Here is a 57,671-nt window from a genome sequence, read left to right as displayed (position 1 = left end):
TCAGATCATCATGGAGGAGGGAGAAGTTGTGCACCAGTTCAACGGCGACCCCGCCGGGCACCCCGACCTCGGCCGGCGCGCCGGTCGCCCGGGCCGACAGCAGCGCCAGCGCGGGCCGCACGGCCTTGCCGCCGTCCCCCGTCACGGGCGTGCCGTCCCGGTCGATCCAGCCGAAGTGGTAGGCGGCGACGGTGTCCATGGGTGCGGCCAAACGGGCGACGGCGGCCCGTAGCGGCGGGGTGCAGAGCGTACGGCTGCGGGCGAGCAGCTCCGGCACCGAGACCGGTTCGGCGTGCGCCGTGCCTCCGACGGCGAAGCCGGTACGTGACTCCACGTGCGTTCCCTCTTCCTCGTGGTGCCGGACCGCACGGGGCGGCCGGGTGCCGGCGGTGCGGCTGGTGTCGGTTCGAGTGCCGGTGCCGGTTCCGTTGGTGCCGGTGCGCTCGACGGTACGCCCGTCGGCTCTGGCGGGCTCTCCGGCGCCGGGGCCCGCCGTCACCTGGGCCACCTCCCGTCGCCGCGGTCCACCGGCGTGCGGCTGCCGGCCGTGGCGAGCACGGCGTCGGCCGCGGCGTGGCCGCTGCGCACGGCGCCCTCCATGGTCGCGGGCCAGCCGGTGGCCGTCCACGAGCCGGCCAGCAGCAGGCCCGGGACGGCGGTGCGGGCCGACGGGCGCAGCGCCCCGTTGCCCGGGGCCGGGTCGAAGGTCGCGGTGCGCTCCCGGGTGACGAAGAAGTCCAGCACCCCGGCCCCCGCCGCGGCCGGCAGCAGCCGGCCCAGCTCGGGCAGGTAGCGGCGGCGCAGTTCGGCGACGGGCAGGTCGATCTCGTCCTGCGCGGCGGACTGCGACAGTGCCAGGTACTGGGCGTCCGGGTGGGCCCGGCCCAGCGCCGTGGCGGCCAGGCCGGAGTGCGCCGTGCGGTCGAAGACCCACTGGACCGGGGAGCCGACGGCGGCGAAGAACGGCCGGCGCAGCACCGTGCGGTCGTAGACCACGTGCACGTTGAGGATCGGCGCGGTGCCGAAACCGGCCAGCCGCTCCTGCCCCGGGACGGCGTCCGGCGGCAGCAGCGCGGCCGCGCTGTCCTGGGCGCCGGCCAGGACGACGGTCTCGGCGGTGAGCAGTTCCCCGCCCTCCAGCCGGACGGCGTGCTGGGGCGCGGACGGCTTCAGCTCGGCGACCTTGGTCCGCAGCAGCACCGTGACCCCGGCCCGCTCCAGTTCGGCGAGCGCCCGGTCGTGGTGGATCGTGCCGAGCGGGACGGCGGCGGTGCCGATGTCCGAGGCGCCCGGGTCGGAGAGCAGGCCGGTCTTGAACACCATCCCGGCGAGCGCCATCGACACCTGGTCGGCCCGGGCGTTCAGGGTGGCGATGCCGACCAGGTCCCACAGGGCGGCCCGGGTGGCGGCGTTCTGCCCGTTGCGGTGCAGCCACTCGCCGAAGGAGACCTCGTCCAGGGCCGGGTCCGCGAGGTCCAGGCCGCGCAGGGCGAGCGCGCCGCGGACCACCCGGGCGCGGTCGGCCGGGGACAGGTGCGGGTAGCGGGCCAGGCTTCCGGCCAGGTGCAACGGGACGGGCAGGCCGGCCCGGCGCAGTCGGCCCAGGGTGCGCACCGGCGCGGTCCGCGGCCCGGTGACGGAGAGCACCGGGATGTCGAGGCGGTCCTGGAGGTGGACCAGCCGGGTGGCGCCGAGGCGCTCCAGCAGGCCGCGGTACGCGGTGCAGCAGCGCAGGTAGACGTGCTGGCCGTTGTCGACGGTGAGCTCGCCGCGCCGGAAGGAGAAGGCCAGGCCGCCGAGCCGGGGGCGCCCCTCGGCGAGGGTGACCCGGTGGCCCGCCTCGGCCAGGCGCAGCGCGGCGGTGATGCCGGCCAGGCCACCGCCGACGACGACCGCGGCCGGGCGCGCGGCGTCGGCTCGCCCGGTCATCGGCCTTCCCCCTCGCAGTCGTCGGACCGCCCGACGGCGGTCGCAGAAGCCGGTCCTCGTTCGTTCAACGCAAAACTACCCACACGTGCAGCCGCGCTGACACAGCGTGACAGAACTGTTGCCAGAATCAAGAACGCCCCCCGGCGAGCCCGGAAAGCGCCACGTACGCCTTCTCCCAGCCGGGCAGCGAGACCCGGCCGCGCAGCACCGACTCCGGGTCGGCGGCGATCCGGCCGAGCAGCCGGTGGTAGATCCCGGCCATCGCGGCGGTGCAGGCGCGGCTGCGGCGGTCGAGCATCGGCAGCAGCCGCAGGCCCTCCTCGAAGGCGGCCTGGGCGCGGGCGGCCTCGAAGGCCACCAGTCCGGTGAAGTCCGCGCCGACCGGCGGCTCGGGCAGCGCGAAGCCCTGCTCGCAGCCGAACCGGACGAGGTCCTCGGCGGGCAGGTAGGTGCGGCCGTTCAGGGCGTCCTCGCGCAGGTCGCGCAGGATGTTGGTGAGCTGCAGCGCCAGGCCCAGGGTGTCCGCGTAGCGTGCGCCCCGCTCCGGGTCGTCGCAGCCGTAGACGCCCAGCGAGAGCCGGCCGATCGCGCCGGCCACGCAGCGGCAGTAGACCTTGAGCTCGTCGTACGTCTGGTACTCGGCGCCCTTGAGGTCCATCTCGACGCCGTCGATCAGTTCGTCGAAGCCGCCGAGCGGGATCGGGAAGCGCCGGGCCGCGTCGGCGAGGGCGACCTTGATCGGGTCGGTGTCGTCCTCGGCGACCGCCCCGGAGCGGACCTCGCCCACCAGCTCCCGGGTGCGCAGCAGCGCCTCCGCCTTGCGGTCGTCCGGGAGGTCGCCGTCGCCGATGTCGTCCACCCGGCGGGCCAGCGCGTACAGGGCCGACATGGCCAGCCGCTTGGGTTCGGGCAGCAGCCGGATGCCGTAGCTGAAGTTGCGCGCCTGCAGCCCGGTGACTGCCTCGCAGTACCGGTACGCCGCCATGACCTGGGCCGACGCCAGTGGTGATGCCGCCACTCGGGCGTTCACCTTCCCTTCGCGAAGATGGCCGCCGCCTTCGCTGCGAGGCGGCGCTTGTCCGGCTTCGCCTGCTGGGCGAGCACGTCGTACCCGGCGTCCTCGACGGCCGCCAGGGCCGCGTAGCCGCCTGCGGTGAATCCCGCCAGGAGCAGTCGAAGCCTCCCCCGAACCGTACCTACCAATGGTGCGCCGCGGTCGAGCAGGGTGCGGGCCCGCCCGACCTCGAAGGCGATCAGTTCGCGCACCGGGCCGTCCGCGGACGGGGCGGCCAGGTCGGCCTCGGTGACGCCGAAGCGGGCCAGGTCCTCGGCGGGCAGGTAGATCCGGCCGCGGGCCAGGTCCTCGGCCACGTCCTGGATGTGCTCGACCACCTGGAGGCCGCTGCACACGGCGTCCGAGAGCTCGATCCGTTCGGGGGTGGAGACGCCCGCGATGGCCAGGACGAGGCGGCCGACCGGGTCGGCGGAGAGGGTGCAGTAGTCGAGCAGGTCGTCGAAGGTGGCGTAGCGGGCGGTGGTCTGGTCCACCCGGTTGGCCTCGATCAGACGGCGGAACGGCTCGGGGGTCAGGCCGCGGCGGTCGACCAGCGGGACGAGCGCGGCCAGCAGCGGGTGGCGGGGGAGGTCGGCGGCGGCCGTCGCGGAGCCCCCGGCGGTGCGCAGCGCCGTCTCGAAGACCCGGTCGAGGTCCTGCTCCAGTCCGTCGAGCAGGGCGAGCCGGAAGGCGGTCTCCTGCGCGGTCGGCGGGCCGGACTGGTCCGACGGGGTGGCGGGGGGCGTGCGGTCGATCCCCAGCAGGCGGGCGGTGGCGGCCGGGTCGGCCAGGTCGCCGTCGCCGGTGTCGTCGACCAGCCGGGCGAAGCCGTACACCGTCATCAGGTCGCCGCGCCAGGCCGCGGGCAGGAAGGAGGGGGCGACGGGGAAGTTCTCCGCGCCCGCCTTGTCCAGGGTCTCTCCTGCGGAACCGTTCACCGGCGTTTCTCTGGGCTGGGCCGAAGCCGACACTGCTGTCACTCCCCCGTTCTACACCGCTTGGCACGACCGGCCCGACTCGGACACGCGTCCGAGCGCGGGCGCCACGCACGGCACACCGCCCCCGGAACCACCAGGCTGACACGCCCGGACGCGCACGGAAAGGGCGCCCCGCCCGGCGCACCGGGCGCTCACCCCGGCGGGGGCGGCGACACGGCGCAGGGGCCGGCTCCGGACGATCCGGAACCGGCCCCTGCGGGAGTGCCGGGGACTACGGTCGCTCGCCGCGCTCGTAGCGGCCGACGACCTCCTCGGTGGGACCGTCCATGACCAGTTCGCCGGCCTCGATCCATATCGTCCGCTCGCAGACCTCGCGGATCGAGTTGTTGTCGTGGCTGACCAGGAAGACCGTACCGGCGGACTTGCGCAGCTCGTCGATCCGCCGCTTGCTGCGCTGCTGGAAGGCCTGGTCGCCGGTGGCGAGGGCCTCGTCGATCAGCAGCACGTCGTGGGTCTTGGCGGCCGCGATCGAGAAGCGCAGCCGGGCGCCCATGCCGGAGGAGTAGGTGCGCATCGGCAGGGAGATGAAGTCGCCCTTGTCGTTGATGCCGGAGAAGTCGACGATGTCCTGGTAGCGCGCCCGCACCTGGGCCGGGGTCATGCCCATCGCCAGGCAGCCCAGGATCACGTTGCGCTCACCGGTGAGCTCGTTCATCAGCGCGGCGTTGACGCCCAGCAGCGAGGGCTGGCCGTTGGTGTAGATGCCGCCCTTCTCGGTCGGCAGCAGGCCGGCGATGGCGGCCAGCATGGTCGACTTGCCGGAGCCGTTGGAGCCGATCAGGCCGATCGCCTCGCCCTTGTAGGCGGTGAAGCTGATGCCCTTGACCGCGTGCACCTCGCGCACGCCGGCGGCGCGCTTGCGGCTGATGATGCGGCTCAGCGCGGAGGTGGCGCTGCCCTTGCCGGAGCCGGCGCCGTGCACCTTGTAGACGATGTGCACGTCGTCGACGACGACGGTGGGCTCGCGGGCCACGTCCGCGTCCCGGACGGTCCCGCTCGTGCTCGGCTCGATGTCAGCCACGGCCGTACTCCTCCTCGGCCTTCCAGAAGAAGACGTATCCGACGACGAACATGCCCACGCCCCACGCGAGGCCGTACGCCCACTGGTGGGGCGGCAGGGACTGGTGCACCGGCTGGTGCGGGTTGTAGATGACCGGCGCGAAGGCGTGCCGGAGCAGGTCCATGTAGACCGACGCCGGGTTGAGCGACATCAGCGTCTGGATGAAGTGCGGCCAGTGCGTGATCTTGTCCTGGATGCTGAACATCACACCGGACAGGAACATCCAGGCGCGCATCACGAACGGGATCAGCTGGGAGATGTCGCTGGTCCGGGCCCCGATCCGGGCCATCACCAGCGAGACGCCGGTGTTGAAGAGCGTCTGCAGGAGCAGCGCGGGGATGATCAGCAGCCAGGTCCGGCCCGGGGTGATGCCCGAGGCGAGCACGGTGACGACCAGCACCACCATCGAGATCAGCAGCTGCTGGAGCTGGATCACGGTGAAGGCGATCGGCAGGCTGGCCCGGGGGAAGTGCAGCGCCCGGATCAGCCCGAGGTTGTCGGAGATCGCCCGGGTGCCGGCCTGCACCGCGTTCTGGGTGAACTGGAAGACGAAGACGCCGATGCACAGCCAGGCGATGTACGTGTTGTCCGGGAAGCCCTGCTTGCTCGACAGGATCACGCCGAAGACCAGGTAGAACACCGCGCAGTTGAGCAGCGGGGTCACCACCTGCCACAGCTGGCCGAGCTTGGCGTTGGTGTACTGGGCCACCAGGCGGGCGGTGGCGAAGGCCCAGATGAAGTGGCGCCGGGCCCAGAGCTGCTTGGAGTAGGCGAACAGGCCGGGACGGGCGCCGCTCACCGCCAGGCCGTACTTGTCGGCAAGCTGCTTGGGGGTCAGGCCCGCGTCCGCCCCCCTGGGGGCCGAGAGGCTGACGGGTTCACTCACTGTCGACACATTCGTCCTTCACGCGGGATCGGTCGGGGCGGCCGGTCGGCGGGGTCCGCCGGTCGTGCACCGATGGGGATCCACTGGGATCTCGGGGGAGCCGGCCGGTGTGTGGGCACCGGCCGCAGCGATCGGCGGTCCGACGGGGGTGCCGTCGGTTCCGATCAGATGATCGGTGGTCGGCCCAGCCTGGTCAGTCGCCAGACGGTACGCCACCGCATGGGCCGCCGCGGACCGCAGGGTTCGCGCCAGCCCGCCCGGAACCCGCCCCACCAGGCCTTCAGCGCCTCGGGGGAGGGGCGGCGGGCCAGGGTCAGCAGGAACCAGGTTCCCAGATAGAGAGGCACCAACAGGGCCGGAAGGTTCCGCCTCGCGAGCCAGACCCGGTTGCGGGCCACGTTGTGGAAGTAGCTCGCGTGCCGGGCGGGCGAGGTCGTGGGGTGGTGCAGCACCACGTCCGCCCGGTAGTCGATGGCCCAGCCGGCGTCCAGCGCGCGCCACGCGAGGTCGGTCTCCTCGTGGGCGTAGAAGAACTCCGCGGGCAGCTGCCCGGCCTGCTCGAACACCTTGCAGCGCACCGCGCTCGCGCCGCCCAGGAAGGTCGTCACCCGGGACGAGCGCAGCGGGTCGCTGGCACGCAGCCGGGGGACGTGCCGGCGCTGGGTGACACCGGTCTCCGGGTCGGCGATCCGGAAGGAGACGATGCCCAGCTGCGGGTCGGCGGTGAAGGCCTCGCGCAGCAGGCGGGCCGAGTCGGTGCGCGGCAGGTTCCCGTCGTCGTCCAGGAACAGCACGGCGTCGACCTCGGCGCCGTCCGGGCCGAACAGCTCGATGCCGACGTTGCGCCCGCCCGGGATGCCCAGGTTCTCCGGCAGCTCGACGCTGCGCACGCCCTCCGGCAGCGGGGGCAGCGGCACGCCCTGGCCGACCACGGCCAGCTCGACCGCCGGGCCCTCCTGGGCGCGGACGGCCTCGATCAGGGCGTTGAGCTCGGCGGGCCGGTTGCCCATGGTGATGATCACCGCGCCGAGGCGGAAGTCGTCCGCCGTCACCGCGCTCACCGCAGCCTGCTGGAGAGGACGATGCTCAGCAGGTGCAGCACGGTCTGCAGCATCGCGATCGCCGCCAGGACGACCACCGCGAGCCGGGTGAAGAGGAGTCCGCCGTGCACGGCGTCGGCGACGCCGGCCGCCAGGACGAACAGCGAGGCCTCGACCGCGCCGACCAGGCGGTGGAACTTCAGGAAGGAGGCCGCCCGGCGGGCCTTGGCGACGGAGGCGGAGCGCGGCACCGAGGCGCTGTCCTCGACGGCGGTCAGGCCGCTGCGGGCCCGGGCCACGTCCACCAGGTCGGTCTCGGACTTGATCAGGATCGCGCCGAGCGCCGCCAGGGTGCCGAGGAAGGCCCACTCCCAGTGCGAGCCGGCGCCCTCGCGGTGCGGCAGGTCGGTGGCGCGCAGGCCGAGGCCGGTCAGCAGGGCCGCCTCGGACATGTAGTGGCCGACCCGGTCCAGGTAGACACCGGTGAGCGAGGTCTGCCGGCGCCAGCGGGCCACCTCGCCGTCCACGCAGTCCAGCAGCAGGTAGAGCTGGATCAGCAGGGCACCGAGGACGGCGCCCGTGAGGCCGGGCACGACCAGCGCGGCACCGGCCAGGATGCCGGTGAGCATCATCAGGTACGTCAGGCCGTTGGGCGTGATCGCCGTCATGGTGGAGAGCACGCGGGTGATCCGCAGCGAGATCCTCCGCATGTACAGGCGCCCGGCCCAGTGCTCGGCGCTGCGGCGCTGGAGCATGCCCTCCGGGTGGATGACCGCGCGCAGTTCCTCGATCGAGGGCCGGCGGGTCAGGTCCACCGGGGGACGCCCGGCGCCCGTGGTGGCGGGGTCAGCTGTTGACGGCTTGGACATAGTCGGCGTACGCGTCCCTGATTGCGGAAGGGGAGAGGTCGAGGTGTTCGAGGATGGTGAAGCGCCCCGGTCGGGTGTTCGGAGCGTAGTGCACCGCTTCGGTGAACTCCGCCTCGGTGAAACCGATCTGAGCTGCGGTCACCGGCAGTCCGTGGCTCGCCAGGCGCTCCACGATCAGACCGGACAGCTCGCGCTCGCCCCGCAGGAAGCTGGCGAAGGCGGCGCCGAGGCCGACCTGCTCGCCGTGCTGGGCGGACCGCTTGGGGTACAGCACGTCCAGGGCATGCGAGATCTCGTGGCAGGCGCCCGACGAGGGCCGGGTGCTGCCCGCGATGTTCATCGCGATGCCGGACAGTACCAGGGCCTCGGCCAGCGCCGTCAGGAGGTCCTGGTCCCGGGTGCCGCCCGGGTGGCGCAGCAGGTTCTCGCCCGCCGAGCGGGCCATCGCCACGGCCAGCCCGTCCACCGGCTCGCCGGTCACCGCGTGTGACAGCTCCCAGTCGGCGCAGGCCGAGATGTTGGAGACGACGTCCCCGATGCCGGCCGCCACGAAGCGCTCCGGGGCCTGCCGGATCACGTCGAGGTCGACGATGATGCCGATCGGGCTGGGCACCCCGTAGGAACCGCGGCCGGCGTCGTTGTCCAGGGTGGAGACCGGCGAGCAGATGCCGTCGTGGGCCAGGTTGGTGGCGACGGCCACCAGCGGCAGGCCGACCCGGGCCGCGGCGTACTTGGCGGCGTCGATGATCTTGCCGCCGCCGAGGCCGACGATCGCGTCGTAGTGCCCGCCGCGCATCGCCTCGGCCAGCCGCACCGCGCTGTCCAGGCTGCCGTCGTCCACGTTGTACCAGTCGGCACCGGGCAGGGCGGGCTCCAGGCGGCGGCGCATGGCCGAGCCGGAGCCGTTGCTGATCGCCACCGCGATCCGGCCCGAGGCCGACAGCCGCTGGTCCGCGAGGATGCCGCCGAGCGCGTCCAGCGCGCCCGGGCGGATCTCGACGAACAGCGGCGACGGGACCAGTCGGGTCAGTACCGGCACGCGATCTCCCGCGCCTTCGCCAGGTCGTCGTGGTTGTCGACCTCGACCCAGGAGACCTCGCCGATCGGCTGGACGTCGATCCGCAGCCCGCGGTTCACCATCTCCTGGTAGCCGTCCTCGTAGTACAGCTGCGGGTCGCGCTCGTAGGTGGCGCGCAGCGCGTCGGTGAGGTCGGCGGCGGCGGACGGGTTGATCACCGTGACGCCGATGTACTCGCCGGTCGCCTCGGCCGGCTCCATCAGCTTGGTGATCCGGCGCATGCCGGCGTCCGGGTCGACGACGACCTTCATCTCCTCGTCGGCGAGCTTCTTCACCGTGTCGAGGGCGAGCAGGATGCCGGGGGCGGCGCCGGCCTCGGCCAGGCGCCGGTTGCCCTCCAGCATGGTGTGCTGCACGGAGGCCGGGTGGACGGTGTCGCCGTTGGCGAGCAGCAGGCCCTCGGCGAAGAGGTCGCGGGCGCACCAGAGCGAGTAGGCGTTGTTCCACTCCTCGGCCTTGTCGTTCTCGACCAGGTGGAGCTTGACGCCGTACGTGCGCTCCAGGGCGTCCTTGCGCTCCTGGACCGCCTCCTTGCGGTAACCGACGACGATCGCGGCGTCGCGCAGTCCGACCTCGGCGAAGTTGCCGAGCGTGAGGTCCAGGACGGTCCGTTCCCCGTCGACCGGCACCAGCGCCTTGGGCAGCGTGTCGGTGTACGGGCGCAGCCGGCGGCCGGCGCCGGCTGCCAGAACGAGGCCGATCATGCGGGTCTCCTGATCCGTCGTGCTGTGCGCGGGCCCGTGCCGGAAGACGGCGCCGCCGGGCCGGGGACCGGTCTGCGACCGGGCCGTGCGGCGGCGCGCCGGTGCCGGCACAGATCCGGGCACCGTGTCGTATGTGATGGTAGGCGACCGGGGCGACCGGCCAGAACGCGCCCGCAGGCCGGGGAGCAGCCGCGGGCGGGGCCGGCCCCGCGGGTGGGGGGCCGGGTGGCACCGCGGGAAGGGGCCGGGCGGACGGCGGACGGGGCGGCCGGGCCGGGCCGGGGGACCTGCCGGAGCGGTCGAACGGACTCCGAACGGTTCTGCGAATTCCGTGACCCCTGCGGGGGCTTCCCGGACCCTTCTCTAGCAGGTTTCCGACTCCTCCGGGTCATGATCCGCCCGGTTGTGCGTGGGACCCCTGTCGAGTGCCACCCATACGGCAGACTGGATCCCGACGCCGGCGCCGGTGCCCCCGCTGTGTCCGCCGCACTCCGCCCGGTGCGCCGGACGCACCCCGCTGCTTCCGTTGCTCCCGCTCCCGAAAGAGGCCCCATGCCCCAGAGTCTGCCGACCGACCCCACGCACTTCGCCGCCGAGATCGACACCGGTCTCGACGTGGAGACGGATGTGACGGTCACCCCCCGGGCCACCGGGTCCGCCGCCGGCGGAGCCGAGATCCTGCTGGAACTGGTCGACGACGAGGGCGTCACGATCGGCACCGGTGAGAAGCTCTGGGCCCACCAGCAGCCGGGGCGGCTGCACCGGGCCTTCTCCGTCTTCCTGTTCGACCGCCAGGGCCGGCTGCTGCTCCAGCGCCGGGCCCTCGGCAAGTACCACTCCCCCGGCGTCTGGTCGAACACCTGCTGCGGCCACCCGTACCCGGACGAGCCGCCCTTCGTCGCCGCCGCCCGGCGCACGGCCGAGGAGCTGGGCGTCGCACCGGCGCTGCTGTGCGAGGCGGGCACCGTCCGCTACGACCTTCCGGACGAGGCGTCCGGGCTGATCGAGCGGGAGTGGAACCACCTGTTCGTGGGACTGGTCACCGCTCCGGTCGAGCCGGCCCCGGAGGAGGTGGACGACGTCGCCTTCGTGACCGCGCAGGAGCTGCGGGAGCTGCGGGCGGAGCGGCCGTTCTCGGTCTGGTTCGAGACGGTCTTCGAGGCCGCGCTGCCGGGCATCCGGGAGATCGCCGGGCGGGACTGGTAGGCCTCCTCCGGTTGCGCTGCGGGCCCCGGGCCGCTCCGGCTGCCGTGCCCGTCCGCCCGGAGCCACCGTCGGCCGCCGGTCGGGGCGCTCCGCGGCCGGACCCGGCCGGTCAGTGGTCGGGCTCCGGGGGAACGGGCAGCGAGGCCCAGATGACCTTGCCGCCCTCCCCGGCGTCCTCGACGTCGCACACCCCGCCGGCCTGCAGGGTGACGCTCTTCACCAGGAGCAGGCCGCGCCCGCCGGTGCGCCCGGTGTCGTTCTCCAGCGCCTTGGGCCGGTACGGGTCCCCGTCCTCGACCGACACCCGTACCCAGGCCCGGTACAGCGCCAGCTCGGTGACCACCTCGGGCGACAGCTCGGCCGCGTGCGTCACCGCGTTGCTCACCAGCTCCGAGACGATCAGCAGCAGGTCGTCCACCAGCTCCTGGTAGCGCACCCCGGTCATGCCCTGGGCCAGCAGGCGGTCGCGCACCGCGTGCCGGGTGAGCGGCACCGAGGCCTCGGTGGCGGGCACCGCGAAGCGCCACACGCCCTCGACCGGGCCGCCCGGGGCGGTGGCCCCGCCCGGGCCCTCCGTCAGCCTTCCGCGTCTCGGTTCGGCCTTCGCCGCTCCGCTGATCTGCTCCACGTCCAGCCGCCCTTCGTCCGCGACCCGGGAATCAGGCGATCCGCTTCATGGCGCCCTCGGTCCACAGAGGCTAGGAGAGCCGTCACGGCGGTTGTGGCACCGTCGACAAGTTGCCCGTGTCGGACCGGTTCCGTCCGCAAGCGACCACGGGGGCCACGGGAGTCGACCGGTTCCTTCGCGGACGCCACCGGTTCGGCCCGGAATCGAGCGCGCTCCCAGGCCGTACCAACCTGTACGGGCGGTGCCCCCTGCCACCCCGGGCGTCCGGCGGCGAGCCTGCGAGGAAGCGCAGGTGAGAAGCACTCCAGAACCCTGGTAATGTTCTCTCTGTCGCCGAGGGGGCGAGGAAAAAGCCCCCGGAGCACACACCCGGTCCGGGTGGCGGAATGGCAGACGCGCTAGCTTGAGGTGCTAGTGCCCTTTATCGGGCGTGGGGGTTCAAGTCCCCCCTCGGACACAGCCGAATTCCCCGTGGGAGCCGAGAGGCTCACACGGGGAATTTCGTTTTTCGGGCCGCCCGTTTTTCCGGCGGGCAGCCCCGGTCGTCATCTTCGACCGTCACCCTTTCGGGTGTTGTGGCGTCCGCCTCCTTGCCGGCCCGCACCGGCCCGGGAGCCGGACACGAGATGGCAACGATCGGACGGTTTGAGCTTCCCCTGAGGTATTCGCCCGTTTTCGGACCATAGGCTGCTCTCCGTTTGTCCGAAATACCGACGCAAAATCGCAAAAACACCGACACCACCCGATGAACCACGAGCGAGAGGACCGATACGTTGAGTGAGCCCACATCGTCGACGGCATCACACCAGAACTACCGCCGATCGCTCGGCACGATCAGCCTGACCGCGGTCGGGCTGGGGTCGATCATCGGCTCCGGGTGGTTGTTCGGTGCCGAGCGGGCCGCCAAGCTCGCCGGGCCCGCCTCGATCCTCGCCTGGGTGATCGGCGCCGCGGTGGCGCTGACCATCGCCCTCACCTACAGCGAGCTGGGCTCGATGTTCCCCAAGGCCGGCGGCATGGTCCGGTACGGCCAGTACTCGCACGGCTCGCTGGCCGGCTACCTGGCCGCCTGGGCCAACTGGATCGCCATCGTCTCGGTCATCCCGGGTGAGGCCACCGCCTCCGTCCAGTACATGAGCTCCTGGGACTTCGGCTGGGCGAAGGGCCTGTACGACGGCAAGGAGCTGACCGTCAGCGGCGTGGCCCTCGCCAGCGTGCTGTTGCTGGTCTACTTCGCGCTCAACTGGTTCGCGATCACGCTGTTCGCCAAGACCAACACCGCGATCACCGTCTTCAAGGTCGTCGTGCCGACGCTGACCGCCGGTGCGCTGCTGTTCGCGCACTTCGACACCGCGCACTTCACCGACCACGGCGGCTTCGCGCCGAACGGGTGGAGCGCGGTGTTCACCGCCGTCGCCGTCTCCGGCATCGTCTGGGCCTTCAACGGCTTCCAGTCCCCGCTCAACCTGGCCGGCGAGGCCCGCAACCCCGGCAAGTCGCTGCCGAAGGCCGTCATCGGCTCGATCCTGATCGCCCTGGTGATCTACGTCGCGCTGCAGATCGCCTTCATCGGCGCCATCCCGGGCGGCGACCTGGCGAACGGCTGGAGCAACCTCTCCTACACCTCGCCGCTGGCCGACCTCGCCATCGCCTGGGGCCTCAACTGGCTGGCGATCACGCTGTACGCGGACGCCTTCATCTCGCCCTCCGGCACCGGCATGATCTACGCCGCCACCACCTCGCGCATGATCCACGGCGTGCAGGAGAACGGCCACCTGCCGAAGGTCTTCGGCCGGGTCGACGCCAAGACCGGCATCCCGCGCCCGGCACTGGTGCTCAACCTGGTGGTCGCCTTCCTGTTCCTCGCGGTGTTCCGCGGCTGGGGCTCGCTGGCCGAGATCGTCTCGGTGGCCACCGTGATCTCGTACATCACCGGCCCGGTCGCCGTGATGGCGCTGCGCCGCCTCGCCCCCGACCTGCCCCGCCCGGTCCGGCTGCGCGCCATGCCGGTGATCGCCCCGATCGCGATGGTCTTCGGCTCGCTGGTGCTCTACTGGGCCCGCTGGCCGCTCACCGGCAAGGTCATCCTGCTGATGGCCGCCGGTCTGCCGATCTGGGCCTGGTACGAGCTGCGCAAGCCGTTCGCCGAGCTGAAGCCGCACCTGGTGGCGGGCGCCTGGATGGTCGCCTACCTGTTCGTGATGGCCGGCGTCTCCTGGGCGGGCAGCGCCGACTTCGGCGGCCACGGCTACCTGCCGGAGGGCTGGGACCTGCTGATCGTCGCCGCGATCGGGCTGGCCTTCTACCGCTGGGGCGTCGCCAGCGCCTGGGCCAACCCGTCGCTGGCCGCGGTCCGCAAGGAGATGACGGAGGAGGCCGCGGGCTCGGCGGCCGACGTCACGGAGCCCTCGCGGGCCTGACGCGCACCGCTGCGGGAGCTGGACAGTGAAGGGCCGGTCGGAATCCTCCGACCGGCCCTTCGGCGTTCGCGGGGAGCGTGCGGCGGTGCGCTCCGTTCCCGGTGTCCCTCCATTCTGCCGTGGCCGGCGCCCCCGGGGCACCGCCCTCGGGGATGATCTTCGTCGCGATTCCCGGGCCTAGCGTGGTCGCGGGCGGCCCTCACCGGAGGGCCCGGGTGCGAGGAGCGGATCGGCGTGAGGGACAGGCGGCAGCAGGGCGGCGGGGGCGGGCCGGAGTCGGCGGCGGGGTCGGCTACCGGATCGGGGGCGGGGCCGACGGTGGAAGCCGCTACCGGATCGGGGGCGGGGCGCGAGGCGGGCCTGGCCTCGGAGCTGGCCGGGATGATGGCGGCGGACGGCGCGGCCGCCCGGCTGGCGAACAGCCCGGACCTGGCCGAGCAGGCGGCCTGGCGGCGGCTCACCGCCCGGCACGGGGACCGGCTCGCGGAGATCATGGCGGTCCACGGCTGGCCGACCGAGCGCACCGTCGGGCCCGAGGCCGCCCGGGCCGCGTGGCTGGTGGCGCAGCACGCGGACCGGCAGCTCGACGTCCAGCGGCTGGCGGCGGCGCTGATGGGCGGAGCCGTCGCCCGCGGCGAGGCGAGCGCCCGCGACCTGGCCTTCCTCCAGGACCGGCTGGCGGTCAACGAGGGCCGCGAGCAGCGTTACGGGACGCAGATCGGTGCGGTCACGGACGGCCGTCCGGTGCCGTGGCCGTGCGAGGATCCGGAGCGGCTGGACGAGCGGCGCGCGCGGGTGGGCATCGAGCCGTTCGACGAGTACACCGCGCGGTTCGCTCCGAAGTAACCGTCAGGTCCGCCGAAAGGGATTGACTCTTGCGCGCGGCCGCCCGTGCCGCATTGACTGGCCTCCGACTAGCGCTGCTAGTTATGGGCGGTCGAGCAGACGAGAGGACGATCGGTGCGGCAGTACGCGGAGCACAGCGACCAGTACATCGACGGCGAGTGGCGCCCCTCCGGGGACACCGGGACGATCACCGTGCTGAACCCGGCCACCGAGGAGGTGCTGGCCACCGTACCGGCCGGCGGCACGCGCGACGTCGACGCGGCGGTGACGGCGGCCCGACGGGCGGCCCGCGGCTGGGGCGCGACCACCCGCGAGGAGCGGCTCGCACTGCTGACCCGGCTGCGGGACGGGATCGCCGCCGCCCAGAACGAGATCACCGAGACGGTCGTGGCCGAGCTGGGCTCGCCGGTCGGCTTCACCGGCGCCGTGCACGCCGGGCTGCCGCTCGCCGTGGCCACCTCCTACCTGTCGCTGCTCGCCGAGCACCCCTTCGAGGAGCGGATCGGCAACTCGGTGGTGCACGCCGAGCCGGCCGGGGTGGTCGCGGCGATCACGCCGTGGAACTACCCGCTGCACCAGATCGTCGCCAAGGCCGTCCCGGCGCTGGCGGCGGGCTGCCCGGTGGTCCTCAAGCCGGCCGAGGAGACCCCGCTGGTGGCCCGGTTGTTCGCGCGGCTGGTGCACGAGGCCGGGCTCCCGGCGGGGGCCTTCAACCTGGTGACCGGCACCGGTGCGGTGGCGGGCGCGGCCCTTGTCGGGCACCGTGACGTGGACCTGGTCTCCTTCACCGGATCCACCGCCGTCGGCCGGCAGGTCGCCGAGACGGCTGGCCGGGGGCTGAAGCGGGTCTCCCTGGAGCTGGGCGGCAAGTCCGCCAACGTGGTGCTGCCCGGCGCCGACCTCGCCCGTGCGGTCAAGGTGAACATCGCCAACGTGTTCGCCAACTCGGGCCAGACCTGTAGCGCGCTGACCCGCCTGCTGGTGCACGAGGACCAGTACGACGAGGCGGTCGCCAGGGCCGAGGAGGTCGCCGCCCAGTACCGGCCGGGCGACCCGACCGACCCGCAGACCCGCATCGGGCCGCTGGTCAGCGCCCGGCAGCTGGCCCGGGTGCGCGGCTACATCGAGGGCGCGCTGGCCGAGGGCGCCCGGCTGGTCGTGGGCGGCTCGGAGCCGGTCGCCGAGCTGCCTACCGGCTACTACGTCCGCCCGACCGTGCTCGCCGACGTGGCCCCGGAGATGACGGTGGCCCAGGAGGAGGTGTTCGGCCCGGTCCTGGCGATCCTCCGCTACCGCGACGAGGACCACGCCGTGGAACTCGCCAACGGCACCCCGTACGGCCTGGCCGGCGGCGTCTGGGCGCGCGACACCGACACCGCCGCGGCCTTCGCCCGCCGCCTCGACACCGGCCAGGTGGACCTCAACGGCGGGCGCTTCAACCCGCTCGCCCCCTTCGGTGGCTACAAGAGCTCCGGCCTCGGCCGGGAGCTGGGCCGGCACGGGCTGGAGGAGTTCCTCCAGTACAAGTCCCTGCAGTACTGAGCCGCAGGCCGGGGCTGCGGACGGACGGCGGACAACTTTCAGCCGACGGCTTTCAGCGAACAGATGACAGATGTTGAAATCTGTCACCTGTCCGCTGTCCGCCGTTCTCCCCCGCTCCGCCGGTCAGACCAGGTCGACGCCCGGGTAGAGCGGGTACGGGGCGAGCAGGTCGGCGGCGCGCTTGGCGGTGGCGTCGCGCAGGCCCGCGTCCAGGGTGTAGGCGGCCTTGGAGGGGGCGCCCTTGGCGGTGGTCGCGGGGGCGGTGGCGCGCAGGACGGTGTGGATCAGGTCGGCGATCTCGTCCATCTCGGCCGTGCCGAGGCCGCGGGTGGTCAGGGCCGGGGTGCCGAGCCGGACGCCCGAGGTGTACCAGGCGCCGTTCGGGTCCTGCGGGACGGAGTTGCGGTTGGTGACGATGCCCGAGTCGAGCAGCGCCGCCTCGGCCTGGCGGCCGGTCAGGCCGTAGCCCGAGACGTCGGCGAGGACCAGGTGGTTGTCGGTGCCGCCGGTGACCAGGGCGCCGCCGCGGCGCAGCAGGCCCTCGGCGAGCGCCTGGGCGTTGGCGACGACGGCCCGGGCGTAGGCCTGGAACTCGGGGCGGCGGGCCTCGGCGAGGGCGACCGCCTTGGCGGCCATCACGTGCGAGAGCGGGCCGCCGAGCACCAGCGGGCAACCGCGGTCCACGTGCTCGGCCAGTTCGGACTGGCACAGCACCATGCCGCCGCGCGGTCCGCGCAGCGACTTGTGGGTGGTGGTGGTGACGATGTGGGCGTGCGGGACCGGGTCGTGGTCGCCGGTCAGCACCTTGCCCGCGACCAGGCCGGCGAAGTGCGCCATGTCGACCATCAGGGTCGCGCCGACCTCGTCGGCGATCTCGCGCATCCGGCGGAAGTCCACCAGGCGCGGGTAGGCGGAGTAGCCGGCCACGATGATCAGCGGACGGAACTCGCGGGCGGTCTCCCGCAGCGCGTCGTAGTCGATCAGGCCGGTGGCCGGGTCGGTGCCGTAGCTGCGCTGCTCGAACATCTTGCCCGAGATGTTGGGCCGGAAGCCGTGGGTGAGGTGGCCGCCGGTGTCCAGGGACATGCCGAGCATCCGCTGGTTGCCGAGCTCCTGGCGCAGCCGCGCCCAGTCCTCCTCGGTGAGGTCGTTGACGTTGCGCACGGCGGCGCGCTCCAGGGCCGGGCTCTCGACCCGCTGGGAGAGGACGGCCCAGAAGGCGGTGAGGTTGGCGTCGATGCCGGAGTGCGGCTGGACGTAGGCGTGGTCGGCGCCGAACAGCTCACGGGCGTGCTCGGCGGCGATGCCCTCGACGGTGTCGACGTTGCGGCAGCCCGCGTAGAAGCGGCGGCCGACGGTGCCCTCGGCGTACTTGTCGCTCAGCCAGTTGCCCATGGTGAGCAGGACGGCCGGGGAGGCGTAGTTCTCACTGGCGATCAGCTTGAGCGAGTCGCGCTGGTCCGCCAGCTCCTGGCCGATCGCGGCGGCGATCCGCGGTTCGACGCCGGCGATCACGTCGAGGGCGCTGCGGAAGGCGGTGTCGGCCGCGGCGGAGGCGGCGGTGTGGGGCTGCTGGGCCATGGCGGTCTCCTGGTGGGGATTGCGGGGGCCCAGGCGCTCGGCAGGTGCACGTGAGGATTCACGGGGCCGCTTCCCGATGGTTGATTCCATCCCTACGCGCCAGTCGCGGCCCACCGGGATCGTACCAACACCGGGAGGACTGTGGCGGAGGTCTCAGAATGCGGAACAGCCTGTCCGTTCGGGCATGGTATGTCCGTTCTTTTGCAACGCCGGTGTTTCGGCGAAATGAAGCCGCCACAATTCCCGAACCAGTCCGAAAGGAATGGCCCGGACGTCCGCCCGGTGGGATTTGCGGAAGCTCGGACGCATCCGATCAAATGGCGCTCGAACGGCCGCCGGGAAACCCCCGGAGGCCGCACCGGAAATGCACACCAGCGCACCCTCACCCATGGGCGGCGGAGAATTCGGGGGGTTACGCCTCATGGCCGTGGTCGACACCGTTCCAGCCATCGCGGCCGGGCCTGGACCGGCCGCCGGCCGCGGCCTGCTCCGCCGGATCCTGCGGGACCGGGTCGGCGCCGCCTCCCTGGCGGTGGTGGCGCTGTTCCTGCTCCTCGCCCTCGGCGCCCCGCTGGTCGCCGCCCTGTACGGGAAGAACCCGGTCGACCACTACGGCCAGGACGTCCCGGGCCTGCTCAGCGACAGCGGCCTGCCGATGCTGCCGAACGGCGGCATCTCCGGCGACTTCTGGTTCGGCCTGGAGCCCGGCCTCGGCCGGGACGTGTTCACCCAGCTGCTGTACGGCGTCCGCACCTCGCTGCTGATCGCCCTCGCGGCGGCCGTGGTGACGACCGCCCTGGGCGTCCTGGTCGGCGTCGCGGTCGGCTACCTCGGCGGGATCACGGACCGCCTGTTCGGATTCCTCGCCAATGTGCTGCTGGCCTTTCCCACACTGCTCCTGCTGCTCGCGATCAGCCCGGTGATCCAGTCCCGGCTGGTCGACCCGGGCACCGCCGAACCCGAGTGGATGCAGTTCCTGGTGCTGATCCTGGTTTTCGCGGCGTTCGGCTGGATTCCGCTCGCACTTTCCCTGCGGGCCACCGTCCGCTCGCTCCGGGAAAGGGATTTCGTGCAGTCCGCCCGGGCCCAGGGAGCCGGCCGGTTCCATGTCGTCGTCCACGAACTGCTGCCGAATGTCCGCTCGCAGCTGCTGGTGCACGCCACCATGGCCGTGCCGACCTTCGTCGCCTCCGAGGCCGCGCTGTCCTTCCTCGGCGTCGGCGTCACCGAGCCCGTCCCGGACTGGGGGCGGATGATCGCCCGCGGCTCCGAGGTCTTCCAGGCCGACCCGACCTACATGGTGTTCCCCGGCGTGGCGCTGCTGCTGTTCGTCATCGCCTTCAACCTGCTCGGCGACGCCGTCCGGGACGCCCTGGACCCGCGCACCGGCGCCCGCTGAGCACCCGCGCGCCCTCCGCCGCTCCCGTTCCCGCCCCCCTGCCACCCCACGCCCCCGTCCCGTCGGATCCGTCACGCCCGTCGGATCCGTCAACCCGAACCCGCCCCGGCACCGACCGCCGGGGCAAGGAGAGATTCGCCATGCGCTGGACCAGACCGACCCTCGCCGTCATCGCCACCGCCCTGCTGGCGACCTCGTGCTCGGCCGGCGCGGGCAGCACCACCGGCTCCGGCACCGCCGGGGCCTCCGCCCGGGAGACCTCCCCGCTGACCGCCGTGCTCGGCAACGAGCAGGAGAGCGCCGGCCCCGCCCCGGCCGTCCCGGGCGCCCGCCCGGGCGGCACGGTGAACGTCTACAACACCGTCGAGTTCCGCCACCTCGACCCGCAGAAGGTCTACGCCGGCGCCGGCTACAACGCCTCGCTGCTCTGGGGCCGCCAGCTGACCCAGTACCAGGTCGTGGACGGCAAGGCCAAGCTGGTCGGCGACCTCGCCACCGACACCGGCACCCCGGCCGACGGCGGGCGCACCTGGACGTACCGGCTCAAGCAGGGCGTCGCCTGGGAGGACGGTCAGCCGATCACCGCCCAGGACGTGAAGTACGGCATCGAGCGCACCTTCGGCAAGGGCTACGAGGTCGGCCCGCCGTACTGGCCCCAGTGGCTCACCGGCGAGGCCAGCTACGAGGCGGCGCGCGCCAGGTACGCGGGCCCGCAGGCCGGCGACCTGGACGCGATCGAGACGCCGGACGAGCGCACCATCGTCTTCCACTTCCCGCAGCCGCAGGCCGACGTCCCGTACATGGCCGCGCAGTCCTCCTCCTCGCCGGTGCGCCGGGACAAGGACACCGGGACGGAGTACGACCGCCTGCCGTTCGCGACCGGCCCGTACCGGATCGCCGAGCACGTCCAGAACACCCGCATGGTGCTGGAGCGCAACCCGGCCTGGAAGCCCGAGACCGACCCGATCCGCAGCCAGTACCCGGAGAAGTTCGTCTTCACGTACGGCAAGGAGGCGCTCAACCTCAACCAGGAGATCCTCTCCGGCCGGGACGGCGGCGCCAACGCCACCACCGCCGCCGACACCCTCTCCGCCGAGCTGTACCAGACCACCGAGACCGACCCGAAGGCCAAGGAGCTGGTGGTCTCCGGCCGGCAGGGTGCCTTCGTCACCCAGCTGATGATCAACAACGAGCGGGTGCCGGACGTCGAGGTCCGCAAGGCGCTGCACCTGGCCTACCCGCGCCAGCAGGCCCGCCAGGTGCAGGGCGGCGCCCGGACCGGCGAGCTGGCCACCACGCTCAGCTCGCCCGCCCTGCTCGACTACCAGAAGTACGACCTCTACCCGGTCAGGCCCGAGGGCGACCCGGAGGCCGCCAAGGCCGCGCTGGCCCGGGCCAAGCAGGCGCCGGCCAGCCTGACGTACGGGTACAAGAACACGCCGACCGGGCAGCGCGTCGCGCAGGTGCTGGTCGAGGGCTTCGGCAAGGCGGGCATCACCGTCGTGCCCAAGCCGATCGACCCCAAGGCCTTCCTGGACGAGGTGCACCGCGCCGACTCCCCGTACGACCTGTTCGAGGAGACCAGCTCGGTCGACTGGCCGACGCCGTCCACCCTGATCCCGTTCTCCTTCGACGGCCGGGCCGGCAGCGACATCAACTCCGCGCGCTACCGCAACCCCGAGGTCGACAAGGAGATCGACCGGATCAACCAGATCGGCGAGCCGCGCGCCAAGGCCAAGGAGCTGTACGCGCTGGAGCAGACCGTGATGAAGGACGTGCCGGTGCTGCCGTACGCCTACCCGACGGTCAACCAGCTGCGCGGCAGCAACGTCGGCGGGGCGTTCATCCACCCGATCTACGGGACCGTCTCGCTGGCCTGGCTGTACCTGAAGTCCTGAGCGCCGGGGCCCGCTCCGGTTCCCGCCCCGCGCCCCCCGTCGCGGGGACCGGGACGGGGGCGGGCCCCGCCCCTCGCCCGCCTGCCTCCTCCGTTGCCCCTTCTCCCCCGGGGCCCGCTGCCCCGCCTCCCCGTCACGTCGACCCCGGATCGGCCATGCTCTCCTTCGTCCTGCGGCGCACCGCCCAGGCCCTCGCGGTCCTGGCCGCGGTCTCCGCCGCCGCCTTCGCCCTCTTCTACGCCGCGCCCGCCGACCCGGCCCGCGCCGCCTGCGGCCCGCGCTGCGACAGCGGGCAGGTCGCGGCGGTGCGCCAGAGCATGGGCCTGGACCAGCCGCTGCTCACCCAGTACGCCGACTACCTGGTCGGGGTCGTGGCCGGCCGGGACATCGGCGACGTGGACGGCTCGACCATCCACTGCGACGCGCCCTGCCTGGGCTACTCCTACCGGCTGCACCAGCCGGTCACCGAGGCACTGGCCGACCACCTGCCCGTCACCCTCTCGGTGACCGCCGGGGCGCTCGCCGTCCTGCTGGTCTTCGGCCTCGGCACCGGGTTCGTCTCCGCGCTGCGGCACGGGCGGCGCACCGACCGGCTGCTGTCCGGCTTCACCCTGGTCGGCGCCAGCGTGCAGATCTACTTCCTCGGGTACGTCGCCCAGTGGCTGCTGGTCTACTCCACGGGGCTGGTGCCGCTGCCCTCCTACACCTCGCCGGCCGACGACCCGGCCGCCTGGGCGGGCGGGATGCTGCTCCCCTGGTTCGTCCTCGGCTTCGTCAACTCCGCGGTGTTCGCCCGGCTCTCGCGCTCGCAACTGCTGGAGACGATGAACGAGGAGTACGTCCGCACGGCCCGTGGCAAGGGCCTGGGACGGCTGCGCGCCCACCTCAAGTACACCTCCCGCGGTGCCGCCGGGCCGCTGGTGCAACTGATCGGGCTGGAGGCCGGGGCGCTGCTGGGCGGAGCCGTGATCACCGAGACGGTGTTCGGGCTGAACGGGGTCGGGCGGTTCGCCGCGGAGGCCGTCGCCGGGCAGGACCTGCCCGCCGTGGTCGGCGCGGTGCTGCTGGCCGCCTGCTTCATGGTGCTGTTCGTCGCGCTGGCCGACCTCGCGGTCGCCTGGCTCGACCCGCGTGTCCGGCTGAGCTGATGGGGAGCCCTTCGATGAAGACCACTGTTCCGGGCACCGCCGTTCCGGGCACCGCCGTTCCGGGGGCCGAGCCGCGGACCGCCGAACGGCAGGCCGCCGAACGTCCGGGCGCCGAACGTCCGGCCGCCGAGCCGGTGCTGAGCGTCCGCGACCTGACCGTCGCCTTCGCCGACCCGCGCGGCGGCGCGCCGGTGACCGCCGTCCAAAGCCTGTCCTTCGACCTCGCCGCGGGTGAAGTCCTCGGCCTGGTCGGCGAGTCCGGCTCCGGCAAGTCGACCGTCGGGCTCGCCGTCCTCGGCCTGCACGACCCGCGCACCACCACCGTGACCGGCTCGATCCGACTGGGCGGGCAGGAGCTCGTCGGCGCCGGGGAGTCCGCCCTGCGCACGGTGCGCGGCGGCCGGGCGGCGCTGGTCTTCCAGGACGCGCTCACCTCGCTCAGCCCCTTCCACGGCGTGGGCGCCCAGCTCGCCGAGATGTACCGGCTGCACCACCCGGGCGCGGGCCGCGCCGAGGCGGACCGGCGGGCGGCCCGGATGCTCGACCGGGTCGGCATCCCGGCGGCCCGCACGCGCGACTACCCGCACCAGTTCTCCGGCGGCATGCGCCAGCGCGTGATGATCGCGATGGCCCTGATGAACGACCCGGAGGTGCTCGTCGCCGACGAGCCGACCACCGCCCTGGACGCCCGCGTCCAACGACAGGTCCTCGACCTGCTCGGTGAGCTCCAGCGCGAGCACGGGACGGCGGTGCTGCTGGTCAGCCACGACCTGGGCGTGGTCGCCGGGACGACGGACCGCACGCTGGTGCTGCGCGGCGGGGTCGGGATCGAGTCCGCGCCGACCGCCGAACTGCTGGCCGCGCCGCGGGAGCCGTACACCCGGGCCCTGGTGGGCGCGGCGCTCCGGCTGGACTCGGTGCCGGGCACCGCCCTGCCGACGGTCGACGAGCCGGCGCCGTCGCGGACGTTCCGGCCGCGGACCGTCCGGCGTCCCGAGCGGTGGCTGGTCGAGGTGGACGAGCTGTCCGTGCACTTCCCCGGGCGCCGGCGCCTGCCCGGCCTGCGGGGCGAACCGGTGCGGGCCGTCGAGGGCGTCGGCCTGCGGATCGCCCCCGGCGAGACGCTCGGCCTGGTCGGCGAGTCCGGCTCCGGCAAGTCCACCACCGCCCGGGTCCTGGCCGGGCTGCAACGGCCCACCGGCGGCACGGTGCGGTACGACGGGCAGGACGTCACCCGACCGGACCGGCAGCTGCGCAGGCGCCTCAGCAAGGAGGTCCAGCTGGTCTTCCAGGACCCGTACGCCTCGCTCAACCCGCGCCGGACCATCGCCCGGACGCTGGACACCCCGCTGCGCCTGCACACCGCGCTGGGCCCGGCCGAACGCCGGGAGCGCGCCGCCGAGCTGCTGGAACAGGTCGGGCTGGAGGCCGGGCACCTGGACCGCTACCCGCACGAGTTCTCCGGCGGGCAGCGCCAGCGGATCGGCATCGCCCGGGCGCTGGCGCCGCAGCCGCGTCTGATCATCGCCGACGAGCCGGTCTCCGCGCTCGACGTGTCGGTGCAGGCCCAGGTGCTCAACCTGCTGATGGAGCTGCGCGAACGGCTCGGCGTGGCCTTCCTGTTCGTCTCCCACGACCTCGCCGTGGTCCGGCACTTCTGCGACCGGGTGGCGGTGATGCACCGGGGCCGACTGGTCGAGTCCACCGACCGCGACCGGCTGTTCGAGGCGCCGCACACCGAGTACACGCGCGAGCTGCTGGCGGCGGTGCACTGAACGGGCCCTGGGATGATCGGGGTCGGCGGACGGACCCGTCCGCCGACCCCGGTCGGAGAGGTGCGGGAACGGTGTCCAGCAGCAGTGGGTGGACGGGCGCGGCAGACGGCGTGGACGAGGAACTCGTCGAGGCCGCCGAGGAGGTCGCCCGGCGGTACGCCCGGGGCGACAACCACACCGTGGCCGCCGCCGGGCGCAACGCCGACGGACGGATCGTCACCGCGCTGAACGCCTACCACTTCACCGGCGGGCCGTGCGCCGAGCTGGTGCTCCTCGGCGCGGCGGCCGGGCAGGGGGCGTACGAGCTCACCACCATCGTGGCCGTGGGCGACCGGGAGCGCGGGGTGATCCCGCCGTGCGGGCGCTGCCGGCAGGTGCTGCTGGACTACTTCCCCGGGATCGGCGTCATCCTCGGGCAGGGCCGGGAGCTGCGCACCGTACCGGTGTCGGCCCTGCTCCCGGGAGCGTACGTCTGGGCCGACCACCAGCTGGACTGAGGCCCGGGTGTCCGCCGTTCGTTCGGCTGCGCCGCGCCGCCTCCAGGCGCTAGGGTCGGTCTTCGAACTCCCGCCTGCGGGGCGGACGACGGGAGTTTGAGGACAGGCCCTGGCGTGCAGGCGGTGTGACGTGGGAGAGCCGAGTCAGGAATCACCAACCGAGGGGGCCATGTGTCGGACGACCTGCTCATCGCGAAGATCAACCACGGCTTCGATCACCTCGACGCCGACGGCGACGGACTGCTCACCGAGCGGGACCACGTCCTGATGGGCCTCTCGGTGGCCCGCTCGCTCGGCCACCAGGAAGGCTCCGAGGCGGAGGCGGTGATAGTCCGCGCCTACCTGACCACCTGGCACGACCTCCACCTCGCCCGGCTGCCCGCCGGCACCGAGGCGATCACCCGCCAGCAGTTCGTCACCTCGACCAGTTCGCTCGCCGACGACCCGGAGGCCGCGCAGGAGATCCTCGGCGCGCTCGCCGGGGCCTTCCTCACCGTCGCCGACGCCGACCGCAGCGGGACGGTGGACGCCGGCGAGTTCTTCGTCTTCCAGCGCGGACACTTCGCCGGCCTCTCCCGGGACGACTCCGACGAGGCCTTCCGCCACCTCGACACCGACGGCGACGGCGTGCTCTCCGCAGCCGAGTTCACCAGCGCAATCATCGAGTTCTGGACCAGCCGGGACCCGGACGCGCCCGGCAACTGGTGGACGGGCAAGCCGCCGTACGCCTTCTGAGCCGGACCGTGTCCGCACCCCCCGGGGTGCGGACACGGGAGCGCCGGGCTCCCCGGGCACGGGATGGCCGAGCTCACCGGGCACGGGCTCGGCAGGCACGGGAGACCGGGCTCACCTGCGGCCGGGACGCCGGCTGACGCTCACCACCAGGCAGACGCCGGCCACCACGATGGCGCCGCCCACGAGGGTCGGGCCGGTCAGCGGCTCGGCCAGGATCAGCCAGCCGAGCAGCACCGCGACCACCGGGTTGACGTACGCGTAGGTCGCCACCAGGGTCAACGGGGCGGCGCGCAGCAGCCAGGCGTACGCGGTGAAGGCGAGCAGCGAGCCGAACAGCACCAGGTAGGCGAGGGCCAGCCAGGACCGGCCGGAGACCGAGCCGAGGTCCAGCCCGTGCTCCTCGCCGCGGCCGAGACCGACCAGCAGGTTGCCGAGGCCGCCGGCGAGCATCTGGTACGCGCTCGCGGCCAGCACGTTGCCGGGCATCGGGATCTTCTTGCTCGCGAAGGAGCCGGTCGCCCAGAGCACGGTGGCGCCGATGATCAGGACCACACCGCCGGGCTCGATCGACCCGCCGATCGCCGGCGCCGACAGGACGCCCAGCCCGACCAGGCCCAGCAGCACCCCCGCCACCTCGGCGGGCTGCGGCCGCTCTCCACCGCCGAACGCCGTCAGCACCACCATCCACAGCGGGACGGCGGCCACCAGCAGCGCCGCCAGGCCGGAGGGGACGGAGGTCTCGCCGAGGACCACCATGCCGTTGCCGCCGGTCAGCAGGAGCAGGCCGACCAGGGCGGAGGAGGCCAGCTGCCGTCCGGTCACCTTCAGACCGGCCGGGCCCTGGCGCACCAGGAGGTACCCGGCCAGCAGCAGCCCGGCGGTGAGGAAGCGGGCGGCGGCGGAGAGGAAGGAGGGCATCGTCTCCACCGCGATCCGGATCGCCAGGTAGGTCGAGCCCCAGACGACGTAGACCACGAGCAGCGCCAGCCAGACCGCGCCGCCGAGGCGGGGGGCGGGGACGGGGACGGCCTTGCCGGTGGGGACGGCGAGGCCGGTGGGGCCTGGAGTGCCGGTGGCACCGGGGGCGCCGGCGGCACCGGGGACTGAACCGGGGCTCGCGGCCGGTTGGGAGGGTGAAGCGGACGATGTCATGTGTGTCCCCCTTGGACGGTGCTGGCCGAACACCCGACATGACAGCGCATGGAAGGCCCGGTGCGCCAGTCGGTATCAGGAACCGGACGACAGGACGTACCGTGGGCGCTCCCCGCCCTGGAGGTCGAACCCGTGTCCGCATCCGACGAGGCCCTGCCGTTCTTCGTGTACGGCACGCTGCGCAGCTGCGGCCGCAACCATGCCGCCCACCTGGCCGGGCGCTGCGCCGACGTCCGGCCGGCGGTGCTGGAGGGCGCCGCGCTGCACGAGGGCCCCGGCTTCCCGTACGCGGTGCCGGACCCGGCGCCCGGGCGCCGGATCGTGGGCGAGCTCGTCACCGTACGCCCCGGCGCGTACGCCCGGGCCCTCGCGGCACTGGACCGGCTGGAGGACTGCCGGGCGGACGGGAGCGGCCTGTACGTGCGGCGCCGGATGGCGGTGCGGACGGCGGCGGGCGAGCGGCGGGAGGCCTGGGTCTACCTCGCCGGGCCGAGGGCCGAGGCGCGGCTGCGGGAGCGGCCGGCCCTGATCCGGTCGGGGGACTGGGGGGCGGGTGAGGGGCAAACCACCAGGTAGGTAGGCTGCCCCGGCCAGTTGCATTTCCTACCCATCGGCCATGCGAACGACGAGGAGCCACCCGGTGCCCGAGCAGCCACCCCCGATCACCGTCGTCGGAATCGGGGCCGACGGCTGGCCCGGCCTCGCCACCGGCTCCCGGGCCGCGCTGCGGGAGGCCGAGGTCGTCGTCGGCGGCCCCCGCCAGCTGGACCTGCTCCCCCGCGAGGAGGTCGCCGCCGAGCGCGTCCGCTGGCCGTCCCCGCTGCGCCCCGCCGTCCCCGGGCTGCTCGCCGCCCACGCCGGCCGCCGCATCGCCGTCCTGGCCAGCGGCGACCCGATGTTCTACGGCATCGGCCGCACCCTCGCCGAGATCGTCGGCGCCGAGCGGCTGCGCGTCCTGCCGCACCCCTCGTCCGTCTCCCACGCCTGCGCCCGGCTCGGCTGGCCGCTGGAGGCCACCGAGGTCGTCAGCCTGGTCGGCCGACCGCTGGACACCCTCGCCCTCGCCCTGCATCCCGGCCGCCGCCTGCTGGTGCTCAGCGCCGACGCCGCCACCCCGGCCGCCGTCGCCGCCCTGCTCACCGCCCGCGGCTACGGCGGCGCCCGCCTGCGGGTGCTCGAACAGCTCGGCGCCCCGGCCGAACGCCACCTGGAGGGCCCCGCCGACGGCTGGCCGCACCCGCCCGGCGACCCGCTGAACGTCGTCGCCGTCGACCTCGGCGACGGCCCCCGCACCTCGCTCGTCCCCGGCCTGCCCGACGCCGCGTACGAGAGCGACGGCCAGCTCACCAAGCGCCACGTGCGCGCCGCGACCCTGGCCACGCTGGCCCCCTCCCCCGGCGAACTGCTCTGGGACGTCGGCGGCGGCTCCGGCTCGATCGCCGTCGAGTGGCTGCGCGCCCACCGCGACTGCCGGGCCGTCAGCATCGAGCGCGATCCGGCGCGGGCCGAGCGGATCGCCCGCAACGCCGCCGCCCTCGGCGTGCCCGGACTCCGCGTGGTGACCGGCCCCGCACCCGACGCGCTCGCCGGACTCCCCACCCCCGACGCGGTGTTCGTCGGCGGGGGCCTCACCGCGCCCGGCCTGCTGGAGCAGTGCTGGGACGCGCTGCGCCCCGGCGGCCGGCTCGTCGCCAACACGGTGACCCTGGAGTCCGAGGCGCTGCTCACCGAGTGGTACCGGCGCCACGGCGGGGAGCTCTTCAGGATCGCCGTCGCCCACGCCGTCCCGGTGGGCGGCTTCACCGGGTGGCGCCAGGCCATGCCGGTCACCCAGTGGTCCGCCGTCAAGCCCGCCGCCGCCGCGGCCGGCCCGGGTACGAAGCCCCGTACCGGCACCGGCACCCCCAGTACATCCGACACCCCTCAGGAGAACGCCTCGTGACCGTCCACTTCATCGGAGCCGGCCCGGGCGCCGCCGACCTGATCACCCTGCGCGGCCAGCGCATCCTGGCCCGTGCCGAGGTCTGCCTGTACGCGGGCAGCCTGGTCCCGCGCGAGCTGCTGGACGAGTGCCCGCCCGGTGCCCGGCTGGTCGACACCGCGCAGCTCACCCTGGACCAGATCACCGCCGAGCTGGTCGCCGCGCACGAGGCCGGCCAGGACGTGGCCCGGCTGCACTCCGGCGACCCGTCGGTCTTCTCCGCCGTCGCCGAGCAGATGCGCCGGCTGGACGCGGCCGGCGTGCCGTACGAGGTCGTCCCCGGCGTGCCCGCCTTCGCCGCCGCCGCGGCCGCGCTGAAGCGGGAGCTGACCGTCCCGACCGTCGGCCAGACCGTCATCCTCACCCGGATCGCCAAGCGCGCCACCCCGATGCCCGAGGGCGAGGACCTCGCCACCCTCGGCCGCAGCGGCGCCCTGCTGGTGCTGCACCTGGCCGCCGGGTACGTGGACGACGTGGTCGAGCAGCTGCTCCCGCACTACGGCGCCGACTGCCCGGCCGCCGTGGTCGCGATGGCCAGCCGCCCCGACGAGCTGGTGCTGCGCGGCACCGTCGGCGACATCGCCGAGCAGGTCAAGGCGGCGGGCGTGGTCCGCACCGCCGTCATCATCGTCGGCCGCACCCTGGCCGCCGACCAGTTCCGCGACAGCCACCTCTACTCGGCGGACCGCGAGCGGCCGCACGAGCCCTGCGGGGCGTGATGCGGGACCTGGCGCGGCACGTCCTGATCCTCGGCGGCACCACCGAGGGGCGGGCCCTGGCCGCCGAGCTCGCCCCGACCGCGCTGCGGGTCACCAGCTCGCTGGCCGGCCGGGTCGCCCGACCCCGGCTGCCCGCCGGGCAGGTCCGGATCGGCGGCTTCGGCGGGCCGGAGGGCCTCGCCGACTGGCTGCGCGCGGAACGGGTGGACGCCGTGGTGGACGCCACCCACCCGTTCGCCGCCGGCATCTCGCGCAACGCCGCCCTGGCGGCCGCGGCCACCGGCGTCCCGCTGCTGGTGCTGCGCCGCCCTGGCTTCACCCGTGTCGAGGGCGACCGCTGGCTGCCCGTGCCCTCGCTCGCCGCGGCGGCCGACCTGCTGCCCGGGCGCGGGGAACGGGTCTTCCTCACCATCGGCCGGCAGGGCGTCGCCGCCTTCGCCCACCTCGACGGGGTCCACTTCCTCGCCCGCTCGGTGGACCCGCCCGAGCCGCCGCTGCCGCCCTCGTGCGAAGTCCTGCTGGACCGCGGCCCGTTCACCGTCCCCGGCGAGGAGGCGCTGCTGCGCGAGCACCGAATCGACCTCCTGGTCACCAAGGACAGCGGCGGCGCCGCGACCTCCGCCAAGCTCACCGCCGCCCGCGGCCTGCGCCTGCCGGTCGTCATCGTGGAGCGCCCGCCCGTACCGGAGGGTGTCCCCCTCACGCCCGACGTCCCGGGCGCCCTGCGCTGGCTGGAGCGACTGCGGTAGGACGACCGGCCCTCGCCGCCACGGGGCACCACGGCCCGCCCGCCGGACGCTGTCCGAAAAATCACGGGCGGGCCCGGCCGAGGGCGGGCAGGATGGCCCGATGAGCGACGACCAGCGCCCCGTGACCCCCCGTACTGCCGACGAACGCACCACCCTGGCGGCCTTCCTGGACCACCAGCGCGCCACCCTGGCGATGAAGTGCGCGGGCCTCACCGCGGAGCAGCTGCGCGCCCGTGTGCTGGAGCCCTCCGGGCTCTCCCTGCTCGGGCTGGTCCGCCACCTCGCCGAGGTGGAGCGCAGCTGGTTCCGCAACGTCCTCGACGACGAGGGCGCGCCGGGCTTCTGGAAGCACCCCGACGGCTCCCTCGCCGAGTTCGACGCCGCCGCCGCAGACCCCGACGAGGCCTTCTCGACCTGGCGCGCCGAGTGCGACCACGCCAGGGAACTCGTCGCCGCCGCGGAGTCGTTGGACGTGCTGGGCCGGTACGGCGAAGAGGTCTTCTCGCTCCGCTGGATCCTCACCCACATGATCGAGGAGTACGCCCGCCACAACGGCCACGCCGACCTCCTGCGCGAACACCTCGACGGCACCACGGGCGAATAGCCCGAAGCAGGCCCCGGACAGCCACCGAAGCAGGCCCCGCACAGCCACCGAAGCAGGCCCCGAACAGAGCGACAGGAGCGGCCAGGACGTGCGGACGCGCCGGAGGGAACACGACGCCCCCGATCCCTCCGAGCCCTGGAGCGGGATCGTCCCCGGGCTCTGGATGGGCGGGCACCACTTCACCCCGCTCGGCGGCGAGCCGCAACCCGCCGTCGTGCGGGGCGAGTTCGACCTGGTGGTCAGTCTGTTCACGCGCCCCGGGCACGGGCCGGCCCCCGGGGTGGAGCACGTCGTCCGGGAGGTGCCCGACGCCCCGCTGACCCCTGGCCAACTGCTGGCGGTGCAGGAGGCGGCCGAGCTCACCGCTGCCGCCGTCCGCCGGGGCCGGCGGGTGCTGGTGCGCTGCCGGTCCGGGTACAACCGCTCGGGTCTGGTGGCCGTACAGGCCCTGGCCGGCCTCGGCCACGGGTGCGAGGAGGCCGTCCGCCTGGTCCGGGAGCGGCGGTCGCCCTGGGCGCTGAACAACCCGGTGTTCGTGGACTATCTGAACACCGGGTTGGACGTGGCCGTGCTGCTGACCGGCCTCGACGGGTGAGGCCGGCCGGCGGCGCGGCGGGCCGTCAGATGTCGCGGAAGGTCTCGATCCGGGCGCCGACGGAGTTGAGGCGCTCGGCGAGGTCCTCGTAGCCGCGGTTGATGACGTAGACGTTGCGCAGCACGGAGGTGCCCTGGGCGGCGAGCATCGCGAGCAGGATGACCACGGCCGGGCGCAGGGCCGGCGGGCAGACCATCTCGGCGGCGCGCCAGCGGGTGGGGCCCTGGACCAGCACGCGGTGCGGGTCCAGGAGCTTGACGTCGGCGCCGAGGCGGGTCAGCTCGGTCAGGTAGATCGCGCGGTTGTCGTACACCCAGTCGTGGATCATCGTGGTGCCGTGCGCGGCCGCGGCGATGGCGGCGAAGAACGGCACGTTGTCGATGTTGATGCCGGGGAACGGCATCGGGTGGATGGTGTCGATCGGCGCGGTCAGCTTGGAGGGGCGCACGGTGAGGTCCACCAGCCGGGTGTGGCCGTTGTGCGCCGGGTACTCGGGGGTGCGGTCGTAGTCGAGGCCCATGCCCTCCAGCACCGCGAGCTCGATCTCCAGGAACTCGATCGGCACCCGGCGGATGGTCAGCTCGGAGGAGGTGACGACGGCGGCGGCGAGCAGGCTCATCGCCTCCACCGGGTCCTCGGCCGGGGTGTAGTCGACGTCGCAGGTGATCTGCGGGACGCCGTGCACGGTGAGGGTGGTGGTGCCGATGCCCTCGATCCGCACGCCGAGCTTCTCCAGGAAGAAGCAGAGGTCCTGGACCATGTAGTTGGGCGAGGCGTTGCGGATGACGCTGACGCCGTCGTGCCGCGCGGCGGCCAGCAGGGCGTTCTCGGTGACGGTGTCCCCGCGCTCGGTCAGGACGATCGGCCGGTCCTGCGGGGCGCCCGGCTCGACCGAGGCGTGGTAGGCGCCGCCGGTGGTGGCGACCTCCAGGCCGAAGCGGCGCAGCGCGGTCAGGTGCGGCTGCACGGTGCGGGTGCCGAGGTCGCAGCCACCCGCGTACGGGATGGCGAAGCGCTGGGCGCGGTGCATCAGCGGGCCGAGGAACATCAGCACGCTGCGGGTGCGGCGGGCCGCCTCGACGTCCATCGCCGCGAGGTCCAGCTCGGCGGGCGGGGTGAGTTCGAGGTCCCGGCCCTCGTTGATCCAGCGGCTCCTGACGCCGATGCTGGTGAGCACCTCGAGGATGCGGTAGACCTCCTCGATCCGGGCGACGCTGCGGATCGTGGTGCGGCCGGTGGTCAGCAGGGAGGCGCAGAGGATCGCCACGCAGGCGTTCTTGCTGCTGCGGACGTCGATCGCGCCGGAGAGCCGGGTGCCGCCGGCGACGCGCAGGTGCATCGGGCCGGAGTAGCCGAGGGAGACGATCTCGCTGTCGAGCGCTTCGCCGATGCGGGCGATCATCTCAAGGCTGACGTTCTGCTTGCCCTGTTCGATGCGGTTGACCGCGCTCTGGCTGGTTCCGAGGGCCTCGCCGAGCTGCGCCTGGGACCAGCCGCGGTTCTGGCGCGCGGTACGGATGAGGGTGCCGATACGGGAGAGATAGTCGCCTGTCACTCGCCCGACGATATCTCATGGTTGAGATGGCGACAGAACGGGGGCCCGCCTCACTGCTCCATTTGTCCGTTTCTCACCCCGTATGGCCGTCAGTTCTTCACATCACCAGGCGATGTTGTCGCACGGCGGTGACACTCGTGACATTGTCACGGCCCCAGCGGCTCCGCCCGGCCGACGACGGTGCCCGCGCGGTCGATGCAGATGACGTCCACCGCGACCGGCGAGCCCACCAGCACGCCCAGCGCCGTCGCCCGGGCCGCCTCGGCGACCAGGTCCCCCAGCGGCACCCCGGCCGCGCGGCACAACTGGACGGCCTCCAGGGCGGTGTTGGCGCCCTCGACCGCTCCGGCCAGCGCCTCGTCCGCCCCTCCCCGGCGGGCCAGCCCGGCCAGGTACCCCCTGTCCACCTGGGAGCGCGCCGAGTGCAGGTCGAGGTGGCCGGCCGCGAGCTTGGACAGCTTGGCGAAGCCGCCCGCGATGGTCAGCCGCGGCACCGGGTGGCGCCTGAGGTACTTGAGCACGGCTCCGGCGAAGTCGCCCATGTCCAGCAGCGCGTCCTCGGGCAGCCCGTACTCCGCGACGGCGACCTTCTCGGAGGTCGAACCGGTGCAGCCGGCCACGTGGGTGCGCCCCGCCGCCCGGGCCACGTCCACCCCGCGGCGGATCGAGTCGATCCAGGCCGAGCAGGAGTAGGGGACGACCACGCCGGTCGTGCCCAGGACGGACAGGCCGCCGAGGATGCCGAGCCGGGGGTTCCAGGTGGAGCGGGCGATCTCCTCGCCGTGGTCGACGGAGATCTCGACCACCACGTCTCCGCTGCCGCCGTGCGCGGCGGCCACCTCGGCGACGGCCTCCCGGATCATCTGCCGGGGCACCGGGTTGATCGCGGGCTCGCCGACCGGCAGCGGCAGGCCGGCCTTGGTGACCGTTCCCACCCCGGGGCCGGCCCGGAACACCACCCCGGTGCCGGGGGCGCCGGGGCGCACGGTCGAGCGGATCAGCGCGCCGTGGGTGACGTCCGGGTCGTCGCCCGCGTCCTTGACCACCCCGGCCATGGCGGCGACCGGGCGCACGGGGGCGGTCTCCGGTGCGCCGGCCTCCGTGGTGCCGGCCCCCGTGTCGGCCGTGGTCAGCTCGTCCGTCGCGAGGGCGAACGCGGGCTGCTGCCCCTTGGGCAGGGTGACGACCACCGGGTCCGGGAACTCACCGGTGAGCAGCGCGGTGTACGCGGCCTTGGTGGCCGCGGTGGCGCAGGCGCCCGTCGTCCAGCCGGGCCGCAGGCCGCTGCTCTTCAGCTGACCGGCCCGGCCGCCCGTTCCGGCTCCGGCCTCGGATCCCGCTGCGGCCACCTGCGCCCCGTTTCCGGCGGCGCCCGCGCCGCCCTGCTCCGCTGCGGCGCCCACGCCGGACGCCGTCGCCGATTTTCCCCCACCGCGCCGGGCGCGGCCCGGTCGGGGTGCGGTCCGGTCGGGGCGCGGTCCGGTCGGGGCGGGCTGGGGTGCGGGATCCGGTGCGCGAACCACGCGGGGACGCCGCCCCGCGTTCCCGAAGAGTTCGCTGCAGGGGCCTCGCCCGCTACGCCTACCAGTGAGTAATCTGGCGGTCCGCCAGAAGCGGGTTCATGACACACGTGGGCCCGGCCGGGGTCGACTGCCCCGCCGGGCCATCAGTATGTGGGGGTTTTTGTGGCAGGGATGAGTCGGCGTACGTTCCTCACCGGTACGTCGGTGGCCGCCGCCTGGTCGGCCTTGTCGCTGGGCGGCGCGCAGTTCGCCTCCGCCGCGGCGCGCGACCGGGCCCTGGCGGCGACGGCCGCGCGGGCGGTCACCGTCGCCGGGACGACGCTGGAGCAGGTGGCCACGCCGGTCGGCACCTCCGGCTACCGGCGGCTGACGGCCGGCCCGGGCTGGCCACTGGTGGTGCGCGGCGACCTGGCCCCGGCGGCCACCGGGCGGGACGACCGCCGGACCGGTCTGGCCAGCTTCGTCCAGTTCAGCGACCTGCACCTGGTGGACACCGAGTCCCCGGTGCGCTTCGAGTACCTGGCCAGGCTCAACGGCAGCGCGTACCGGCCGCAGGAGGCCCTGAACGCCCGCGGTGTCTCGGCCCTCGTCGAGCGCGTCAACTCGCTCGCCGGCGGCCCCTACACCGGGATGCCGTTCAGCATGGTGATGGCCACCGGCGACAACACCGACAACCACGAGCTCGCCGAACTCGACTGGTACCTCACGGTCATGGGCGGCGGCCGACTGGCCCAGAACACCGGCGACCCCAGCCGCTACGAGGGGGTGCAGAACTCCGGCAACGCCGCCTACTGGAACCCCGAACTCTCCTACACCGACGGCTACAAGGCGAAGGGCTTCCCACGGATACCCGGCTTCCTGAACGCCGCCGGCCGCCCCTTCGACGCACCGGGCCTGCGGACGCCCTGGTACACCACGGTCGGCAACCACGACGACAGCATCGAGGGCTCGCTGCCGGACTTCGGACTGCTGAACGACCTGTACACCGGCCAGTACAAGCTGGAGGGCTGCGACGACGCCACCGCCGCCCAGCTGGCGGACTCGCTGCGCCGCGACCCGGCGGGCGCCGTGCTGCTGCTGGCGAAGCTGCTCGCCGACGGGGACCTGGTGCGCAAGGTCACCCCGGACGAGCGCCGCCGGCCGTTCACCCTCAAGGAGTTCGCCAAGGCCCACCTGAACCCGACCGTCACCGGCGCCGGCCCGTACGGGCACGGCTTCACCTCGGACATGGCGAACAGCGGCAAGCTCTACTACACCTTCCGCATCTCGGAGAAGGTGGTCGGCATCAGCCTGGACACCACCAACCAGGCCGGGTTCGCGGACGGCTCGCTCGGCACCGCGCAGCTGCGCTGGCTGGAGCAGCAGTTGCAGGCGCACAGCGGGCACTGGTACGACGCCGACGGGCGCCGGGTGACGGGCGGCAGCGCGGACGAGCTGGTCCTCGTCTTCAGCCACCACACCAGCGGCACGATGGGCAACCTGCTGCCCGACCCGCGCAACATCTTCGAGGGACGGCACGACGGCAACGAGCTGGTGGCGCTGCTCCAGCGCTACCCGAACGTGGTGGCGTGGGTGAACGGGCACACCCACATGAACAAGATCACGCCGCACGGGCACGCGGTGCCGGAGCGGGCGTTCTGGGAGATCAACACCGCCTCGCACATCGACTACCCGCAGCACGGGCGGATCATCGAGATCGCGGACAACGGGGACGGCACGCTCTCGCTGTTCACCACGCTGATCGAGTCCTCCGCGCCGTACGGGACGGACTTCGGCGGCACCTCGGACGCCAACCTCGCGGCGCTGTACCGCGAGCTGTCGTACAACGACCCGAACGGCCGCCCGGCGGCGCTGCTGGGCACGGGCGGGGACCACAACACCGAGCTGCTGATCACCAAGCCGACCAGGTGACGGACGACGAGTGACGGATGACGGATGACAGCGAACAGATTTCATCATCTGTTCGCTGTCACCCGGCGCCCGGCACCCCTCACGCGTCACCCGGCGCCCGTCACGCCTCCGGGTACCGCCGCGGCGTCCAGACGACCTCCACGCCGCCGCCCCGCTCGACCGCCCTGGTCTGCGAGGAGCCGATCAGCAGGATGGTCCGCATGTCGACCAGCGCCGGGTCCAGCTCGCCCAGCCGGACGATCCGCACCCGCTCGGTCGGTCCGCCGACGTCACGGGCCATCACCACCGGGGTCTGCGGCGCCCGGTACTCCAACAGCAGGTCCCGGGCGAGCCCGACCTGGGTGGTCCGGGACTTCGACCCCGGGTTGTACAGCGCGAGCACCAGGTCCGCCTCGGCCGCGGCCCGCAGGCGCTTGGCCACCACGTCCCACGGCTTGAGCCGGTCCGAGAGCGACACCGTCGCGTAGTCGTGCCCGAGCGGGGCGCCGGCCCGGGAGGCGGCCGCGTGGGCGGCAGTCATCCCCGGGAGCACCCGCACCGGCACGTCCCGGTAGGCCTCCTCGCAGGCGACCTCCAGCACGGCGGTGGCCATCGCGAACACTCCCGGATCCCCCGAGGAGACCACTGCGACCCGGTGCCCGCGCCGGGCGAGCTCCAGCGCGAACTCGGCGCGCTCCGACTCCACCTTGTTGTCCGAGCCGTGCCGCCGCTGGCCGGGCCGCTCCGGCACCCGGTCCAGGTAGGTGGTGTAGCCGACCAGGTCGGTGGCCTCGGCCAGGGCGCCGCGCGCCTCCGCCGTCAGCCAGAGCGGCCCGGCCGGCCCGGTGCCGACCACCGTCACGCAGCCGACGCCGTCCGACAGCCGGACCTCCGGCTCCAGCGGCGCGACCTTGCTCGGCAGCACCGCGACCGAGAAGTACGGCACGGTGTCGCTCTCGACCTCGGCGAGCGGCGCGACCCGCTCCCCCGGCATGAAGGCCCGCTCCACGTACTGCGCGTCCGCCAGCCGTCCGGCCCGCTCCAGGGCCCGGCGGACGGTCGGGAAGGTGCGCCCCAACTTCATGATCACGGCGGAGTCGGCGGCCGCGATCCGGGCCGTCAGCTCCTCCTCGGGCAGCGTGCCGGGGATGACGGTGAGCGTCTCCTCCGCCTCGGTCAGCGGCTGCCCGAGCCGGGCCGCGGCCGCGCTGAGCGAGGTGACGCCCGGCACCACCTCGGTCGGGTAGCGGTGCGCGAGCCGCTTGTGCATGTGCTGGTAGGAGCCGTAGAAGAGCGGGTCGCCCTCGGCGAGGACGACGACGTCACGCCCGGCGTCCAGATGGGCGGCCAGCCGGGCGGCGGCCTCCTCGTAGAAGTCGTCCAGCGCCCCGCGGTAGCCGCCCGGGTGGTCGGTGGTCTCGACGGTGAGCGGGTAGACCAGCTTCTCCTCGATCTGACCACCCGTCAGGTAGCGCTCGGCGATCGACCGCGCGATGGACCGGCCGTGCCGGGCGCTGTGGTAGGCCACCACATCGGCCTTGCCGATGAGTTCGGCGGCGCGGACGGTCACCAGCGACGGGTCGCCCGGGCCGAGCCCGACACCGTACAGCCGGCCGGTACTGTCCTGATGCTCCGTCACTCTTCCTCGCTCGCAATCGCGTTGACGGCGGCTGCGGCGATCGCGCTGCCGCCGCGCCGGCCGCGCACCACCAGGTGCTCCAGGCCGGACGGGTGCTCGGCCAGGGCCTGCTTGGACTCGGCGGCGCCGATGAAGCCGACCGGGACGCCGATCACCGCGGCCGGGCGCGGCGCGCCTGCCTCGATCATCTCCAGCAGCCGGAACAGCGAGGTCGGCGCGTTGCCGACGGCGACCACCGCGCCCTCCAGCCGGGGCAGCCACAGCTCCATGGCCGCGGCGCTGCGGGTGTTGCCCAGCTTCCGGGCGAGTTCGGGCACCGACGGGTCGGTGAGGGTGCAGATCACCTCGTTGTCGGCGGGCAGCCGCTTGCGGGTGACGCCGCTCGCGACCATGTTGACGTCGCAGAGGATGGGCGCGCCCGCGTGCAGCGCGGCGCGCGCGGAGGCGACCACACCGGGCGAGTACACCAGGTCCTCGACCAGGTCGACCATCCCGCAGGCGTGGATCATCCGCACCGCGACCTGGGAGACGTCCGCCGGGAGGGCGGCCAGATCGGCCTCCGCACGGATGGTGGCAAAGGACTGGCGGTAGATGGACGCGCCGTCCTTCTCGTACTCGATCACTTCGTGGTCCTCCTGGCCTCGGCGACCGCCTCGGCCATCTCCTCGTTCGTCACGTCGACACTCGTCACGCCGGCACCCGTCGCACCGACCGCCGCCCCCGCCCCCGCCCCCGTCACTGCCCCCGTCACCGCCACGCGGTAGCCGTGCCCCGTGGCGAGCACGTCCACCCACCGCCCGGCCGGGTGGCCGCAGCGCCGTTCACAGCCCGACCAGTGGACGGGCAGCGCACCAGCAGCAGCGGCACCGGCGCCGACGACGGCGTCCAGCGCGCGGGCCGCGTCCGTACGGACGTCGGCCAGCGACTTGGCGCAGCCCGGCAGGCCGGTACAGGCGGTGGCCCGCTCCCAGGCCGAGCCGGGCTCGGTACGGAAGCCGGCCGCGGCGAGTGCGGGCAGCCGCTCGGCAGGGGCGCCTGGCAGCACCGCCCCGCGCCAGGGCGTCAGCCGCAGCTCACCGGCCGAGGCGGCGACCAGCGCCCGCCACTGTGCGGCGCTCGCCCGGCCGAACCGCAGCCCCACCGAGAGCCCCCCGGGCAGGGCGCCGACGGCGGGCGCGGCGCCGGCGAAGGCGGGCAGCGGCACCGTGCCGGCCGGCAGCAGTTCGGGGACCTCGCGCAGGTGCCAGGCCTTGCGCCCGCTCGTCCGCAGGGCCGCCAGGAAGGAGCGGGCCGCCTCCAGCACGGCCGTGACCTCCTGCCCGGCCTCGACCGGGTGCCCGCTCCCGTCGCGCCCGAGGCGCAGCAGTCGGGTGCCGTCCGGGTTTGCGATCAATGTCACATCGGCGTCGAGCGCGGCGACGTCTCCCCGGCCGTCGTCCAGCGCGAACAGGAACTTGCCGGAGAGCCCGGCCGCCCAGTCGCTCGCGCACAGCCGCGCGTCCAACTCCCGCACCCAGGCGTGCACGTCCGGGCATCCGGGGGCGCCGTCGGCGGTGTCGAGACCGGCCGTCGGCGAGGCGACGACGTTGCGGACCCGCTCATGGGTGTCCGAGGGCAGCAGTCCGACGGCGCGCAGCCGCTCGGCGAGCTCGGTCGCGCAGTGCGGGGCCAGGCCGCGCAACTGGACGTTGCCGCGCGAGGTGACCTCCAGTTCGCCGTCGCCGAGGGCCTCGGCCGCCCCGGCCAGCGCAAGCGCCTGACGGTCCGTCAGAAACCCTCCGGGCAGGCGGATCCGGGCGAGGGCGCCGTCGTCGGCCGCATGCAGACGAAGCGCTCCGGGGCAGGCGTCCGCACGCCCCCGGTCGGGCACCTCCCGGTCGGGTCCTGCGGCGCCCGGCGCGGTGGCGTCGGGTGTCGGTGGCATGGCGGCGAGCATACAGATGATCCGATCGCTTGCCTCCGTCCGCTGCATCACACCCGGGCCCGCTCCCGGCGGCACCCCGGCGCCGAGGCCCCGGCCCCACGTACCCGGCACCCGACCTCAGCACCCCGACCTCAGCACCCCGACCCCAGCACCCCGGCCCCGGCCCCGGGATCCCGGCGCCGAGCACGCCGTTCGCGCCGGGAGTCCGAAAGCTCACCCTCCCCGAGGTCAGCCGTACCCCGTACGATGCTGGCGGGCGGTCCCCGCGGACCGCCCGCACGCCAGCGACGGCGCAGGGGAGGAAACCGGTGCGAACCCGGTGCGGTCCCGCCACTGTGACCGCGGTTCACCGGTAGCGCCGGTCGACCGCGGGAGCCAGGAACTCCTGCCGTCCTCCACCGGCCCGGGGCGCGGACCCCGAGGAAGGCAGAAATGTTCCAGCGCTGTCGCATGCCCGCGCCCGCGTCCCCGGCCGCCGCCACGGCTGTCCGGGCCGCCGCCACGACCGCCCCGGTCGACCGCGCGGCCGCCCAGGCCGCCCCGCCGGCCGACCCGGCCCAGATCCCGGCCTGCCCGGCCACCGACGAGGCCGGGAGGGCCTTCGCATGATCCTGCTGCTGTCGACGTCCGACACCGACCTGCTCAGTGCCCGTGCTTCCGAGGGCCCGGTGCGCTACCGGCTCGGTAACCCGGCCCGACTCGCCCCCGAGGACCTGCCCCCGCTGCTGGAGGGCACCGAACTCGTCGTGGTCCGCCTGCTCGGCGGGCGCCGCGCCTGGCAGGAGGGCCTGGACGCGCTGCTGGCCGGCCCCCGCCCGGTGGTGGTGCTGACGGGTGAGCAGGCCCCCGACGCCCAGCTGATGGAACTGTCCACCGTCCCGGCCGGCATCGCCGCCGAGGCGCACGCCTACCTGGCCCACGGCGGTGCGGCCAACCTGGCCGAGCTGGGAGCGTTCCTCTCCGACACCGTGCTGCTGACCGGCCACGGCTTCGCCCCGCCCGCCTCCGCGCCGGCCTGGGGCCCGCTGGAGCGCGAAGCCCGGACGACCGAGGGCCCGACCGTCGCGGTGCTCTACTACCGCGCCCACCACATGAGCGGCAACACCGCCTTCGTGGAGACGCTCTGCCGGGCGATCGAGGACCAGGGCGCCCGGGCCCGGGCGTACTACTGCGCCTCGCTGCGCGGCGCCGAGCCCGAACTGCTGGCCGCGCTCGGCGAGGCCGACGCGATCGTCACCACCGTGCTCGCCGCCGGTGGCACCCGCCCGGCCGACGCCCAGGCCGGCGGGGACGAGGAGGCCTGGGACGCGGGCGCGCTGGCCGCGCTCGACCGTCCGATCCTCCAGGCGCTCTGCCTGACCTGGTCGCGCGCCCAGTGGGAGGGCAGCGACGACGGCCTGTCCCCGCTGGACACCGCCACCCAGATCGCCGTCCCGGAGTTCGACGGCCGCCTGATCACCGTCCCGTTCTCCTTCAAGGAGTTGGACGAGGACGGCCTCACCGTCTACGCCGCCGACCCGGAGCGCGCCGCCCGTGTCGCCGGCACCGCCGTCAAGCACGCCCGGCTGCGGCACGTCCCGGCCGCCGAGCGCCGCCTCGCCCTGGTGCTGTCCGCCTACCCGACCAGGCACGCCCGCGTCGGCAACGCCGTCGGCCTGGACACCCCGGCCAGCGCGGTGCGCCTGCTGGAGCGGCTGCGCGCCGAGGGCATGGACCTCGGGAACGACCTGCCGGCCTTCGAGGAGGAGGACGGCCACGAGGGCGACGCCCTCATCCACGCCCTGATCGCCGCCGGCGGCTACGACCAGGACTGGCTGACCGAGGACCAGCTCGCCCGCAACCCGGTGCGCATCCCCGCCACCGACTACCGCCGCTGGTACGCCACCCTCCCGCAGGGCCTGCGCGAGCAGGTCGAGGAGCACTGGGGCCCGGCACCCGGCGAGCTGTACGTCGACCGCTCGCAGAACCCGGACGGCGACATCGTGCTGGCCGCGATCCGCTCCGGGAACCTGCTCGTGCTGATCCAGCCGCCGCGCGGCTTCGGCGAGAACCCCGTCGCCATCTACCACGACCCCGACCTCCCGCCGAGCCACCACTACCTGGCCGCCTACCGCTGGATCGAGGCCGCCCGGGAGGACGGCGGCTTCGGCGCCCACGCGGTGATCCACCTCGGCAAGCACGGCAACCTGGAGTGGCTGCCCGGCAAGACCGCGGCGCTGTCCGCCGAGTGCGGCCCGGACGCCGTCCTCGGCGACCTGCCGCTGGTCTACCCCTTCCTGGTCAACGACCCGGGCGAGGGCACCCAGGCCAAGCGCCGCGCCCACGCCACGCTCGTCGACCACCTCGTCCCGCCGATGGCCCGCGCCGACTCCTACGGCGACATCGCGCGCCTGGAGCAGCTGCTGGACGAGCACTCCAACATCGCCGCGATGGACCCGGCCAAGCTGCCGGCGATCAGGGCCCAGATCTGGACGCTGATCCAGGCCGCCAAGCTCGACCACGACCTCGGCCTGGCGGAGCGCCCCGAGGACGACGGCTTCGACGACTTCCTGCTGCACGTCGACGGCTGGCTCTGCGAGGTCAAGGACGCCCAGATCCGCGACGGCCTGCACGTCCTCGGCCAGGCGCCCGTCGGCACCGACCGGGTCAACATCGTGCTCGCCATCCTGCGCGCCCGGCAGATCTGGGGCGGCGTCAGCGCCCTGCCCGGCCTGCGCGAGGCGCTCGGCCTGGACGAGGCCGCGCTGACCCTCGGTGCCACCGACGCGGCCGAGGCGCGGGCCCGCGCCCTCGTCGAGGCGATGGAGGCGCAGGGCTGGGCGCCCGAGGCGGTGGAGAAGGTCACCGACGGGCTGCCGGAGGCCGTCCGCGAGGCCGTCGGCGAGGTGCTGACCTTCGCCGCCACCCAGGTGGTGCCGCGCCTGGCCGCCACCACCGACGAGCTGGACGCCGTGCTGCACGCGCTCCGGGGCGGCTTCGTCCCGGCCGGCCCCTCCGGCTCGCCGCTGCGCGGCCTGGTCAACGTGCTGCCGACCGGCCGCAACTTCTACTCCGTCGACCCGAAGGCCGTCCCCAGCAAGCTCGCCTGGGAGACCGGCCAGGCGCTCGCCGCCTCGCTGGTCGAGCGCTACCGCTCGGACAACGACGGCGCCTACCCGCCCTCGGTCGGGCTCTCGCTCTGGGGCACCAGCGCGATGCGCACCGCCGGCGACGACATCGCCGAGGCCTTCGCCCTGCTCGGTGTCCGCCCGGTCTGGGACGACGCCTCGCGCCGGGTCACCGGCCTGGAGCCGATCCCGCTGGAGGAGCTGGGCCGCCCGCGCATCGACGTGACGCTGCGCATCTCCGGCTTCTTCCGGGACGCCTTCCCGCACGTGGTCGCCCTGCTGGACGACGCGGTGCGCCTGGCCGCCGCCCAGGAGGAGGCCGACGCGGACAACTTCGTCCGCGCCCACGTGCGGGCCGACCTCGCCGTGCACGGCGACGAGCGCAAGGCCACCGTCCGCGTCTTCGGCTCCCGGCCGGGCACCTACGGCGCGGGCCTGCTCCAGCTGATCGACAGCCGGGACTGGCGCACCGACGCCGACCTGGCCGAGGTGTACACGGTCTGGGGCGGCTACGCGTACGGCCGCGGGCTGGACGGCCGCCCGGCCCGCGAGGAGATGGAGACCGCCTACAAGCGGATCACCGTCGCCGCGAAGAACACCGACACCCGCGAGCACGACATCGCCGACTCGGACGACTACTTCCAGTACCACGGCGGCATGGTGGCCACCGTGCGCGCCCTCACCGGCAAGGCGCCGACCGCCTACATCGGCGACTCGACCCGCCCCGAGACGGTCCGCACCCGTACCCTCACCGAGGAGGCGGCCCGGGTCTTCCGCGCCCGGGTGGTCAACCCGCGCTGGATCGAGGCGATGCGCCGCCACGGCTACAAGGGCGCCTTCGAGATGGCCGCGACGGTGGACTACCTGTTCGGCTACGACGCCACCACGGGCGTGGTAGCGGACTGGATGTACGAGAAGCTGACCCAGGAGTACGTCCTCGACCCCGTCAACCGGGAGTTCCTCGCGGGCGCCAACCCGTGGGCGCTGCACGGGATCAGCGAGCGGCTGCTGGAGGCGGCGAGCCGCGGGCTGTGGGAGCAGCCGGACCCGGAGCTGATCGAGCAGCTCCAGGCCGCGTTCCTGGAGACCGAGGGGGACCTGGAGGGCGGCGAGGGCTGAGGCCCCCTCGGGGGGCGGCGCCGCGAGGGGCCGCCCCCCGGTCCACAGTTCGCCGTCCGGAGGGTGGCGGGACGGGTGGCGTACTGGTGGTGTACGCCCTTCAAGCGGACAATACGGGGCATGTCGCGTCGTTCCGCTCCCACCAGCCCGGCCCCGAGCACGGCCGCCCCCGAGTCCCGGGAGCCGCACGCGCCGCACCGGTACCGCGCGCGGATCGGCGCGCTGGCGGCCGGAGCCGTCCCGGTGCTCGCCTTCCCCGCGCCCGGACAGGCCTGGCTGGCATGGGTCGCGCTCGTCCCCGGGCTGCTGCTGATGCAGCGGGCGCCGTCGGGCCGGGAGGCGGCGGTGCGCGGCTGGTGGTTCGGCGCGGGGTTCATCCTGGCCGCGATGTACTGGCTGGTCCCGTCCGTCGGGCCGGGGCTGCCGGTGATCGCGGTGCTCTTCGGGGCGCTGCAGGGCGCCGTCGGGTACACCGTGCACCGGCTGCTGCACCCGGGGCTGACCGCCCGTCGGGCGGTCCTGGCGCTGCTGCTCGTCCCGGCCGTCTGGGTGACCACCGAGTACGCGCGCTCCTGGCCCGCGCTCGGCGGGCCGTGGGCGCTGCTCGGCGCCACCCAGTGGCAGCACCCGGCGGTCCTCGGGCTGGCCTCGGCCGGCGGGATCTGGCTGGTCAGCGCGGCGGTCGCGGCGGTGAACACCGGGGTGCTCGTCGCGCTGACCGCGGTGCACTGGCGGCCGCGGGCCGTCGCGGCCGGCTCCGTCGTGCTGGTGCTGGCCGCCGGCCCGCTGCTGTTCGCGCTGCGCGAGGCGCCCGCCCGGGAGGGGGCCGCGACGGTGGCGCTGGTCCAGCCCGGCATCGTGGAGGAACCGCAGGCCCGGTTCGAGGCGAGCGTGCGGATCACGGCCGGGCTGGTCGGGCAGCCGGTGGACCTGGTCGTGTGGGGCGAGAGCAGCACCACCGCCGACCTCGACCGCGACCCGGCCGCGCTGGAGACGCTGCGCCGGCTCGCCACGACCACCGGCGCCGAGGTCGTCGCCGGGGAGGACGCGCGCAAGGCGGACGGGCGGATCTCCAAGGACGCGGTGCTGGTCTCCCCCGCCGGGGTGGCGGACCGCTACCGCAAGATCCGGCTGGTGCCGTTCGGCGAGTACATCCCGCTGCGGCCGGTGCTCGGCTGGATCGCCGGGGTCAGCCGGGCCGCGGGCGAGAACCGGGCGCCCGGCACGTCCTTCCACGTCCTGCCCGCCACCGACCGGGCGGGCGCGCCGCTGCCGGTCGGGGCGCTGGTCTGCTTCGAGTCGGCCTTCCCCGACATGGCCCGCACCGCGGCCCGGGAGGGCGCCCGGGTGCTCGTCTACCAGTCCTCGACCTCGACGTTCCAGGGCACCTGGGCACCCGAGCAGCACGTCTCGCTGGCCGCGATCCGGGCCGCCGAGACCGGCCGGCCGGCCGTGCAGGCCGCGCTGACCGGGGTCTCGGCCGCCTTCGACGCCCAGGGCCGGGAGCTCGGCCGGATCGGCACCGACGGCACCGGCGCGCTGACCGTCCGGCTGCCGCTCACCGCGCCCGGGACGCTGACCTGGTACGACCGGATCGGCGACGTGGTACCGCTGGGGGCGCTGCTGGCCACCGCGGGGGCGGCGGGGGCGGCCGTGGCCGGGTGGCGCCGCTCGCGCCTCCTCCGGCGCGCCGGTCAGCCCTCGGCGCCGGCGGTGTAGACGCCGAACGCGGCCCCCTGGGGATCGTGCAGCACGGCGATCCGGCGGCCGCCCGGCACGTCGGAGGGGGGCATCAGCACGTCCCCGCCGAGCGCCGCCGCCCGGCCGACGGTGTTGTCGACGTCGGCGGCCGCGAAGTACGGCAGCCAGTGCGGTGGCGCCTGGGGCGGGAAGCGGTCGTCCATCGTCAGCATGCCGCCGAAGTCCCGGCCGTCCAGGCCCCACTGGGGGTAGTGCTCGGACGGGGTGACGGACCAGCCGAAGACCTCCGGGTAGAAGGCGAGCGCGCCGGACGGGTCGCGGGTGAGCAGTTCCACCCAGCCGAGCGCGCCGGGCTCGTCGAACACCCCGGCGCCCCGGAAGGCGCGGGCCTGCCAGAGGATGAACACCGCGCCGGAGCGGTCGGCGGCCACCGAGAAGCGGCCGAAGTCGAAGACGTCGGTGGGGTCCTTCCGGATCTGGCCGCCGGACTCCTTGACCCGGGCGGCCGTGGCGTCGGCGTCGGCGACCGCGATGCAGACCGTCCAGGCGATCGGCTGCTGCGGGGCGTAGCGCGGGGTGATGGCGGCGGCGGGGAGGCCGCGGACCAGCATCTGGGTGTAGTCGCCCTCGCCGGGGCGGGCCGTGTCGTCCGCCTGCCAGCCGAAGAGCTCGGTGTAGAACGCCCGGGCGGCGACCGGGTCGGAGGTGCCCAGCTCGGTCCAGCAGGGGGCGTTGGTGGTCACGGAGGTCTGCTTCATGACGTCTGTCCTCGCAGCTTGCTCGGGAAGTCCCGGTTCTCGGCGCCTCGGCCCCCGCACCTCCTGCCCCAGCATGCGGGGCGCGGGCGGGGCTTGGCGGGCGGTGGTGGGCCGAACGGGGTGGGGGCGGGCAGCAGGTGACAGATGACAGCTGACAGATTTCGAAATCTGTCAGCTGTCACCTGTTGGCCGTGATCTGTTCTCTGTCGGCCGTGATCTGTTACCTGTCGGCCGTGATCCGTTACCTGCCGGGCGTCAGTCGCCGGCCCTCGGCGGCCGGCCCCCGGCGGTCAGCCCTCGGCGGCCGGCCCCCGGCGGTCAGCCCGCCGCCCGTCAGCCCCGCGGGACCCGGGCCACCGGGATCCACAGCTCCGCCCCGGCGTCGCCCGTCCCCGGGACCGGCCGGACCTGGAGGATCTCCGGGCCCGGCCGGGCCTCGTACGGGTTGGACGGGAACCACTGGCTGGCCACGTCGCCCCACATCTCCTGGAGGGCCTGCGGGAACGGCCCGGTGTTGGTGAACACCGCCCAGGTGCCGGCCGGGACGTCGAGCACGTCCAGGTCCGCCGGGACGGCGGCCCCCTCACGCGCCACCACCGCGTGCCAGTAGTCGAGTTCTGACCCCTCCTCGCGGTTCGGCGAGAAGTCGTCGCTCACCGACACGATCCCGGCCGGGTCGTCCCCGGACAGGGCCGCGATCCGCTCGACCTCCTCCTTGCCGAGCCCCCTGACGAACTCGGCGATCCCCGGGTTGATCCCCAGGTAGACCAGGGTGACCCGGGCCTTGCGGCCGACGATCCGGAACTCCGGCTTCTCGACGATCCGGTACTCCATACTGCTGCTCCCCTCCACGACGAGTCGGAAGGACATCCGGGGCTGCGAGACGAGCACCGCACCGTCGCGCCGGGCCTCGCCCGGCCCGACTCCGTGCATGGCCCGGAACGCCCGGGCGAACGCTTCCCCCGAGGAGTACCCGTACCGCACCGCGACGTCGAGCAAGGTCCGCCCGCCGTCCAGGACTTCGGCCCCGGCGACGGTGAGCCGCCGGCGCCGGACGTACTCCGACAGCGGCATCCCGGCGAGCATCGAGAACAGCCGCCGGAAGTGGTACTCCGACGTCATCGCGATCCGCGCCAGCTCGGCCACGTCGACCTCGCGGTCCAGGTCCTGCTCGATCCGGTCCAACGCCCGGTTGAGGTGCTCCAGCACGCCGACCCCGTCCTTCCCTTTTCCTTGCCTCCACCGTAGGAAGGACCCACCCTGCCGGACCCGACAATCGGTGCCCGCTGCGGTCGGGCACCGACCGCAGCGGGCACGCCCCCGCGACGGATCAGATCAGGCCCTGGGCCAGCATCGCATCCGCGACCAGCTCGAAGCCGGCGATGTTCGCGCCCACCACGTAGTTGCCCGGTTGGCCGTAGCGCTCGGCGGTGGTGAAGCAGGAGTCGTGGATGTGCTTCATGATCCCGGCCAGCCGCTCCTCGGTGTGCTCGAAGGTCCAGGAGTCGCGGGAGGCGTTCTGCTGCATCTCCAGCGCGCTGGTCGCGACGCCGCCCGCGTTCGCCGCCTTGCCCGGGCCGAAGGCCACCCCGGCCTCCTGGAACACCCGCACTGCCTCGGGGGTGGTGGGCATGTTGGCGCCCTCGGCGACGGCCAGCACCCCGTTGCGCACCAGGGCCAGCGCGTCGGCTTCGAGCAGCTCGTTCTGGGTGGCGCAGGGCAGCGCGACGTCACAGGGCACGCTCCACACGCCCGGGCCCTCCACGAACCGCACGTGGCCGCCGCGCAGTCGGGCGTAGTCGGACACCCGCCCGCGCCGGACCTCCTTGACCTCCTTCAGCAGGTCGAGGTCGATGCCCTTCTCGTCCACCACGTAGCCGGAGGAGTCGGAGCAGGTGAGCACGGTCGCGCCGAGCTGCTGCGCCTTCTCGATCGCGTAGAGCGCGACGTTGCCGGACCCGGAGACGACCACGCGGCGGCCGTCCAGGCTCTCGCCGCGGCTGTGCAGCATCTCGGAGGTGAACATGACGCAGCCGTAGCCGGTGGCCTCGGTGCGGACCTGCGCGCCGCCCCAGCCGAGCCCCTTGCCGGTGAGCACGCCGCTCTCGTACCGGTTGGTGATGCGCTTGTACTGGCCGAAGAGGTAGCCGATCTCCCGGCCGCCGACGCCGATGTCGCCGGCCGGCACGTCCGTGTACTCGCCGAGGTGGCGGTAGAGCTCGGTCATGAAGGACTGGCAGAACCGCATGATCTCGGCGTTCGACCGACCCTTGGGGTCGAAGTCGGAGCCGCCCTTGCCGCCGCCGATGGGAAGGCCGGTGAGCGCGTTCTTGAAGATCTGCTCGAAGCCGAGGAACTTGACGATCCCGATGTTCACCGAGGGGTGGAAGCGCAGCCCGCCCTTGTACGGGCCCAGGGCGCTGCTGAACTCCACCCGGAAGCCGCGGTTGACGTGGATGTCCCCGGCGTCGTCCGTCCACGGCACCCGGAACATCAGCTGCCGCTCGGGCTCGCAGATCCGCTCGATGATCCGGGCGTCGAGGAGTTCGGGGCGGTGGGCGAGCACCGGCGCCAGGGTCTCCAGCACCTCGTGGACGGCCTGGTGGAACTCGTCCTCACCCCGGTTGCGGCGGACCACGTCCGCGTAGAGCGCCTCGATCGCGCGCTGCTCGGCTTCGAACGAGGAGGGGGCGGAGGAGTGGGGGGTGGCGGGGGTCGTCGGCATCTTCAGGACCCTTCCGTGGTCGTCGATGGGCGTGCGCGGTGTCCCGACGGGCCTGAGGGACGTGCCCAGGAAACGCGGCAAGTCTCGCAGTGTCCACACCGCTGGTTCCGGAGCATCCACATGCTGGAAGCCCGGGCGGGCACCGGCGGGGCTGACGGGATGTCGTGCGGCTGCGCCGTCGGGCCCGGTCAGTCGCGCCCGGCGCTCCCCCACACCGTCCGCAGCCCGCCGTACGCCGCCAGCGGCAGCGCCACCAGCAGCGCGGCCCAGAACGCCGCGTGCCCCCACAGGCCCGCGACCGCCCGGAACAGCCCCTCGAACACCGGGGTCCTCAGCGCTTCCACCGGGCCCAGCGGCCCGGGCCAGGCGCCGAGGAACACGGTGGCCGGGATCCAGAGCACGAACAGCCTCCGGGCGGTGGCCGGCGTCCCGAGGGTGCTCACCAGCGACACCACCGCCAGCAGCAGGACGAACCCGGCCTGGTAGCCCGCACCCACCTGCCCCGTCCCCCAGGACTCCGGCGTCCGGTGCGCCCCGGTGGCCGCCAGCCGCACCTCGACCGCCGCCCAGAGCAGCAGCACCAGCACCAGCGTCGTCCCGAGCGCGAACCGCACCCGGTCGCGCGTGCCGGCGCCGCCCGTCCGCCACCGCCCGGACGGCGCGCGCCACACCCGCCCGGCGGTGGCGGCCCCGGAGGAGCCCGCCCCGCTGCGCGCGTCCGACCGCCGCCAGGCCTGTCGGAGCTGCCTGCGGGCCTCCTGGGCCGGCTTCAGCAGCCGGTTGGCGGCCCGTTCGACCAGCACGAGCGAGACCACCACCGCCACCACCGCCGCGATCCCGGCCCAGCTCCCCATCCCGCCCTCGAACACGATCACCCGGTCGGCCACCGGCTGCGGCGTCCCCAGCACCGTCATCGGCGGCCCGAGCCGCAGGTAGCCGACGGCCAGCGCCCCGGCGCCGGTCAGCAGCGCCGTACCGATGCCCAGCCGGGCGGGGAAGAACGCGATCAGCGCGGCGGCCGCGAGCCCCGCGCCGAGCTGTCCGACCACCTGCCGGGCCGCGTGCTCCCCCGCCGTCCGCAGCGGCCCGCCGAAGGCCCCGGCGGGCGAGAGGTCGAGCTTGCGGCCCGCCTCGACCGGGTAGCGGAGCACCGCCCCCGCCCACAGCAGCAGCCCGAAGGCGAGGAGCAGCAGCAGGACCGCCCCGGCCCGGCGCGGCAGGGCGGTGCGGGCGTACGGCCACCAGGCCGCCAGCCGCCCGCGCAGGTCCACCGGCGGCCGTCGGCGCCGGTCGCGCCACAGCCGGGCCAGCCGCCCCTCCCGTCGCACCCCGGCCTCCGGCTCGGGCCGCCCGGGCCGCTCGGGGCGCCCCCGGCCGCGCCGCCGCAGGGCCTCGGCCGCGACCAGGGCGGCCCGGCCGGCCGGCTGCGCCGGGTCGGCGCCCACCGCTCGGTGGCGCAGCGCGGACCAGCGCCGCCGCACGACCTCCCCGGGCGTGGCCGCCGCCGGGTCGGGCCCGGGCCTGCGCGCCACGGCCCGTACGGCGGTGCGGGCTCCGGCGCCCACCGTCAGCGCACCGTCCACGACCGCGGCGGCGACCACGGCCGCGAGTTCCGACACCCGCTCGGGCAGCGGCAGCCGGTGCAGCGCGGCGGGCAGCGGCGAGAGCCGCCCGAGCAGCCGGGCGCGCTCCTCGGGCCGGATGCTCAGCCAGACCGCCTGCCGGTGCGCCTCCTCGCGCTCCTCCGGGCTGAGCCCGTCGCCGCCGCGCCGGCCGCCGCCGACGGTGCGGGCCAGCCGGTCGACCTCGGACAGTACCTCCGGCAGGCCGGCCAGCGCGAGCAACCGCGAGCAGTGCTCGCCGACGCACTCGGGGTGGAAGCAGTCGTAGCGGGCGGCCACGGCCGGCGCGCCGCCCCGGACCAGTTCGTCGATGAACTCGGCGCCGTCGGGCGCGGTGACCACGCGCTCCAGCCCGGCGGTGTCGACCGGACGGTCGCGGTAGTGCGGGACGGCCCCGGGCGTGAAGGCGGCCCCCAGGGCGAGCACCGCGACCGCCGCCGCGCACTCGCGCCGGGAGCCGGGCGCCCGGGCCACGTCGGAGAGGTGGTGCAGGTCGAAGACGGTGTCCTCGACCTCGTCGCGCAGCCAGTCGCGCACCCGCTCCGCCCCGCCGGTGGAGAGCCAACGGGCCGCCGCGCCGGAGTTCTTGAGCAGTGCCTCGGTGAGCCGGACCGGGTCGGTGAACGGGTTGCCGAGGAAGGTGACCGGCCGGTGCGCCCGGGCCTGCGGCCGCGGGCGGCGGCGGACCACCTCCGGGGTGCCGCCGGCCAGCCAGCTGCGGACCTGCGGCGCGGTCCAGCGGTCCTCCGGCTTCTTCGTGAACAGCCCCTGGAGGAGCAGGAGTCGGCGTGGGTCGCGGACGGCGCTGAGGTCAACCTCCTCGCCCATGACCAGCTCCAGCTCCAGCTCCTGGTCGGCCGGGCGCTCGCCGTCCGCGCCGACGTAGCGGGGCCGGCCGACGAACAGCTCGTACAGCACGTTGCCCAGGCCCCACCACGGCCCGGCCTGGTGGTTCTTGCCGGCCAGCTGTTCGGGGGCCATGTAGGCGACGGTGACCATCATCGCGGAGGTGAACCGGCGGCTGTCGGTGAGCCGGTCCACGCCGCCGAAGTCGGCGATCACGAACTCCCCGGGCCCGCTGCCGGGGCGCACCAGGATGTTGGCGGGCTTGAAGTCCAGCGGGTTGCGCTTGATCCGCCGCTGCCAGAAGTCGAGCAGGGCGACCAGCTCGTGGACGATCTGCTCGGCGGCCCGCCGGTCCCCGTGGCCGCCGGAGCGCCACAGCTCGGCGACGTGTGCCGCGAGGGTGACCGGCAGGTACTCCATGGCCACCCAGTCGACCTGGGCGCCGTGGTGGCGGACCCGGCCGAAGTCGATCAGGTGCGGGACGTGCCGGCGGAAGCCGTCGTTGCGCAGGTGGGAGAGCAGCTCGTGGTCCATCGGCTGGCCGGCGACGGCCACCTTGACGGCCGCCTCGCCGCCGCCGTCGGTGCGCCGGACGTACCAGACGGTGCCCTCGGAGCCGGCCCCGGCCCGGCCCAGCGGGACGAAGCGGCCGCGCAGGGCCTCCGGGAAGGCTCCCTCGAACGGGTCGTGGGCGCCGTGGGCGTCGTCTGTGCCGCGGACGTCCGCGCCGCGGCCGTCGGCGGATCCGCCCGCGGGGGCCCCGCCCTGCCCGCCGCCCACGGCCGGATCCGGGGTTCCGCCCGGGCCGGCGGCCGCGGCGGGGCGTCCGGGGCCGACGCTGTCCTGCCAGGAGGGCGAGCCGGCCGCCGAGCGGGGCCGGACGACCTCGGTCACCGCCTCCGAGCCCCCGGTCTGCGCCGGAAGCCCCGGGGCCGCCGGGGCCGCGGGGACCGCCGGGGCCGCCGGGCTCGCGGGCCGGGCCGGCCGCCGGTCCGTCGGCGCGTGCGGGTCGGACCTCGGCCCGGCGTCGGGTCTGCGGCGGGTGGCCGCCTCCGGGTCGTACTGCGGCTCCGTGCCGGGCACCCGGCGCGTCGCGGCCTGCGGATCGAAGCGCGGCGGGGCGGCGGGCACCCGGCGGGTCACGGCCTGCGGGTCCGTCCGGGGAGGCGCGGCGGCGCCGAGCCGGGACGGCCGCTCCGGGGCCTCGTCGGTGGCGCGCCAGCGCCCCCGCGACCACCGCTCCACCCTGCTCCCCGGCGGGTTCCCCGGCCCGGCTCCGGCGGCCGACCGGGGCCTCGCCCCGTGCCGGTCGCCCTCGGCCGGATCCGCGTCCTCCGTCGTGCCCATGCGACGCTCCCCTTTTCCGCAGCCCGGACCGGCCCGGGGCCGTGACCATGGGCGCGCCGGTTCCGGGGTGGATCGTGACGCGTCATCATCCCGTACGACGGGTACGGGTGTCGGTCGCTTTTCCGGATCAGGACGGAGCCGTCACAGGACCGGTACCCGAGCGCGACCCGCGACGGGGAACCGCCTCCGCCGACGGCCCCCCGACCGCCTCCCCGAGCGCCTCCCCGACCGCCGCGAGCGGCCCGTTCCCGGAACGGTCGGGGCACCCGCGCGAGCACCGGCCCGACCGTCAGCACGACCACCGGGCCGGACCCGCGCCCTGCCCGAGCCTCCCCCGAGCGGACCCCGAGCGGACCCCGAGCCGACGCCCGGCCGCTCTCCGGCCGACCCTCAGCCAGCCTCGACCGGGCGCCCCAGCGGCTCCTCCACGATCCGCCGGGCGATCTCCTCCGGCCGCACCGGCCGCCCGAAGTGCCAGCCCTGCGCCCAGTCGCAGCCCATGGCCCGCAGCCGCTCGGCGTCCCGGTGGGTCTCCACGCCCTCGGCGGTGACGTTCAGGCCCAGCGTGTGCGCCATCTGCACCAGTCCGCTGACGATCCGCCACCCGGTGGACTCGTCCTTCCCCGGTTCGTGCAGGTCGCCGACGAAGGAGCCGGCGATCTTCATCCCGGAGACCGGCAGGTCGCGCAGGTAGGAGAGGTTGGACCAGCCGGTCCCGAAGTCGTCCACGGCCAGCGAGACCCCGAGGTCGACCAGCCCGTGCAGGGTGCGCAGCGCCTCGTCCTCCGGCCCGACCACGGTCGACTCGGTGATCTCCAGTTGCAGCCGGGCCGGGTCCAGGCCGCTGCCGTCCAGGATCCGGGCGAGGTCGGAGACCAGGGCGGCGCTGCGGGCCTGCCGGACCGCCAGGTTGACGTTGAGCTGCGGGGCCGCGTCGCCGTACCGCTTGATCCAGTCCGCGGCCTGGCCGCAGGCCTGCTCCAGCACCCAGCGGCCGAGCGGCATGATCAGCCCGGTCTCCTCGGCCGTGGTGACGAACTCGTCCGGGCCGAGCACCCCGAGCTGCGGGTGGCGCCAGCGCACCAGCGCCTCCACGGCGGCCAGCCGGCCGTCCGCGAGGCGGTAGAGCGGCTGGTAGTCGATGAAGAACTCGCCGCGGTCGAGGGCCGCGGGCATCCGCACCGACACCGCGTAGCGGCTGACCGCCCGGGCGTTCTCCTTCGGGTCGAACAGCGTCCAGCGGCCGCGGCCGGCCTCCTTGGCCCGGTACAGGGTGAGGTCGGCGGCCCGGACGGCGGCGCCCGGGGTGGTGGTGGACACCCGCCGCTCCAGCACGCCGACGCTGGCACCGACGGCGAGCTTGTGGTCGCCGATCAGCACCGGCCCGGCCAGTGCCTTGAGCACCGTCTTCGCGGCGGCCACCGCCTCCTGCTCGCCCCGGCACTTCTCCAGCAGGACGACGAACTCGTCGCCGCCGAGCCGGGCCACCAGGTGGCCGAGCGGGCTGAGGGCGGCCTTCAGCCGGGCGGCGACGGCGGAGAGCAGCTGGTCGCCCATGTCGTGGCCGAGGCTGTCGTTGACCACCTTGAAGCCGTCGAGGTCGACGTAGCAGAGGCCGAACCGGGCTCCCGGCTCGGGCTCCTCGAACACCTTCTCCAGCCGCTCGAAGAAGGCCGCGCGGTTGGGCAGGCCGGTCAGCGGGTCGTGGGTGGCCTGGTGGCGCAGCCGTTCCTGAAGCCGGTAGCGGTCGGTGACGTCCTCCAGCATGGCGACCTGGTACTGCGGCGTGCCGTCGTCGTCGCGGATCAGCGAGACGGTCAGGTGGGTCCAGATCACCTCGCCGTCCTGGCGGTAGTACGGCTTGTCGAACTGGAAGTAGTCCCGCTTGCCGCTGATCAGCTCCTCGTACGCCTCCCACACGCCCGGGGTGTCCTCGGGGTGCACGAGGTCGCCGACCCGGCGGCCGATCATGTCCTCCGGGCCCGCGCCGAACAGCTGCTGGAGCGCCTTGTTGGCCGCCAGGATGTTGCCGTCGGTGTCGCCGATGCCGATGCCGATCGCGGCGCTCTCGAACAGCGCGCGGAACCGGGCCTCGGAGGCGCGCAGCGCCCGCTCGGCCTCCTTGCGGGCGGCGTCGGCGGCGGTGCGGATCGTCTCCTGCTCGACCAGGGTGCGTTCGCGCAGGGCGCCCGCCCAGCCGGCCGCGAAGGCGCCGGTCAGGGCCGGGCCGCGGTCGTCGGGGACGGGCTGCGCCTGGAGCAGTTCGACCGCCCGGGCCAGCAGCACCGGGTCGGTGAAGTGCGCGTCGACCAGTTCGGCGCCGGCCTGGGCGGCCAGCCGCGGCTGGAACGGCTCGTCCTCCTGGGCGCGGTGCAGCAGCGCGGCGGTGCGCGCGACCAGCCGCCCGAGCACACCGGGGTGGACGGCGATGCCGTGGTCGGCGGAGAGCAGCCGGGCCCAGTCCTCGTGGAACCGCTCCGCGTCGCCGCGCACCGGGGTGGTACTCATCTGCTGAACCTGGTTCCTCTGCTGTCCGCGCCGGGTCCGGGGATCCCGGAGGGTCCGGCGGCCGCCGCGCGGGGCGTGCGGCCGTCGGTGCCCGGTCCGTCGCGTCCGGTCAAGGGCGGATCCCCACGCCCGCCATCCCGGCGATCCGCTCGGGGTGCTCGCCGACCGTACCGGGTTGGTCCGGGCGCCACAGCGGCAGGTGGACCACGCCCGGCTCGACCAGCTCGAAGCCGGAGAACATCGCGGTGATCTGCTCCTGGGTGCGCATGGTCAGCGGGGTCGGGGTCCGCTGGTAGAGCTTCTGGTGGTCCTCGGCCTGGTCGGGGCGGGCCTCCAGGGCGGCGTGCGAGAGCACCAGCGCGCTGCCGGCCGGGAGCGCGTCGCGGATCACCCCGATCTGCTTCCAGGGGTCCTCGTCGTCGCCGACGAAGTGGGCGACGGCGACGAGCAGCACGGCCACCGGCTCGCCGGCCGCCAGCAGCTCGGCGACCTCGGGGCGGTCCACCAGGTCGGCCGCGTCGCGCAGGTCCGCCTGGACGACGGCACTGCCGCGGTCGTCCTCCAGCAGCAGACGGCTGTGCGCGACGGCGACCGGGTCGCGGTCCACGTAGACGACCTTCGCCTCGGGGCGGATCGCCCGGGCGATCTCGTGCACCGCGCCGAAGGTCGGGATGCCGGAGCCGATGTCCAGGAAGCGGGTGACGCCGCGCTCGGCGAGGAAGGTCACGGCGCGGCGCAGGAAGGCGCGGTTGGAGCGCATGATCTGCGGCAGCTCCGGCCACAGGGCGATCGCCTTGCGGGCCATCTCCCGGTCGACCTCGAAGTTGTGGGAGCCCCCGAGGTAGTAGTCGTAGACCCGCGCGGCGTTCGGTTTGTCCAGGTCCGTACCCTCCGGTACCCAGCTCGGTCGCCGCATGCCTGTGACTCCTTCACTCCGGATCCTGGGGTCGCAGCGCCCTGGGGATGCTGCCGTGACTGATGAGACTACAAGCACAGAAGATCCTCCCCCGCACCCCGAACGGGTGCAAGCGGAGTGCACCCTTCCCGTCGGGCGGGGTTTCCGGAGGGATTCCCTCCGGCTCCGGGCCGTGCGGCGGAGCAACTCGACCGGCTTCCACGGGGGTTCGCCCCTCGGCCGGACGGGCCGGACTAGGGTGGGGCCGTGGACCCCAACCACTACCGATTCCGGGACGTCTGGCGGCTCGCGGCTCCGGCCTCCGCGGTGTTCGCGGCACTGGAGGACGTGCGGAGCTATCCGCTGTGGTGGCCGGAGGTCCGGGAGGTCCGCCCGACCGGTGAGGACTCCGGGGAGGTGGTGGTGCGGGCACTGCTGCCGTACCGGCTGGTGATCGGCCTGGCGACGAGCCGGCGGGATCCGGCCGCCGGGGTCCTGGAGGCGACCATGCGGGGCGACCTGACCGGGTGGTCGCGGTTCACGGTGACGCCGGACGGGGCGGCCGGGCGGGGCGGGGCCGGCGGAACGGGTAAGGCGGGCGGGGCCGGGAGCCGGGTGCTGTTCGAGGAGGACACCCGGCCCGGCAAGCCGCTGCTGCGCCGGCTCGCCCTGCCGCTGCACCCGCTGTTCCGGGCCAACCACGCGGTGATGATGCGCCGGGGGCGGCGGGGGCTCGCGGCGCACCTGGCGGAGCAGCGGCTGGCGGGTGACAAATGACAGACGACAGCTTTCAGCGAACAGATGACAGATTTCGAAATCTGTCATCTGTTCGCGCGGCTTCCGGCGCCCCCGCCCTCAGCTCCGGCTCCGGCTCCGGCTCCGGCGACAACGACCGCGACCGCGACCGCGACGGGTACGGCTTCGACGCCCCCTTCGACCGCAGCGGCACCGGCAGCAGCAAGTGGGCCCGCGCGGGCGCTCCGGGAGTGATCCCGATGGGCCTCGCGGACATGGACCTGCCCGGCCCGCCCGCCGTCGCCCAGGCCCTGGCACGACGCGGCCGCCACCGCGCGTACGGCTACACGGCCTGCGACCCGGCCGGCCGGACCCTGGTGGCCGACTGGTACCGCACCCGGCACGGCGCCGCCGTCGACCCGGACTGGGTACTGCTGCTGCCCTGCGGCCCGCGCACCGCACTGCGCGTCCTCCTGGAGGCCGTACGGCCCGAGGCCCCCGTCCTCTTCCCCAGCCCCGAGTGGGGCGGCTTCGCCCAGCTCTGCCGCGCGGCCGGCCTCCGGTACCGGGAGCTGCCGCTGCCCCTGGGCCCGGACGGCTACCGGCTCCCGCGCGCCCCGCTCCCCAGCCCCGCCGGCGCCGTACTGCTCAGCAACCCGCACAACCCCTCCGGCACCGTCTGGC

46 protein-coding genes, 1 tRNA gene and 2 riboswitches (2 of these 49 cut by a window edge) are annotated in these 57,671 nt (G+C 74.3%); of the genes, 23 read left to right on the top strand and 24 right to left on the bottom strand.

Annotated features, from left to right (window positions below; translation table 11 throughout):
* The 10 genes from ACH5AR_RS02340 to ACH5AR_RS02295 form a co-directional block, all read right to left on the bottom strand.
* Positions 1–334: the beginning of a polyprenyl synthetase family protein gene (locus tag ACH5AR_RS02340; protein WP_396299466.1), read on the bottom strand. Its footprint begins 755 nt before the window's first position; 334 of the gene's 1,089 nt are visible here — the first part of the coding sequence; the start codon lies at positions 332–334; its stop codon lies beyond the left edge, outside the window.
* A 161-nt stretch (positions 335–495) separates the two neighbouring features.
* Entirely contained in the window at positions 496–1,929 is a 1,434-nt protein-coding gene (gene hpnE / locus ACH5AR_RS02335) for a hydroxysqualene dehydroxylase HpnE (protein WP_396299465.1), read from the bottom strand.
* A gap of 127 nt (positions 1,930–2,056) precedes the next feature.
* On the bottom strand, positions 2,057–2,914 hold the full coding sequence (gene hpnD, locus ACH5AR_RS02330; RefSeq protein ID WP_396299540.1) for a presqualene diphosphate synthase HpnD: 858 nt from the start codon (positions 2,912–2,914) through the stop codon (positions 2,057–2,059).
* Positions 2,915–2,955: 41 nt separating this feature from the next.
* The gene (gene hpnC / locus ACH5AR_RS02325) at positions 2,956–3,921 is read right to left on the bottom strand and encodes a squalene synthase HpnC (protein WP_396299464.1); all 966 of its coding nucleotides are present in this window, start codon (positions 3,919–3,921) and stop codon (positions 2,956–2,958) included.
* 271 nt (positions 3,922–4,192) lie between these two features.
* On the bottom strand, positions 4,193–5,002 hold the full coding sequence (locus tag ACH5AR_RS02320; protein WP_396299463.1) for an ABC transporter ATP-binding protein: 810 nt from the start codon (positions 5,000–5,002) through the stop codon (positions 4,193–4,195).
* Positions 4,995–5,936: an ABC transporter permease gene (locus ACH5AR_RS02315; RefSeq protein ID WP_396299462.1), complete on the bottom strand. Its 942-nt coding sequence runs from the start codon at positions 5,934–5,936 to the stop codon at positions 4,995–4,997. The genes ACH5AR_RS02320 and ACH5AR_RS02315 overlap by 8 nt, the downstream gene beginning before the upstream one ends.
* Positions 5,937–6,091: 155 nt before the next feature.
* Complete coding sequence (locus tag ACH5AR_RS02310; RefSeq protein WP_396299539.1) at positions 6,092–6,937, bottom strand: glycosyltransferase family 2 protein; 846 nt, start codon at positions 6,935–6,937, stop codon at positions 6,092–6,094.
* 47 nt (positions 6,938–6,984) lie between these two features.
* Positions 6,985–7,722 carry a CDP-alcohol phosphatidyltransferase family protein gene (locus tag ACH5AR_RS02305; protein ID WP_396299538.1) on the bottom strand — a complete coding sequence of 246 codons (738 nt, stop codon included), beginning with the start codon at positions 7,720–7,722 and terminating at the stop codon, positions 6,985–6,987.
* Between the two features lie 91 nt (positions 7,723–7,813).
* On the bottom strand, positions 7,814–8,875 hold the full coding sequence (locus ACH5AR_RS02300; protein ID WP_396299461.1) for an iron-containing alcohol dehydrogenase family protein: 1,062 nt from the start codon (positions 8,873–8,875) through the stop codon (positions 7,814–7,816).
* Entirely contained in the window at positions 8,863–9,618 is a 756-nt protein-coding gene (locus ACH5AR_RS02295; RefSeq protein WP_396299460.1) for a sugar phosphate nucleotidyltransferase, read from the bottom strand. The genes ACH5AR_RS02300 and ACH5AR_RS02295 overlap by 13 nt, the downstream gene beginning before the upstream one ends.
* A 552-nt stretch (positions 9,619–10,170) precedes the next feature.
* Here ACH5AR_RS02295 and idi point away from each other — a divergent pair.
* Positions 10,171–10,824 (top strand): isopentenyl-diphosphate Delta-isomerase, encoded by a 654-nt coding sequence (idi, locus tag ACH5AR_RS02290; protein ID WP_396299459.1) that lies wholly within the window; start codon positions 10,171–10,173, stop codon positions 10,822–10,824.
* A gap of 109 nt (positions 10,825–10,933) precedes the next feature.
* Here idi and ACH5AR_RS02285 read toward each other — a convergent pair whose 3' ends face one another.
* Positions 10,934–11,452, bottom strand: coding sequence for an ATP-binding protein (locus ACH5AR_RS02285; RefSeq protein WP_396299458.1), 519 nt, complete (start codon positions 11,450–11,452; stop codon positions 10,934–10,936).
* Positions 11,453–11,824: 372 nt separating this feature from the next.
* Between ACH5AR_RS02285 and ACH5AR_RS02280 the strand changes: the two genes are divergently transcribed.
* From ACH5AR_RS02280 to ACH5AR_RS02265, 4 genes are all read left to right on the top strand, one after another.
* Positions 11,825–11,909: transfer RNA gene (locus ACH5AR_RS02280), tRNA-Leu, on the top strand.
* A 316-nt stretch (positions 11,910–12,225) separates the two neighbouring features.
* On the top strand, positions 12,226–13,872 hold the full coding sequence (locus tag ACH5AR_RS02275) for an APC family permease (RefSeq protein WP_396299457.1): 1,647 nt from the start codon (positions 12,226–12,228) through the stop codon (positions 13,870–13,872).
* Positions 13,873–14,253: 381 nt separating this feature from the next.
* A complete protein-coding gene (locus tag ACH5AR_RS02270; protein WP_396299537.1) occupies positions 14,254–14,718 on the top strand; it encodes a DUF6624 domain-containing protein in 465 nt (154 codons plus the stop codon).
* A gap of 114 nt (positions 14,719–14,832) precedes the next feature.
* Positions 14,833–16,260 (top strand): aldehyde dehydrogenase family protein, encoded by a 1,428-nt coding sequence (locus ACH5AR_RS02265; RefSeq protein WP_396299456.1) that lies wholly within the window; start codon positions 14,833–14,835, stop codon positions 16,258–16,260.
* A gap of 123 nt (positions 16,261–16,383) precedes the next feature.
* Here the strand turns inward: ACH5AR_RS02265 and ACH5AR_RS02260 are convergent, their stop codons facing one another.
* Complete coding sequence (locus ACH5AR_RS02260; protein ID WP_396299455.1) at positions 16,384–17,841, bottom strand: glycine hydroxymethyltransferase; 1,458 nt, start codon at positions 17,839–17,841, stop codon at positions 16,384–16,386.
* 20 nt (positions 17,842–17,861) lie between these two features.
* A riboswitch (ZMP/ZTP riboswitch) is annotated at positions 17,862–17,958 on the bottom strand.
* A gap of 304 nt (positions 17,959–18,262) precedes the next feature.
* On the opposite strand from ACH5AR_RS02260, the gene ACH5AR_RS02255 reads away from it, so the two are divergent.
* The 6 genes from ACH5AR_RS02255 (at position 18,263) to ACH5AR_RS02230 (ending at position 25,293) form a co-directional block, all read left to right on the top strand.
* Positions 18,263–19,240 carry an ABC transporter permease gene (locus tag ACH5AR_RS02255; RefSeq protein ID WP_396299454.1) on the top strand — a complete coding sequence of 326 codons (978 nt, stop codon included), beginning with the start codon at positions 18,263–18,265 and terminating at the stop codon, positions 19,238–19,240.
* 140 nt (positions 19,241–19,380) lie between these two features.
* A complete protein-coding gene (locus tag ACH5AR_RS02250) occupies positions 19,381–21,138 on the top strand; it encodes an ABC transporter substrate-binding protein (RefSeq protein ID WP_396299453.1) in 1,758 nt (585 codons plus the stop codon).
* Positions 21,139–21,293: 155 nt separating this feature from the next.
* Complete coding sequence (locus ACH5AR_RS02245) at positions 21,294–22,286, top strand: ABC transporter permease (RefSeq protein ID WP_396299452.1); 993 nt, start codon at positions 21,294–21,296, stop codon at positions 22,284–22,286.
* 14 nt (positions 22,287–22,300) lie between these two features.
* Positions 22,301–24,061 carry a dipeptide ABC transporter ATP-binding protein gene (locus tag ACH5AR_RS02240; RefSeq protein ID WP_396299451.1) on the top strand — a complete coding sequence of 587 codons (1,761 nt, stop codon included), beginning with the start codon at positions 22,301–22,303 and terminating at the stop codon, positions 24,059–24,061.
* Positions 24,062–24,132: 71 nt separating this feature from the next.
* Positions 24,133–24,558, top strand: coding sequence for a cytidine deaminase family protein (locus tag ACH5AR_RS02235; RefSeq protein ID WP_396299450.1), 426 nt, complete (start codon positions 24,133–24,135; stop codon positions 24,556–24,558).
* Positions 24,559–24,729: 171 nt separating this feature from the next.
* Positions 24,730–25,293 (top strand): EF-hand domain-containing protein, encoded by a 564-nt coding sequence (locus tag ACH5AR_RS02230; protein WP_396299449.1) that lies wholly within the window; start codon positions 24,730–24,732, stop codon positions 25,291–25,293.
* A gap of 111 nt (positions 25,294–25,404) precedes the next feature.
* Here ACH5AR_RS02230 and ACH5AR_RS02225 read toward each other — a convergent pair whose 3' ends face one another.
* Positions 25,405–26,445 (bottom strand): EamA family transporter, encoded by a 1,041-nt coding sequence (locus ACH5AR_RS02225; RefSeq protein WP_396299448.1) that lies wholly within the window; start codon positions 26,443–26,445, stop codon positions 25,405–25,407.
* Between the two features lie 132 nt (positions 26,446–26,577).
* Here ACH5AR_RS02225 and ACH5AR_RS02220 point away from each other — a divergent pair, with 132 nt between their 5' ends.
* The 6 genes from ACH5AR_RS02220 (at position 26,578) to ACH5AR_RS02195 (ending at position 31,093) form a co-directional block, all read left to right on the top strand.
* Positions 26,578–27,021 (top strand): gamma-glutamylcyclotransferase family protein, encoded by a 444-nt coding sequence (locus tag ACH5AR_RS02220; protein WP_396299447.1) that lies wholly within the window; start codon positions 26,578–26,580, stop codon positions 27,019–27,021.
* A gap of 40 nt (positions 27,022–27,061) precedes the next feature.
* Positions 27,062–28,387: a precorrin-6y C5,15-methyltransferase (decarboxylating) subunit CbiE gene (gene cbiE / locus ACH5AR_RS02215; RefSeq protein ID WP_396299446.1), complete on the top strand. Its 1,326-nt coding sequence runs from the start codon at positions 27,062–27,064 to the stop codon at positions 28,385–28,387.
* Entirely contained in the window at positions 28,384–29,145 is a 762-nt protein-coding gene (gene cobM / locus ACH5AR_RS02210) for a precorrin-4 C(11)-methyltransferase (protein WP_396299445.1), read from the top strand. The genes cbiE and cobM overlap by 4 nt, the downstream gene beginning before the upstream one ends.
* Positions 29,145–29,894 carry a cobalt-precorrin-6A reductase gene (locus ACH5AR_RS02205; protein WP_396299536.1) on the top strand — a complete coding sequence of 250 codons (750 nt, stop codon included), beginning with the start codon at positions 29,145–29,147 and terminating at the stop codon, positions 29,892–29,894. Before cobM ends, ACH5AR_RS02205 begins: the two co-directional genes overlap by 1 nt.
* Before the next feature lie 100 nt (positions 29,895–29,994).
* Complete coding sequence (locus ACH5AR_RS02200) at positions 29,995–30,498, top strand: DinB family protein (protein WP_396299444.1); 504 nt, start codon at positions 29,995–29,997, stop codon at positions 30,496–30,498.
* 88 nt (positions 30,499–30,586) lie between these two features.
* On the top strand, positions 30,587–31,093 hold the full coding sequence (locus tag ACH5AR_RS02195) for a protein phosphatase (RefSeq protein WP_396299443.1): 507 nt from the start codon (positions 30,587–30,589) through the stop codon (positions 31,091–31,093).
* 25 nt (positions 31,094–31,118) lie between these two features.
* On the opposite strand, the gene ACH5AR_RS02190 is transcribed toward ACH5AR_RS02195, so the two are convergent.
* A complete protein-coding gene (locus ACH5AR_RS02190; RefSeq protein WP_396299442.1) occupies positions 31,119–32,648 on the bottom strand; it encodes a UDP-N-acetylglucosamine 1-carboxyvinyltransferase in 1,530 nt (509 codons plus the stop codon).
* A 146-nt stretch (positions 32,649–32,794) separates the two neighbouring features.
* Positions 32,795–33,997: a cobalt-precorrin-5B (C(1))-methyltransferase gene (locus tag ACH5AR_RS02185; protein WP_396299441.1), complete on the bottom strand. Its 1,203-nt coding sequence runs from the start codon at positions 33,995–33,997 to the stop codon at positions 32,795–32,797.
* 345 nt (positions 33,998–34,342) lie between these two features.
* Between ACH5AR_RS02185 and ACH5AR_RS02180 the strand changes: the two genes are divergently transcribed.
* A complete protein-coding gene (locus ACH5AR_RS02180) occupies positions 34,343–36,082 on the top strand; it encodes a TIGR03767 family metallophosphoesterase (protein WP_396299440.1) in 1,740 nt (579 codons plus the stop codon).
* Positions 36,083–36,182: 100 nt separating this feature from the next.
* Here ACH5AR_RS02180 and ACH5AR_RS02175 read toward each other — a convergent pair whose 3' ends face one another.
* From ACH5AR_RS02175 to ACH5AR_RS02165, 3 genes are read right to left on the bottom strand one after another with little or no spacing between them, the layout of a single operon-like run.
* The gene (locus ACH5AR_RS02175; RefSeq protein ID WP_396299439.1) at positions 36,183–37,700 is read right to left on the bottom strand and encodes a precorrin-2 C(20)-methyltransferase; all 1,518 of its coding nucleotides are present in this window, start codon (positions 37,698–37,700) and stop codon (positions 36,183–36,185) included.
* The gene (locus ACH5AR_RS02170) at positions 37,697–38,323 is read right to left on the bottom strand and encodes a precorrin-8X methylmutase (protein ID WP_396299438.1); all 627 of its coding nucleotides are present in this window, start codon (positions 38,321–38,323) and stop codon (positions 37,697–37,699) included. Before ACH5AR_RS02170 ends, ACH5AR_RS02175 begins: the two co-directional genes overlap by 4 nt.
* Positions 38,320–39,624 (bottom strand): cobalamin biosynthesis protein CobG, encoded by a 1,305-nt coding sequence (locus ACH5AR_RS02165; RefSeq protein ID WP_396299437.1) that lies wholly within the window; start codon positions 39,622–39,624, stop codon positions 38,320–38,322. Before ACH5AR_RS02165 ends, ACH5AR_RS02170 begins: the two co-directional genes overlap by 4 nt.
* A gap of 298 nt (positions 39,625–39,922) precedes the next feature.
* Positions 39,923–40,009, top strand: a riboswitch (cobalamin riboswitch).
* A gap of 47 nt (positions 40,010–40,056) precedes the next feature.
* On the opposite strand from ACH5AR_RS02165, the gene ACH5AR_RS02160 reads away from it, so the two are divergent.
* From ACH5AR_RS02160 to lnt, 3 genes are all read left to right on the top strand, one after another.
* Entirely contained in the window at positions 40,057–40,233 is a 177-nt protein-coding gene (locus ACH5AR_RS02160) for a hypothetical protein (RefSeq protein WP_396299436.1), read from the top strand.
* Positions 40,230–43,850, top strand: a complete 3,621-nt coding sequence (cobN, locus tag ACH5AR_RS02155; RefSeq protein WP_396299435.1) for a cobaltochelatase subunit CobN — start codon at positions 40,230–40,232, stop codon at positions 43,848–43,850. Before ACH5AR_RS02160 ends, cobN begins: the two co-directional genes overlap by 4 nt.
* A gap of 120 nt (positions 43,851–43,970) precedes the next feature.
* The gene (lnt, locus tag ACH5AR_RS02150) at positions 43,971–45,569 is read left to right on the top strand and encodes an apolipoprotein N-acyltransferase (RefSeq protein ID WP_396299434.1); all 1,599 of its coding nucleotides are present in this window, start codon (positions 43,971–43,973) and stop codon (positions 45,567–45,569) included.
* Here the strand turns inward: lnt and ACH5AR_RS02145 are convergent.
* From ACH5AR_RS02145 to ACH5AR_RS02120, 6 genes are all read right to left on the bottom strand, one after another.
* Complete coding sequence (locus ACH5AR_RS02145; protein ID WP_396299433.1) at positions 45,545–46,309, bottom strand: VOC family protein; 765 nt, start codon at positions 46,307–46,309, stop codon at positions 45,545–45,547. The two genes, lnt and ACH5AR_RS02145, sit on opposite strands and share 25 nt — an antisense overlap.
* A 333-nt stretch (positions 46,310–46,642) precedes the next feature.
* Positions 46,643–47,518: a GyrI-like domain-containing protein gene (locus ACH5AR_RS02140; RefSeq protein WP_396299432.1), complete on the bottom strand. Its 876-nt coding sequence runs from the start codon at positions 47,516–47,518 to the stop codon at positions 46,643–46,645.
* A gap of 121 nt (positions 47,519–47,639) precedes the next feature.
* Positions 47,640–49,034 (bottom strand): NADP-specific glutamate dehydrogenase, encoded by a 1,395-nt coding sequence (gene gdhA / locus ACH5AR_RS02135; RefSeq protein WP_396299431.1) that lies wholly within the window; start codon positions 49,032–49,034, stop codon positions 47,640–47,642.
* Positions 49,035–49,222: 188 nt separating this feature from the next.
* Positions 49,223–52,849, bottom strand: coding sequence for a hypothetical protein (locus ACH5AR_RS02130; RefSeq protein WP_396299430.1), 3,627 nt, complete (start codon positions 52,847–52,849; stop codon positions 49,223–49,225).
* Positions 52,850–53,239: 390 nt separating this feature from the next.
* Entirely contained in the window at positions 53,240–55,357 is a 2,118-nt protein-coding gene (locus ACH5AR_RS02125) for a putative bifunctional diguanylate cyclase/phosphodiesterase (RefSeq protein WP_396299429.1), read from the bottom strand.
* Positions 55,358–55,466: 109 nt separating this feature from the next.
* Positions 55,467–56,273 (bottom strand): SAM-dependent methyltransferase, encoded by an 807-nt coding sequence (locus ACH5AR_RS02120; protein ID WP_396299428.1) that lies wholly within the window; start codon positions 56,271–56,273, stop codon positions 55,467–55,469.
* Between the two features lie 246 nt (positions 56,274–56,519).
* On the opposite strand from ACH5AR_RS02120, the gene ACH5AR_RS02115 reads away from it, so the two are divergent.
* Both ACH5AR_RS02115 and ACH5AR_RS02110 read left to right on the top strand, forming a co-directional pair.
* Positions 56,520–57,029, top strand: coding sequence for an SRPBCC family protein (locus ACH5AR_RS02115; protein ID WP_396299427.1), 510 nt, complete (start codon positions 56,520–56,522; stop codon positions 57,027–57,029).
* Positions 57,026–57,671, top strand: the 5' portion of a protein-coding gene (locus ACH5AR_RS02110; RefSeq protein ID WP_396299426.1) for an aminotransferase class I/II-fold pyridoxal phosphate-dependent enzyme. 617 nt of this gene lie beyond the right edge of the window; the window shows 646 of its 1,263 coding nt (coding positions 1–646); its start codon is at positions 57,026–57,028; its stop codon lies off the right edge, out of view. The genes ACH5AR_RS02115 and ACH5AR_RS02110 overlap by 4 nt, the downstream gene beginning before the upstream one ends.

The organism is Kitasatospora sp. NPDC018619 (genome assembly GCF_044391605.1).
Taxonomy (GTDB): domain Bacteria; phylum Actinomycetota; class Actinomycetes; order Streptomycetales; family Streptomycetaceae; genus Kitasatospora.
Note: the sequence above shows the minus strand (reverse complement) of the source record. Positions and strands in the feature narration are given on the sequence as shown.

Coding starts and splice junctions, on each gene's coding strand:
- ACH5AR_RS02205 (WP_396299536.1), top strand. CDS start 29,145: ATGCGGGACCTGGCGCGGCACGTCCTGATCCTCGGCGGCACCACCGAG.
- idi (WP_396299459.1), top strand. CDS start 10,171: ATGCCCCAGAGTCTGCCGACCGACCCCACGCACTTCGCCGCCGAGATC.
- ACH5AR_RS02240 (WP_396299451.1), top strand. CDS start 22,301: ATGAAGACCACTGTTCCGGGCACCGCCGTTCCGGGCACCGCCGTTCCG.
- ACH5AR_RS02165 (WP_396299437.1), bottom strand. CDS start 39,624: ATGCCACCGACACCCGACGCCACCGCGCCGGGCGCCGCAGGACCCGAC.
- ACH5AR_RS02225 (WP_396299448.1), bottom strand. CDS start 26,445: ATGACATCGTCCGCTTCACCCTCCCAACCGGCCGCGAGCCCCGGTTCA.
- ACH5AR_RS02245 (WP_396299452.1), top strand. CDS start 21,294: ATGCTCTCCTTCGTCCTGCGGCGCACCGCCCAGGCCCTCGCGGTCCTG.
- ACH5AR_RS02250 (WP_396299453.1), top strand. CDS start 19,381: ATGCGCTGGACCAGACCGACCCTCGCCGTCATCGCCACCGCCCTGCTG.
- ACH5AR_RS02145 (WP_396299433.1), bottom strand. CDS start 46,309: ATGAAGCAGACCTCCGTGACCACCAACGCCCCCTGCTGGACCGAGCTG.
- cobN (WP_396299435.1), top strand. CDS start 40,230: ATGATCCTGCTGCTGTCGACGTCCGACACCGACCTGCTCAGTGCCCGT.
- ACH5AR_RS02120 (WP_396299428.1), bottom strand. CDS start 56,273: ATGCGGCGACCGAGCTGGGTACCGGAGGGTACGGACCTGGACAAACCG.
- ACH5AR_RS02270 (WP_396299537.1), top strand. CDS start 14,254: ATGATGGCGGCGGACGGCGCGGCCGCCCGGCTGGCGAACAGCCCGGAC.
- ACH5AR_RS02255 (WP_396299454.1), top strand. CDS start 18,263: ATGGCCGTGGTCGACACCGTTCCAGCCATCGCGGCCGGGCCTGGACCG.
- hpnE (WP_396299465.1), bottom strand. CDS start 1,929: ATGACCGGGCGAGCCGACGCCGCGCGCCCGGCCGCGGTCGTCGTCGGC.
- gdhA (WP_396299431.1), bottom strand. CDS start 49,034: ATGCCGACGACCCCCGCCACCCCCCACTCCTCCGCCCCCTCCTCGTTC.
- ACH5AR_RS02260 (WP_396299455.1), bottom strand. CDS start 17,841: ATGGCCCAGCAGCCCCACACCGCCGCCTCCGCCGCGGCCGACACCGCC.
- ACH5AR_RS02200 (WP_396299444.1), top strand. CDS start 29,995: ATGAGCGACGACCAGCGCCCCGTGACCCCCCGTACTGCCGACGAACGC.
- cbiE (WP_396299446.1), top strand. CDS start 27,062: ATGCGAACGACGAGGAGCCACCCGGTGCCCGAGCAGCCACCCCCGATC.
- ACH5AR_RS02180 (WP_396299440.1), top strand. CDS start 34,343: ATGAGTCGGCGTACGTTCCTCACCGGTACGTCGGTGGCCGCCGCCTGG.
- ACH5AR_RS02310 (WP_396299539.1), bottom strand. CDS start 6,937: ATGGGCAACCGGCCCGCCGAGCTCAACGCCCTGATCGAGGCCGTCCGC.
- hpnD (WP_396299540.1), bottom strand. CDS start 2,914: ATGGCGGCGTACCGGTACTGCGAGGCAGTCACCGGGCTGCAGGCGCGC.
- ACH5AR_RS02305 (WP_396299538.1), bottom strand. CDS start 7,722: ATGCTCCAGCGCCGCAGCGCCGAGCACTGGGCCGGGCGCCTGTACATG.
- ACH5AR_RS02160 (WP_396299436.1), top strand. CDS start 40,057: ATGTTCCAGCGCTGTCGCATGCCCGCGCCCGCGTCCCCGGCCGCCGCC.
- lnt (WP_396299434.1), top strand. CDS start 43,971: ATGTCGCGTCGTTCCGCTCCCACCAGCCCGGCCCCGAGCACGGCCGCC.
- ACH5AR_RS02295 (WP_396299460.1), bottom strand. CDS start 9,618: ATGATCGGCCTCGTTCTGGCAGCCGGCGCCGGCCGCCGGCTGCGCCCG.
- ACH5AR_RS02130 (WP_396299430.1), bottom strand. CDS start 52,849: ATGGGCACGACGGAGGACGCGGATCCGGCCGAGGGCGACCGGCACGGG.
- ACH5AR_RS02125 (WP_396299429.1), bottom strand. CDS start 55,357: ATGAGTACCACCCCGGTGCGCGGCGACGCGGAGCGGTTCCACGAGGAC.